This window comes from Robertmurraya mesotrionivorans (assembly GCF_050971805.1).
GTDB lineage: Bacteria > Bacillota > Bacilli > Bacillales > Cytobacillaceae > Robertmurraya_A.
In genome coordinates this window covers 115344-173014 of the sequence record NZ_JBPCCH010000002.1, presented here as the reverse complement: position 1 = coordinate 173014, position 57671 = coordinate 115344, and the positions used below count along the sequence as shown (strand labels likewise).

The window sequence follows — 57671 nt, the reverse complement described above, 5'->3', positions numbered from 1 at the left end:
TCGGGGTCTAGTCACCCCGTACTTGAGAAGAAAAAAGTAGGCAATGTCACCATTTCCGTTGCTCTGATTCACTACTAAAAGAAAGGAGGACATATCATGTCAAAAAGAAGAATGGTCATTGCTGGAACAGGGAGCGGTGTTGGAAAAACGACGTTAACGATCGGCCTTATGTCAGCTTTTAAGAAAAAAGGTCTGGTCGTACAAGGGTTTAAATGCGGGCCTGATTACATCGACCCGACCTATCATACAACTGTTACTGGTAGGCCATCTAGAAATCTTGATAGCTGGATGCTCACTCATGAGCTAGTAAAAGAAATCGCTGTCCGTGGAAGCGAAGGATCTGACATCTCTATTATTGAAGGAGTAATGGGGTTTTACGACGGGAAAAATCCGACTTCAAATGATGGCACGACGGCAGAAATTAGTGTAATCACGAAAAGCCCTGTCGTTCTTGTTGTCAACTGTGCGAGCATGGCTCGTAGTGCTGCAGCAATCGTAAAAGGATTTCAAGCCTTTAGCGACGATGTGAATATTGTGGCGGTTATAGCCAACCGAGTAGGTAGCGAAGGGCATTATCAACTAGTAAAAGCTGCAGTTGAGCAAGAATGCCAGATTCCTGTTGTCGGCTATTTGAAAAGAGATGATGAGTTATCCATTCCTGAAAGACATCTCGGATTGGTTCCGTCGATTGAGCGTGGAGAGCTAGAGCCATTTTTTGAAAAACTAGGTGATCTGGTGCTTGAAACCATTGATGTTGATAAACTCTACGAGTTAGCACACGCTCCTGACCTTGTAGTACAAGAGCAACAGCTTGGCAAAAGCAAAGCGAAAACCGTGCGTATAGCTATTGCAAGAGATGCTGCTTTTAATTTTTATTATCAGGAAAACTTGGAACTGCTCGAGTCTTATGGGGCAGAGCTAGTGGAGTTTTCCCCGATAAAAGGAGAGTCACTCCCACAACATGTGGACGGTCTTTACCTCGGAGGAGGGTTCCCTGAGGAGTTCGCACAAGAGTTAGCTGAATTGGACGTGGTGAAGAAATCTATTAAACAAGCGATTGAAAACGGCTTGCCAACATTGGCCGAATGTGGGGGCTTTATGTATTTAACAGATGCGATTGAAACCACAGAGGGGAACAGCTATCCGATGGTTGGCTTGATTCCTGGAGTCGTTCAAATGCACAATAAGTTAGCTGCACTTGGATATAGGGAAATCAATGGAGAAGAAGGAAATAGGCTGTTTCAAGGCAGTCTAAGCGCCAAGGGTCACGAGTTTCACTACTCTACCTTTCATCCGTCGACTGAGTTACCTCCAGCTTATCAAACCAAAGGCATGCGCGGAACAAAAAAGGAAGGTTTCTTAACAAGAAATCTCGTTGCCGGTTATACACATTTACATTTCGGATCCTGCCCAGAATTAGTGGGTAACTGGATATCGCTTTGTAGAGAGTACAAAGGAAGTAAATCTAGGGTTTAGCAGCATTTGAACCCAGATATTAAGAGAACGCAGAAGCTGAATACTGAATGCCCTTGAAATCCAGATATTAGTAGAATCAGGGAACTATATTCAAACTTATCAAAAAAGGAGGTTACAAAAATTGTCTCAACGTGGATTAACTCTCGTCTATACCGGAAATGGAAAGGGCAAGACCACAGCTGCTCTCGGTCTAGCTATTCGAGCAAAAGGCCGGGGAAAACGTGTCTTAGTTCTTCAATTTATTAAGTCTCCCGCCCGAACCTATGGGGAAAAAATCCTGTTTGACCAAATAGGGATTGAGATGCAGCAACTCGGAATTGGCTTTACATGGACGAAAACGCCGGAAGAGCACAGGGAGGCGTTGAAAAAAGCCTGGGCAATCACAAAGGACAAGGTATACAGCGGGCTATACGATGTTGTGATTCTAGACGAGCTTAATAACGCGCTCGTTATCGATAAGTTTCCGATTGAGGATGTGCTTCCCATTGAGGAAGTAATCGAACTGATCAAACATCGTCCCGAAGCTATGCACCTCGTGATTACAGGACGCTCGGCTCGACAGGAAATTTTAGAGCTAGCCGATCTTGTTACCGAGATGAAAGAGGTCAAACACTATTATAAGGAAGGCATTCCTGCGGTGAAAGGAATCGAATTTTAAAAAGAAAGCTAACTAGTAGGAAGCGAAATTCAGCTTCTATACCAGTTAGCTTTTAATACGTCTATTAAAAGTTTCACTTTTTCTTGCCCCAAAATGTCGGCGATTTCTTTTTCAATTTGTTCTTTAATCCATGTCATCTCTTTGCAGCTTTCTAGCCCTTTACTCGTTAACTGCAATAATTTTTCACGTAAGTTCTCCTCAGATGTTTCTGCTACAATCAATCCTTTTTCAATTAAGCCCTTTGCACATTTATGAGCGGCTTGTCTAGAAATATTCATTTTTCTCGCCGTTTCGGCAATGGTTAGTTCCTGGTGTAGTTCTAGCCTTGTCATTAAGTAGTACTCTTGTGGGGTGACATCTTCATTTCCATTTTGGACCCATCGCTGACGGACCTCACCTCTAAGCTCGGCGTGTTTATCACTGACTAAATCAATTAATCCAAAAAAGTTCGATTCACTCATTTTTTTCTCCTATGTATGTGATTCCTTTCATTGTAACATTTTTTCAAAAATAACGCGCAACCAAAACCGTCAATACGGTTGACAATTATACGAACATCAAGTTAAAATAAACCGTCAACTAAGTTTACGATTTAAAAAGGAGAGGAAAAGAGTGGGAAAAAACAAAAAGGAACAACTGGTGTTCACTACACTTACTTGCGCTTGTATGGTATTAGGGATGAGCATCTACAACGTATTATTATTGAAAGGATTTACATCATCTGTTTGGTTTGATGTGATTATTGGATTTATTCCAGCGTTTATTGTTGGATTATTATTAGATATTTTTGTAGTAGGAAAACTATCAAAATCCGTCGTAATCAAAATCGTGAAACAAGGAGATCCCTTAATTAAAAAGATCCTATTTATGTCATTTTTTATGGTTTCAGGAATGGTTTTACTGATGTCTCTTTATGGTGCAATCATGAATGTTGGGATTAGCCCCGAACTTCCAAGCGCCTATGTTAAAGGGGTTGGCTTCAACTTTATTGCTGCTTTGCCACTACAGCTTTTAATTGTCGGTCCTATTGTTCGTTTGATTTTTACAAAGATATATTCTACAGAACAAATACTTACACCTGCACAGAGGTAAACGAAAAAAGGGCGGAATGCAATCTCCGCCCTTTATCTATTAATATCCAACCTCAACAGCTGCTACAACTATGTACATCAAATCGTTTTTGTCTTCTTTATCAGGAAGAACGATTCCGCTTGTTGTAAGCATTCCGCCGTCCTGAACTTGAACGGTCACCTCTCCGTACGGAAGAACTGCCTTGACCGCTTCAATATCTAGTAACTCTTTATCTCCAGGAACTGCCAATTTCACATTCACCTTCATATTCTCCAGCTTGTTCTCCGGAAGAACTGTGCGTATACCTGGCATTGAGTTAAAATGAATCGCATTTTGCACCGCGCGAATCGCTGCTTTCGTCACGTTTTGCCCGTGAACATCAATCCCCATTCCTGTTTCAATAAACATAATCTGATCCATAAGCTTCCCTGCCTTTATCATTTTTCTCCCTCTAAGGATAACGCAAATCATCCATTTTACCAACTAAAAGGGAGGGTCTATCCATCATAAAATAGAATAATTTGGTTAATTTAATAAAGTAACCCAATTTCTTGCCTTAGCACCACCATCTTCAACCCAAAATAACAAAACGAGTTGATCAAATGAAGAAAAGCGTTCTTTTATTAATCATAGTCGCCATAACGAATTTAGTTACATGCAGCTCTTATGCTGAAAATAACGATGAAATACAAACCATCCACACAAAAAAATCAGCATATAACGGTGTACATCTTCATGCAAATATTGTGTACGCAAAGACTGAGATCAAGCCGTTACATATGCACATCCTGCTACCAAAACAAAAATCAAAACCTCGTCCATTAATTGTGTTTATAAAGGGAGGGGGGTGGGGATTCCATCATCCTCAAAAGACTTTTGAGTTCATCCCACAATTAGTGATATTCGCCCAACACGGCTATGTGGTGGCAAGTATCGAGCATCGTACAAGTCATGAAGGAAAATTCCCGACCCAGCTATATGATGTAAAAAACGCCATCCGGTACTTACGTGCGCACGCAGATCAATACAATATCAACCCAAATCGAATCGGTGTATGGGGAAACTCCTCAGGCGGCCACCTAGCGGCTCTACTAGGAACCACAGGAGAAGTACGTGAACTAGAAGGCAATGGTGAATACTTGAACGAGTCAAGCTCCGTGCAAGCCGTAGTCGATTGGTATGGACCGACAGATATGTTACAGATGAGTAAATATCCCGCTAATGTTGATTTTGACTCACCAAATTCACCAGAATCGGTGCTAATTGGCGGACCTCTTCAAGAAAACAAGGAAAAAGTGAAACGTGCCAACCCCATCACGTACATAACCAAAGATGATCCACCGTTTTTAATTATGCATGGAGACAAAGATCTTAGGGTTCCTTACAATCAAAGTGTCCTATTATTTGAAGCACTAAAAACAGCCAACGTAGAAGCAACCATGATTAAAATCAAAGGAGCAGGTCACGGAGGATTTTCCCAACCTGAAATACTAAAAACCGTACAACAATTTTTTGATAACCATTTAAAAAGGTGAGCCACCAGGTTCACCTTTTTGCATTTTACCTACTTTGTTACATAAATGGTAACAAAATCGTCATATTTATCCTTTTAAATGAGAGAATACAAACTTACTAGAAATGAACAAGCTTAAAACTGTTAAAAAGTACTGTATAAGAAGTTAGTTACTACTCATTTTTAATAACTAAATGAAATGTCAACGAGGCAGTCAAACAGTAAGAATGGAGGGAAAGGGAATGTTCAATGGTATATGGAGGGAAAAGCTGATTCCTTGGATGATTCCTATGATTATCCTTGGGTTATGGCAGATTCTTAGTATGAACGGGATGATTCCGGCTACCATTCTACCGTCACCGATCGCGGTGATCCAATCTGGAGCAGAGCTTACCGCTTCAGGTGAATTAATCAAACACATCTCTATAAGTCTAGGTCGTGCCTTAACCGGTTTTCTGATCGGAGGATTATTAGGATTTCTTTTTGGTTTATTTAATGGATTATTTAAACCTTTGGATTTATTATTGGATACTTCCATTCAAATGCTTAGAAATATTCCGCATTTAGCGTTACTTCCACTCGTTATCCTTTGGTTCGGAATTGATGAAGTGTCTAAGGTGTTTCTCGTTGCATTAGGGGTTTTTCTTCCCATCTATATCAATACGTATCACGGAATCAAAGGGGTTGATAAAGGACTTATTGAAATGGGAAGAGCCTATGGTCTGAAAGGATATTCGCTTTTCTCTCAAATCATTTTACCAGGGGCGTTATCTTCCATTTTGGTAGGAATTCGCTACGCTTTAGGGGTCATGTGGACGACACTTATTGTGGCCGAGACCATCGCCGCCAATTCTGGGATCGGTTATATGGCCATGAACGCGAGAGAATTTATGCAAATGGATGTGATTGTATTAAGCATTCTCATCTACTCCTTACTCGGAAAACTCTCCGATTGGATTGCAAAGCTCTTTGAAAAGAAATGGCTGATGTGGAAGCAGTTATCGTAACAGAAGGAGAGCGGTATAGTATGGACTTTAACCCAGTATTACATGTTGAGCGTGTTCGAAAATCGTATAGCAACACCCCAGTATTAAAAGGAATTGACCTGTCTATTTTTCAAGGAGAGTTTGTTTCGATCGTGGGGAAAAGTGGCTGTGGAAAAAGTACGTTGCTTCGTATTATAGCTGGTCTAGAAAATATTAATGAGGGTGTAGTGAAGGTGAATGGTGAAAGATTAACAACCATTAACGATGAGGCAAGAATGATGTTCCAAGATGGAAGATTGCTGCCGTGGAAAACACTCCTCCAAAATGTCGGTTTAGGTTTAACGGGTGATTGGAAACCGAAAGCTACGTATGTATTGAATAGTGTTGGTTTGAAAGATCGTGCTGAACATTATCCATCTTCGCTATCAGGGGGACAAAAGCAGCGGGTAGCACTAGCTCGGGCCCTTGTCCATGAACCAAAGCTGTTACTGTTAGATGAGCCACTGGGAGCTCTTGACGCATTAGCTCGAATGGAAATGCAGAACCTGATTGAATCCGTATGGAAAGAGAATCGACTCACTGCGGTTTTGGTCACGCATGATGTGGAAGAAGCCGTCCTTCTATCGGACCGAGTAATTGTGATTGGAGAAGGGGAAGTAGTGATGAACAAAAATATTGATTTACCTAGGCCAAGAAGTCGATCCAACCCAACCTTTCATCACTACACCGTGGAAATTCTTGATGTGATAATGGAAGAAAGCTGCGTCAAGAAAAGTGGGTACAAAATTGTTTAATGATTCTTTCATCATTTGTTCATAAATTGGTAATAATTTCTGGACATCCTACCTTCTGTAGGACAAAACATAAGATGAAGGAGGAAAGAAATGGTGAAAAAAATCAGTGGATTATTTGTGGTTGCTCTAGTTTTTGGGGTGCTGAGTTCTGTCCAAGCACTTGCTGCAACGGAGGAAAAGGTGGAAGTGGAATCTAAGGAAGCACATGTTCATAAGGGACATTTCCACCACAGTCAGGAGTTTCTTGAGAAAAAAGCGAAAGAGTTAGGGATATCAACCCAAGGAAAAGATTCCGAGACGATTGCTAAAGAAGTACGGGAAGCCATGATCAAGAAAAAGGCGGAGGAGCTCGGAATTAAAACAGAGGGAAAGGACTTTGACACCCTCGCGAAAGAAGTAAAGGAAACCTTTATTAAAAAACAAGCAGACGAGCTTGGAATTAAAACAGACGGAAAAGATAGTGACACGTTAGCAAAAGAAGTACGAGAAACCATTATTAAAACTGAAGCAAAGGAACTTGGTATTTCTACTGAGGGTAAAGAACTCAAAGAACTAGCCAAAGAAGTTCGTGAAGCCAGCATCAAGAAAGAAGCAAAAGAATTGGGAATATCTATAGAAAATAATGATTTCCGTCATCTAGCACATGAAGTACGAGAAGCAAAAATTCTTCAGGCGGCAAATAAATTAGGGATTTCTACCGAAAATAAATCGACGGAAGAACTTTTTGATGAGATTATGACCAATCATGAAGAGGAAGCAAAAAAGTTAAAGCTGTTTCATTGAAGTCAAATGTGACTATTCTATTTAGAGTAGTCACATTTTTTATGTTCCAAAAAGTGGTACCACCACATACATTTCGTATAAACTAAAAAAAGATGGTGACCCCGTATCTTTTTTTATCCATTCTTCGTTTAAAGGATAGAGAGTGCTGAAGGAGTGATGTTTGTGCAAAGTAAAGTTAGGAAGAATGAGACGGATGTTCAGGAACATCAGAGTCTTAGACGTGAGGAAGAAATCGAGGAACTTTATTCAAAACTTCAACGCTATTGTCAGTTCATTTCCCAAAATAAATGGGATGGAGAGGATTTGGCTCAGGAATCGTTCCTGAAAGCTTGGCTTCATTATAAGTATCAGCCGGAGATTTCTGCCGCGCTTGTTAATAAGATTGCTCATAATGAATGGATCGACACCATTAGAAAGCGAAGCAAAGAGTCTCTTGAAGACATTCCTGAATCTTTCCAAAATGAGACCGATCGAATGGTGAATCGTTTGGAAGCCATTCAACAACTCATTCATCAATTAACCCCGAAACAAGCGATTATGTTTGCCTTAAAAGAAGGTTTTCAGTTCCAACTTTCGGAAATAGCGGAGCTTTTGGATTCATCTGAAGCGGCTGTAAAGGCGGCCATCTTTCGGGCAAAACAGCGGCTAGGTAAAAAGGACTCAGAAGAAACCAATCCTTTAATTGAACAGTATTGGAATGAGGAAGATCGCCAACAAATCGAGATCATTCTTCATGAATCTTTCAAGTCTCAAGATCCGTCGATACTCATTCGTTCCATTCCGAACATTCGCTCGTTACGAAAAGAAGGTAACCCAACTTCCACGATGAAACCATCACCTCTCTTCATTAATCCTTCATGCACTGTCTATATGGCTGCATAATTTTATGCAAGTGAGACGAAGGAGGAAACAAATATGAGTTTAATTCCATATGTAATTGAACAATCAAACCGCGGGGAACGTTCGTACGATATTTACTCCAGACTGTTAAAGGATCGGATTATTATGATCGGTGAGGAGATTAATGATGCCGTAGCTAATAACGTCGTGGCACAGTTATTATTTTTAGCAGCTGATCATCCCGAGAAAGACATTTCTATTTATATAAATAGCCCAGGCGGTTCCACTTCTGCAGGGTTTGCGATATTTGATACGATGCAATACATTAAGCCAGATGTAAGAACGATTTGTACTGGAATGGCTGCTTCCTTTGGGGCCATGCTCTTACTTGCTGGAACAAAAGGGAAGCGGATGGCACTTCCAAATAGCGAGATTATGATTCATCAACCTCTTGGGGGAGCCAGGGGCCAAGCAACAGAAATCGAAATCTCAGCCAAACGGATTATAAAACTTCGTGAACATATCAACCAGATTATTTCCGAACGAACAGGCCAGCCTGTGGAGAAGGTAGCGAGGGATACGGACCGAGATTATTTTATGAGCGCAGAAGAAGCGAAGGAATATGGGATTATTGATGAAATTATTAAATAAATAAAAAGAGGAGTAGCTTCTTTTAAAGGCTACTCCTTTTATGATACTAGCTTTAATCCAATCACTGATCCTAACACCATGGCAATAAAAAGCATACGTTTCCAATCTTTCGATTCACTATAAAACATAATACCGATGATGGCACTACCTGCAGTCCCAATTCCTGTCCAAATCGCATACGCTGTTCCCATCGGTATCGTTTTCATCGCAAATGAAAGAAGAAAGAAACTCGCTCCAAATCCAAGAACAACGAATGCTAGTGAGTACCAATTTCGCTTTAGGTTGAATTGATTAATCAAACTCACACCAACGATTTCAAACATACCTGCAAAAATTAAGGCAAACCATGCCATTATCTTTCCTCTCCTTCCAGGACTTTTTCTCCCGTAACGATCTTAAGCCCAATGATTCCAATTAATAAAATAAGAATTAGTAGCATTTTTTTAATTTTAAAAATATCTCCGAAAAACAAGATATCTGCCAATACCGTGCCGACGGTTCCTAATCCGACAAAGACTGCATACACCGTTCCAACAGGTAGAGCACGGCTCGCGCGAAGCATCACATAGAAACTGATAGCAATCGAAATTCCTGTTCCTAACCACCCCCACACATCATCGGCATGCTTCAATCCAATCACCCAAAACACCTCAAAAAAAGCAGCGATAAATACCATCATCCAGTGCTTATTCATGTGAAATCCCTCCAAAATTTATTATTCCCACAAAACAAAAAAAGCCCGAGAGCTACTGAAAGATCAGTTACCTCCCGGGCTTTTATCCCTCCGTGACACAGAAAAAACTGTGAGTTTCCTCTCGGTCCAGACCAACAAGCTGTTGCGGAACCCTAGAAAACATTTTCCATATATAACAAAATATATTATACACATATATGAAATTAATGCAAATAGATTACATATTTTATAGTTTTATAAATAAGTATGATAGTAAGAACAAATCTTCTACCACTTTTGTCGAAATATGATATAATTCTCGAGGGATAAATAAAAAGAGGTTCTAGCTACCCTCTCTAAAAAACTAAGGAAACAGTACTGCTTTCTTAGTAGTACTGTTTTTTCCGTTAAAAAGGAGCATGCAAATTGAAGAACGATAAAGCCATTGTTGTATTTAGCGGCGGACAGGATAGCACGACTTGTTTATTTTGGGCACTTAAAAACTTTAAAGAAGTCGAAGCGGTCACGTTTGACTATAACCAACGTCATAGCTTAGAAATACAATGTGCAAAAAATATAGCCGATGAATTAGGTGTAAGACACCATATTTTAGATATGTCATTACTCAATCAATTAGCACCAAATGCGTTAACTCGCTCAGATATTGAAGTAAAAGAAGGAGAAGAAGGAGAGCTTCCATCGACATTTGTTCCTGGGAGAAACCTATTATTCCTAACATTTGCTGGTGTTTTAGCACGTCAAGTGGGTGCGAAGCATTTAGTAACGGGCGTTTGCGAAACTGATTTTAGCGGATACCCAGATTGCCGTGACATTTTTATAAAATCATTAAATGTTACCTTAAATCTTTCCATGGATGATCAATTTGTTATCCATACACCGCTTATGTGGTTAAACAAGGCTGAAACATGGGCATTAGCTGATGAGCTAGGCAAACTAGATTACGTACGTGAAAATACTTTAACTTGCTACAATGGCGTCATCTCTGATGGCTGTGGAGAATGCCCGGCTTGTGTGTTACGTAAAAGAGGCCTTGATGATTTTTATAACGGGAGGTTTTAACACATGTACGGATTTCGCATCGTAGAAAATCTTCAGAAAATTGATCAAGACATTAAACGAAACGAACTAAAATATCATACCAAGCGTGTGCTTGTGAGTAAGGAATTTACGTTTGATGCGGCACACCATCTACATTGTTATGAAGGAAAATGTAAAAACCTTCACGGCCATACGTATAAAGTGATCTTTGGAATTAGCGGCTATGTTGATGACAGAGGATTAATGATGGACTTTGGTGACATTAAAGACATTTGGAAAAATGAAATTGAAATTTTTCTTGATCATAGATATTTAAACGAAACCTTGCCACCGATGAACACAACAGCGGAAAACATGGTTGTCTGGATTTATGAAAAAATGCAAGAAGCGGTTTCAACAGAAGAACGTCAAAAGCTGTATCATGGGGCAAGAGTTGAATTTGTTAAACTCTATGAAACTCCTACAAGCTATGCGGAAGCAAGAAGGGAGTGGATGGAGGAATGAGTAAAATTCCTGTGTTAGAAATTTTTGGTCCAACGATTCAAGGGGAAGGCATGGTCATCGGGCAAAAAACAATGTTTGTCCGCACTGCTGGCTGTGATTATTCTTGCAGCTGGTGCGACTCTGCCTTCACATGGGATGGAAGTGCAAAAGACGATATTCGCATGATGGAAGCAGAAGAAATTTGGCACGAGCTTAAGGAAATCGGCGGTGACAATTTTTCATTTGTAACGATCTCTGGTGGAAACCCAGCCCTTTTGAACAATCTAGAGAGATTGATTGGCCTACTAAAAGAAAAGAACATCAAGATCGGGATTGAAACACAAGGGAGCCGTTGGCAAGATTGGTTTTTACAAATTGACGAACTAACCCTTTCTCCGAAGCCGCCAAGCTCTGGTATGGAGACGAACTTTGAGGTGTTGGACAGCATTTTTGCCAACTTGCAGGCCGGTGAGTTTGTGAATCAAGTGAGTGTAAAAGTCGTTATTTTTGATGATTTTGATCTAGAGTACGCGAAAATGGTTCATAAAAGATACGCTACTATACCTTTTTACTTGCAAGTAGGGAATGACGACCTCACGAACACAAACAACGACGAGCTTGTGAAAAAGCTTTTACAAAAATACGAGTGGTTAGTAGATCGTGCTGTTGCTGATCCCGAGCTCAACGATGTAAAAGTTTTGCCACAATTACATGCGTTTTTATGGGGTAATAAGCGCGGCGTATAAGATAAAATTGAAGCATTCACCTTATTGGTGGATGTTTTTTTATTTCAAACGCCGAATATTTCGTAAGTGAAAATAATTCCATTTTATGTTATCATATAAAGATATAAATCTTGCAAAGTATTAGCGAATGATGAAAATTGGAGATGTAAAGGATGGAAACGTGGAAACGAAATTTGTGGGTACTTTGGATTGGCGTCTTTTTTACAGCAGCTAGTTTTTCAATGGTCATTCCGTTCTTACCCATCTTTCTAATCCAAATTGGTGTGCACGACCATACGGAAATGTGGTCAGGATTATTGTTTAGCTCCGCCTTTTTTGCAGGGGCAATTGCATCACCATTTTGGGGAAGAATAGCCGATAAGTATGGTAGGAAACCAATGATTGTAAGGGCAGGAATTGTCCTGTTCTTTATTTACACTCTAATGGCCTTTGTTACGAACCCTTATCAAATTTTGGTACTTCGAATACTGCAAGGCTTACTGAGTGGCTTTATTCCTGGAGCGATCGCACTAATCGGAACGAATACCCCCTCCAAGCACGTAGGATATGCGTTATCGCTCATTTCGACAGCATCAGCCTCCGGTATGATTGCTGGTCCCTTAATTGGTGGTGCCATTGCAGAGTGGGTTGGTAACAGATGGGCATTTGCAACAGGTGGGATGATTGTATTCGTTGCCACCATTCTTATTATCTTATGGGTCACAGAAGAAAACTTTGTTCCAAGTAAAGAAAGAGGATCAGTTACGAACGATATCAAGTTAGCAATGTCCAACCGCCCACTAATGATGGTAATTGTACTGACCATCATAACCAGTTGTTCCATCATGATCCTTGAGCCTGTTCTTCCACTGTATGTGGTAAAAATCGGCGGATCCTATGAAAATACTTCGTTATTAGCGGGAATCATTTTCTCCTTGCCTGGAATTGCTAGTGCCTTATTCGCACCGGTATGGGGGAAATGGGCAGATAAAGTAGGATTTCATAAGGTATTATTCATCGGTCTTCTCGGTGGAGGAATTGGCATGCTCGCACAAATCGCGTTTACTCAAATTTGGGGATTCTCTATCATACGCTTCTTGTTCGGAATCTTCTTCTGTGCGGTATTCCCAGCTTTAAACGGCCTTGTGGTAAAGGCGACAGAAGAGGATTTCCGCGGAAGAGCGTTCGGACTGAACCAAACTGCGAACCAATTAGGCGGTATGATTGGACCGATGATTGGTGGAGCAATTGGTGGTCTGTTTCCTATACAAACAGTTTTCCTAGTTACCGCGATTTTATTATTTGCAGCAACAGCTTTTGTCTACTGGAATGGAAACGGAGTTCAGACATCTACAAAAAGAAGAGTCGCACATAGCAAGTAAAAGGACGCCCCTGATGAGCGTCCTTTTTTGTGTTACCCAATTTTAGCAGCTGGAGCCGATTGCTCTGCTGTATTTTTTTGAATAAGGAAAGAAGTTAGTAAAGCTAAAATACTACCAATAAATCCAAACTGGAATAAATGATGAATACCCTCCATATCGGTTGCACCTGTTGTTAACAGATAACCCATAACCGTTACACCGATAACGGTACCCATGTTTCGGCAGAGCATAAAAAACGCTGTTGATACTCCTTTTTCATGTACTCCCACCAATTGTTGAACTCCAATCACTCCAACTGTGGACAGCATTCCAAACGCGATCCCTTGAATGAGCATGACAAAGAAAACAAACCGAAAGCCATGACTGGGATCTAGAAGAAGCAATAAAAGACCTGATACAAATAAGAATGCATTACCGATAATCAGCAATCTACGGTACCCGTACTTTAAAATCCACTTTCCTGCAGGTACGGCTGCTATCATCCAGCCAATAGCCGAACCGAGCAGTGCGACACCACTGAGGAATAAGGAAAGACCAGCAATATTTTGTAAGAACAATGGGATATAACTAGCTGTTCCAAAGAGAGCGAGGTTCCCGATAAAACCATTAAAATTAATTCTCGAAATCATTTTGTTTTTAAACATAGAGAACGGAACAATCGGTGAAGCTTGTTTTTTCTCAAAGAAATAGAATCCCACAAGCAATAATACTCCTACCACTGCATAGATCCATCTATTTTCCTCAACCACTGTAACAAGAAGCAGACTAGTAATGCTAGCACCAAACAATACCGCGCCAATATAATCGACCTTTGCTTTTTTAGGTTCATATTCCTCTTTATAAGCTAATAAAGTAACAAACGAAATCAGACAGATTGGTAGGTTAATATAAAAAATCCATCTCCATGTCAAAACTTCAACAAAGAAAGATCCTAATAGGGGAGCAAGTACAGCCGATAACCCCCACATTCCTGTGAATAACGCTTGAATTTTCCCGCGTTTTTCTACTGAGAACAGGTCTCCAGCGATAATGGCTGGAAAGGGCATCATAAATCCGGCACCCATCCCTTGTACGGCTCGGAAAATAACCAATTGAATCATATTCGCAGACACGCCACATAGAAGTGACCCAGCTAAGAAAAGTAAAATTCCGAAGCCGAACACTTTCTTTCTTCCAAACAAATCAGATAATCTTCCGGCCACAGGGGATAAAATGGTGCTTGCAATCATATAGGAAGCAAAAGACCATGCATACAAATCAAAACGGCCCAGCTCCTCCGCAATGACGGGCATGGTGGTGTTCATGATGGTTGTGTCAATGGATGCAACTAACATCGCCAGTACAATGCTAATCATGACGGTTATTCGACTATTCATAAAAATTCTCCTTTTTACGGCTTGATATATATATATAATACTTCGAAAACAGAAGTATCTTGAACTTGAAGTATATTAAAGCAATTGGTTGTTTATGTCAAGAGGAGGAGTCTCAACATAGGTTTCATAGTATTTTGCAAACTTGATTGCACATATATTTATTGTTATTGTCACACCACGGTTAACTTGACCGTACAAATATAGTTCTTTAGTCACATTGATAGTTTAGTAGAACTTAGTGTAATCTGTATTTAGGTTAAGTTGAAAGCGCTTAATCTATATGCGGTTGTACGTACATATATAAAATGAATAGGAGGTATTTTGTACATTTATTTTGAAACAGGAATTTAAATCGGAAAGCGAGAGGAAAAGATGAGTAAACGAACTTTGCAAAAATTGTTATTGAGTATCGTCGCTATTTCATTAATTATTCCGATCTCGGCATTTGCAACTAGTAAAAATGCAACAGAAGATCCAATCGAAGCTCCAACCTTTGAAAATGCGTCTGTTCATGATCCATCCGTCATTAAAGTAGACGAAACGTATTATGTGTTCGGCTCGCATTTAGCTGCCGCTAAATCGAATGACCTTATGAAGTGGGAGCAGGTAGCAAATGGAGTTAGCAGCAATAATCCACTTTTTGAAGATGTGGTTAAAGAATTAAAAGAGACGTTTGATTGGGCTCAATCAGATACTTTATGGGCAGCTGATGTGATTCAGCTAGAAGATGGAAAGTTTTATATGTATTACAATGCTTGTAAAGGGGATTCTCCAAGATCAGCACTTGGTCTGGCGGTAGCTGACAGTGTAGAAGGACCTTATAAAGATTTAGGAATCATAATAAAATCCGGTATGTGGAATCAAACGAGTGAGGATGGAACGATTTACGATGCAAGAATTCATCCAAACGCGGTTGATCCTGATGTGTTTTTTGATAAAGACGGAAAGCTTTGGATGATGTATGGTTCGTATTCCGGCGGTATTTTTATTATGGAAATGGATCCTGAAACGGGGAAGCCATTGCCAGACCAAGGCTATGGGAAGAAATTATTAGGTGGAAATCATAGTAGAATTGAAGGCGCTTACGTATTATACAGCCCAGAAACGGACTACTATTATATGTATCTATCATTTGGAGGTCTTGATGCAGTTGGCGGCTATAATATGCGTGTCGTTCGATCCGAGAATCCAGATGGTCCATACTATGATGCACAAGGCAATGACATGATTAACGTTAAGGCAGACCCTAGCCTTCCTATATTCGATGACAAGTCGATTGAGCCATATGGGGTAAAAGTCATGGGGAATCACCTTTTTGATCGAAAGATCGGTGACGAAGGGACAGGAATCGGTACTGGCTATGTATCTCCAGGCCATAACTCAGCCTACTATGATCCTGAAACAGGTGAACACTTCCTAATTTTCCATACTCGTTTCCCGCAAACAGGTGAAATGCATGAAATTCGTGTTCATCAAATGTTTATGAATAAGGATGGCTGGCCAGTGGTCGCACCATATCGCTATGCCGGTGAGGAATTAGAAAAAGTATACCGTGAAGATATCATTGGCGACTACAAAATGATCAATCACGGAAAAGACATCTCGGCAGAAATTAAGAAAACCGTTGATATTACGTTAGCGAAAAACAATAAAATCACCGGTGATGTGACTGGAACGTGGAAAAAGACGGACCATAACTCAGCCGAGTTGACTATTGATGGAAGCACGTATAAAGGGGTATTTTTACGTCAGTGGGACCCAACCTCAGAAACATATGTGATGACCTTTAGTGCTTTATCTCCGGAAGGGATAGCGGTTTGGGGAAGCAAGGTTCCAACTAAAACAGATAAAGAAATCGTCGCAGACGTTGAAGCAGATTTAAATATTGGTGATACGACGGCTGTGATTAATAATCTCGATCTACCAACGGAAGGTACTCGTGATGCAGTAATCAGCTGGTCATCTTCAAATGCAGATGTAATAACAGACACAGGGATCATTACACGTCCTGCAGCTGGCTCTCACCCTGCCGAAGCGACATTAACAGCAACGATTCAAAAAGGAAGCGAAACAGCAACGAGAGCCTTTACCATTACTGTTCTGCCAGCAAAGGCAAGTGGGGAAATTGCACACTATTCCTTTAACGGAGATTTAACAGATTCAATAGGTAAGGTAGCCGCAGGAACGGTTACTGGGAATCGTATTGATAATACGAACGGAAACATCAGCTACGCAGTAGGAAAAAATGGAGAGGCCGCTGTATTTAACGGGGATTCAGGAGTACGTTTACCTAATGGTTTGATTTCAAGCAACTCCTATTCCGTGGCACTATGGTTAAAGCCTGAACAGCTAACACCATTCACTACAACATTCTTTGGGGCAAGAGATGCAAATAACTGGCTGAGTCTTGTTCCAATGGGACCGGTCGGAAACCAAACAATGATTTGGTCAGGCACTTCCTGGTACGATGCCGTTACGGGGATGACAATTCCAGCTGGAGAGTGGACTCATCTCGCATTTACAGTCAACGAAGGACAAATTACGGTGTATGTGAATGGAGAAGAGAAATTTAACAAAGACGGCTTCCCGAATGTATTTACAACAACGAATGGAATCTTTGGACTTGGTGTAAACTGGTGGGATACACCATATAAAGGGCTAATCGATGAATTACATGTATATGAAGGGGCACTATCTGCAGAGCAAGTGGCAGAATTGAGTAAGTAGGTAAGAAATCCAACTCACTGGTGGAATGGTGAGTTGGATTTTTTGGCTTTTGTGTGGACAGATTAATAGGTATCGCAAGTAAATCAGGTGTATTGCAAATATAATCTTCGGAATAGCAAATATAATCTTATGATCGCAAGTAAAATCTGAGAATCGCAAATATATTTTTATAATCACAAAAAAAAATCTAAAAATCGCAAATATATTTTTATAATCGCAAATAAAATCTGGGAATCGCAAAAATACTATTATAATTGCAAATATATTTTCAAGATCTACAAAATAACCTTCTCAATTGCTATGAAAAAACAAGGATTATCGAAAATCCCCGACAAAACACTAACGAAACACTTCATTTTATCACTCTCAAATAAACCAAACTTGATTTAATAATATTTATAGTGCCAATAGGAATTTTGTTCTTAATCACGAATTAATATAAAGAATAAGCAAAAGGGGGAGTAGGGCTTATGAAAATGAAGAGGAAAATTTTACATACCATGTTAATTGGGTCACTGTTAGCATCCTTACCAATAACAGCGCTTTCAAAAGAAATAAACAACTCGACTATGTGGCTCTAGGTGATTCGTTAGCCGCTGGAGCAACACCTTATCGTAAAATCGATAAAGGGTACGCAGATTTTCTAGTTGATCGTTATGAGCAATCACAGTACGAAATCACTTTAAATAACTATGGGGTGCCTGGATACAGGACTACCAATATCGTAAGTGAGCTTCTCAATTCTTCCAATACCAAATACGGTCCACTAAGGGAATCCATTAAAAACGCAGAACTTATTACCATTGATATTGGAGCGAATGATTTGTTAGCAAATTTAAAAACGATACAACAAAACCCGTCCACAGCACCAACTGTCTTAAACACCATCGCTCAAAATTTATACCTTATCTTAAGTGAAATGGATAAAATCAATCCTACAATAAAGGTCTATGTCATGGGCTACTACAATCCATTCCCTCATTTACCAAAGCAAGAGCAGGCTGCCTTACTTCCATTATTAGATGCGCTGAATCAGACCATTGAAAAAGTAGCTTCCGCCAACGGCGATGAGTTTGTCCCTACCGCAAAAGTGATTAAAAAATATGAAACGGTATATGTGCCTAACCCTAACAATATCCACTTAAGTATTGAAGGATATCAGGCCGTGGCAAAAGAATTTTGGAAGGCGATACAAGAAAAGTAAAGTTGCTCACACCTTATCTTCAACACAAATAGGGCGTGCACTTTTAGGAGGAGAAAGAATGAAATCCATTCAAAGTATGTTTGATCATTTGCATTGGGCAAATATACGTATCATCAACACATTACTTTCACTAAGTGAACCTAATAAACAAGCAGAGAAATTTTTCGCTCACACTTTATTAGCTGAAAGAGTGTGGATCACAAGACTGGTGGGGAAGAGCAGTACTCATCTCCCTATATGGTCAGACCTCTCATTGGAAAGTTGTGATGAACTACTTCACAAGAACCATAATGATTATCGTTCTTATATATCGAGAATAACAGAACAAGAGATCGAGCAAACAGTTACATATAAAAATAGCATGGGAGAGGAGTTTCATAACTCGATCAGAGATATCCTTGTCCATGTAGCTCTACACGGACAGTATCATCGAGGACAAATCAATCTCCTTCTTCGACAAAATGACGAAGAACCCATTGGCACGGACTATATCATTTTTAAAAGAGAGAAACAATAAAGTGGGTGCTAGCTAGCATCCACTTTATTGTCTAAATAACCCCTTCAAAATCTCGTCCTCATCGAGCAACTGTTTGGCTTTTTCACGATACTTTTCTTCGTGTAAAAATGTATACCGATTCGGCTTCATGGAAGGTGCCAAATCAATTGCTTGTCGATATTCTTCTTTATGTAATGATAGTGTTTGTACATAATCAAAAAATCCCGTACGTTCGAACACCTTTCTCACACGTTCGTATCTATGATTCTGAACTTTTGCTACGATATACGTTGCTATCCCTACTTGAACACCATGCATTTGCGGAGTAACTGATATTTTATCCAATGCATGTGAGATCAGATGCTCAGAACCACTAATTGGTGCGCTATTTCCACTAATGTCGGTCGAAATTCCACCCATAGTCATCGAACTTACCAATTCTTTTAGAAAAATTGGATTCTTTATATCATTCATAGGTGTTCGGATAAAACTATTCACCGCTTTTTTACTTAGCATCGCCGCAAATGCATTAACATAACCAACCCCTTGTTTCTCTTCAAAATCCCAATCATATAGGGCGGTGATATTTGAGAGTAAATCGCCGATTCCCGCCAGAATCATTTTTGAAGGGGCAGTCTGTATGATATCAAGATCCACTACGATCCCATAAGGAATTTGCGCTGGAACCGTCGTCTTTTTACTATTTACCACAATCGAACAGTTGGAGCTTGCAAATCCATCATTTGACGCAGAAGTAGGGATGCTAATAAACGGAAACTTCCTAACAAACGCAATATATTTTCCATAATCGACTAGAGCACCACCCCCCATAGCAAGGACTACATCATAGTTCTTTAGTGAAAAGGCTACATGAATCAAATCATTGATATCCAACCCAGATTGCAATACCTTTGTATCAAGAGAGATCCTTGAAAAGGACGATTGGATGGTTTCAGCAAAAGCTTCATTCGTAAATTCATCAAAAAAGATCATTACATCACGAAAGCCATGCTTGATTAAATAGGCTTCTAATTGATGAATAACCCCACTGTTAATCTCTAATAATGAAGGAATTGAAATATTTGTACCTTGCCGCATTATCTTGAAATCAGCCCTTTATCAATTAAGTATTCTTCAATTTCTGTGAACTCCTCAACACCGATGTAGGGGACACCCTTTTCCTTAAGCATATCTTGAAGCGCATCCTTGGCAAAGGTGAGGTCAGCAAACACAGCCGGATGCGAATCAGGCTCACTGTCACCAGCAAAATACACCAGCTCGTATTCTTCCTTTAATTTTTGAATCACTTTCGATTTATCAATTCCATATCGCTCAGAGTATTTCCAATCGTTTTGATCAATTTTCATATGAATATTTTTTTCATGAAAAAATCCTTCATTCGAAAACACAGTCACATTCTTTATGTCGTATTTCTTGAGAATATGATGAATGTAATAATCCGTACCTGCGCTTAGTATGTAAAAATCTCCACCATTTTCTTGAACATGCTTGATAAATGCAGGAACATACTCGTCAATTGGGATTGTATGTATATCTTCAATGATATGTGCTTCTTCTTGGTGAATCGCTCGAAAGACGGTAGCAAGGAAATCAATATCTTTGATCTTCCCAGCCTTCCAGTCGTTAAAAAGCTCTTTCCCTTCTGAAAAGTATTTATCAATCACCATCCAGTAAAAGTCTTTTTTCGAAATAGTACCATCAAAATCAGATACAAATGCCCATTTTTTCATCTACAAAATTCCCTTCACAATAATTTAGGTGTTTCCCATATTATAAGCAAAAATTGGTAAGATAACGAAACAAATTTTAAAAGACTCATGGAAAGTTCCATGAGCCTTAATTGGATGGTTTATCCGTCTCTTGTTCCGGTTCAAACAACTTCGTGGATACAGCATTTAGTTTATTTAAAAACCGATTAAAACCAAAACCGACAAAAAAAGCGATGCTGATTTGCGCATATGGTGTATCTTCATACTCAATAAATTGTATTAATAATATCCCACTTTGTATAAGGGTAACCGCCACAACGGCTGTTCCTGTAGCAAATATCGGATAAAATATATACATAATCCACTTCCGATAATCCGTTAATTCACCCTTCATATAATGAGAGCAAAACATATATAGATGACGAAGCGAACCACCAATTGCGCCTGTAAAGAAATAATATAGAAAGATCTCTATTTTAGAAACCTCTGGAATCCACTTTTCAATGCTTCCCGTCCATAGCATACCTACAGCGATAAAACTTCCGAAAAATAAAAGGGATAAATAAACGAGTATCACGATTTTTAGCCATCTCTTCATAGTAATCACCCCGTTTTACACTGTATGAAAGAGAAGAACGGGAAATGCCAAAGAGCTACTGCTATTTATCAAGCTATAGTACAATACAAATAAATAGACCATCGGAGGTTTGAATGAACATACATAATATTCTAATAGCAGGGGAGTATCAGAAGGAATTTGAGACATATTTTCCAAACATGAAACAAAAGAAATTTCGATTTCTACCAGTAGAAGCGATCACCGAGTTTGACTTAGACTGGGCAGATGCCTACGTGGGATTCAAACCGTGCGCAAATTTTCAATTATCGAATGTAAAATGGGTTCATTCCTTTAATGCAGGTGTGAATAATTATTTAGACATAGAGGGCTGGAAAGAGAATCAAGTCCTTCTTACTCGTACCATTTGTTCCTTCGGAGAACGAATAAGTGAGTATTGTTTAAGTTATATATTAACAAACCTGCAATATCACGGACAATTTCAGCAACAACATCAACAAAAAAAGTGGATTCAAAAAACACCGAAGTTGCTGAAGGATGTTACGATCGTTATTTTTGGAACTGGGGCCATTGGTCAAGAAGTTGCCAAGACGTTTACCCATTTTGGTTCCACCGTTATTGGCTTCTCCGAAAGCGGGAAACAAAAGGAATATTTTCATAAAATTTTTCCGATAAACTCCGTTTCTTCTATTATCGGAAAAGCTGACTGGATCATCAACACGCTCCCGCTGACTCAACACACAAAACAGTTATTCAATAAAGAACTATTTTCTCAAATGAAGTCCGTTGGTTTTATCAACGTAGGCAGAGGCGCAACGGTTGATGAAAAAGCGCTTATCACTGCGCTCGATTCAGGGAACATACATACGGCGATCCTAGATGTAGTGGAGATAGAACCACTACCAGAAGATTCGACTCTTTGGGTAAGGAAAGACGTGATCATTACTCCACATATCTCTGCCGTAACTCAGCTGAATGAAGCGATCATGTGTTTTGCTCAAACCTTACAAGCCATAGAATCAAACAAACCCTTATCGAATTCAGTGGATTTTGATAAAGGATATTGAAAAAAATAAGCCTGTTTCTATCAAAAGATGGAAACAGGCTTTTTATCGTTCTATATTTTTATTATTTCGTGAGAAAACTTAACAAACTACACTCCTATGCCGATAAAAATAATGAAGAATTTTGTCGATTGTTAGAAACAATCACCGAGTAGGGGGAGTAGTATGTTAAGCAGGGTAAAATGGTCAAACATAAAAATTGGCGGCAAGTACATGGTGATCTTCTCTTTTATGACCATTGCTTTTTTAATTTCTGTAGTAGTAACAGGAATCTTCATTAAAGATACGAGCGAAAAAATGGAAGATACAGTGACGAGAAATCAAGTAGCTGTAGATGCTGGAAACTTGGTAACCCTTTACCATGAAAAGTACTTACTAGTTCCGGAGTACATTCTTTTGTCTGATGAAACAAAATTAAATGTGTATTTGGATCATAGTCAAGAGTTTGTCAGCATTGCTAAAAAACTAAAACAAAATCTTACTACCAATCAATTGGAAACATTTAATCAGCTTATTGAAAACAATCATAAACTCGACGAGTATTTTTTTAGTACGATCGTTCCAAAAGTACAACAAATTAATACAGAAGAGTTTACAAGTTTAGAAAGCGAAGCAAGAGAATTAAAAAATGAAACCATTAAATTGGGCTATGAGTTAAAAGATACGGCAACAAAAATTAGTGAAGCTGATTTAGCAGCAGCACAAAGTCAATTGGAGAGACTGTATCTGATTCTTATTATTTCATCAGTCGGATCGATCGTTCTTTCTTTTATCATGATTTTTATCCTTAGCCGTAGAATCAAGAGAAATTTGGAAGAAATCGTCGTACAAAGTAACGAGATTGCTAGCGGAATACTCAACAATGAGGAATTAACCTACCGTGGGACTGATGAAATTGGACAGCTCTCTCTTTCTATTAATGAGATGGCAACAAGCTTACGAGGAATGATTTCTGAAATCTCGACCCTTTCAGCTGAAGTGGACAAGCAAAGTGTTACGTTGTTTGAGTCATCAGAGGAAGTAAAAATAGGTAGTGAACAAGTTTCTATCACCATTGAAGAAATGGCTAAGGGAGCAAGCTCACAAGCTGATAATGCAGCCAATATTGCGTCAAAAACGAAGGAATTCAATGAAGAAATCGTTCATTCTAACTCACAAGGTGAAAGATTAGTAGAATTCTCCGGTCAAGTGTTAGATGTTGCCGTTCGTGGGGACAATCAAATGAAAGAATCACTACAACAAATGAAGAAAATTAATCATGTGGTAAGTGAATCTGTTCACCAAGTTAAGAATTTAGAAAGCAAGACACAATCGATTACAGAGATCGTCCATGTGATCAAGTCCATTGCCGATCAAACGAACTTGCTTGCTTTAAATGCATCTATTGAAGCGGCCAGAGCTGGAGAAGCAGGAAAAAGCTTTGCTGTTGTAGCAACGGAAGTAAGAAAATTAGCCGAAGAGGTTTCCCGTTCTGTCGAAGGTATTTCATCCATTGTTTTCAGCATTAAAGAAGAAACATCAAAAATTGCAGATAATTTGAACGAAGGGTACGGTGAGGTGAATAAAGGAACCGTACAAATTGAACTAACTGGCCAACAATTTGCCGACATTAAAGAAAAAGTAGAACATATGTCCATTGGCATAAAAACCATTTCAGAGAGTTTTAATAAAGTTCAACAATCAAGTCAATCGATGAGTGAAAATATCGAGCATATTGCTGCCGTCTCAGAAGAAACCGCAGCTGGTTCGGAAGAGATTTCAGCAGCTGTCCTACAGCAAAACCAATCGCTCGACAATATTTCTGTAAGTGCCAAAATGCTAACAAGCATGGTAGAAAGAATGAACAACTTGATCAAAAAATTTGAACTATAAGGGCTCATTAGGAAGGAGGAAGCATATGAAGTATTTTACAAAGCTGTCACTAACAAGTTTATTTCTAATAATCGTAATGATCGTTACAGCAGGTTGTTCTTCAGCAGAGAAAGCATCCAGCAATAACGACTCAAAATTAATTACCGATGAATCAAAACCGTATGTCGGATTCTTACTAGATACGTTAAAAGACGAAAGATGGTACAAAGATAAAGCACTGTTTGAAGAAGAAATTAAAAAGCTGGGTGGTCAAGTAAAAACACTAGCAGCTAACGGTTTGGATGAAGTTCAAATTAAACAAGCCAAATTATTAATTGAAGAGGGAGTAGACGTATTAGTCGTCGTTCCTCATGATGCAGTGATTTCAGCTGAAATCGTAGAAATCGCTCATGAAGCAGGTGTAAAGGTGGTTTCCTACGACCGTCTGATAAAAAATGCCGATGTTGATTACTATATTTCCTTTGATAATGAAAAAGTAGGGGAGATTCAAGCTACGGAAATTCTAAAGAAAGTACCTAGCGGAAATTTCGCTTATATCGGTGGAGCAGAATCTGACAACAATGCGATTCTTTTCCGTCAAGGGGCTATGAAGGTATTACAGCCTTTGATCGATAACGGAACTGTAAAGCTCGTTCATGATCAGTATACAGATGATTGGAACCCAGACATTGCAAAGGAAAATATGAAAACTGCCCTGAGTAAAAATGGAAATGCCATTAACGCGGTTATTGCCGCCAATGATGGAACGGCTGGTGGAGCAATTGAATCATTAGCAGCCGTTGGTTTAGCTGGCACCGTTCCAGTATCTGGTCAGGACGCCGAGCTTGAAGGAGTTCGCCGTGTCGTTCAAGGCCTACAAACGATGACCGTATATAAACCGATCAACCTATTAGCGATTAAGTCTGCCGAAATGGCGATGATGGTTGCAAAAGGAGAAGAAGTAAAGACTGACAACCAAATTAACAATGGAAAAATTGATGTACCAGCAGTCTTCTTAGATCCAATTGCCATCACAAACGAAAACGTTCGTGATACCGTAATTAAGGATGGATACTTGAACGAGGCAGACGTGTTTAAATAAATCATTAGTACAAGGACCAACTGATTACGGTTGGTCCTATTTTTTGTAAATTCATATTATTTTTGTACATGGAAATGAGTAAATAGTCTGAAGGAAAATGTAAATCTTACACGAATATTTTAGATTGGAAAATAGAATGGTTATTTTTTCTATTTTTACTCTTATCTCGGAGGAATTAAAAATGGGGAAAAAGGCAATGAAGCTAATCTTGCTAGTAATTGTATTTCTAATGAGCAGTACAATGGCTAGCGCAAACCTATCATCTACCCAGGATAAAAACAAGTCACCTAAGGAAGACACAAATCTTGTTACAGGGACGATCATGGACGGGAACATCTTGTTAAAAAACAGTACTGTTCTCATACAAGAGAAAGGGAGCTCAAAACTAATTCAAACTGTTACAGATGCAAGAGGGTCTTTTACAACAAAATTAAAAGATGGTACATACGGGGTAAAAGGTGTTAAGGGTAAAAATAGCTCTTGGTATAGTACAAATCAAAGTTTCGAAGTAAGGAAAGGAAAAGTTAAAGGGATCAACGAAGAAGTAATTTCACTTACGAATAAAAAAGAGCCCAAAAAGCCAACAAGTAAGTCTGCTAATCTATTCGGAACATTATCAGAGGATCATAGCGGATTAAAGGCTGAGCTGTTATTTTTTAACTACAATGAATATGAGGAAGAGATTTACTCTGTTACTTCAAAAAGCAACGGTAGTTTTTCAGCATCTCTCCCTGATGGAACGTATTATTTATATGGAATTGAATTCCCTGATGGCTTTTATAGATATGAACTAGAAGTAGTAATTGCCAATGGGCAAGTGTATGTCGATGGAGTCCAGCAAACGAATGTAACTATCAATATTCCTGCCAATGCTTATCACGGGAAAGTAAGCGATTCCAATGCTGCAATATCCAGTGCGACTGTTATATTAGAAAAGCGTCTTTCTGATGAAGAATATGATACCGATTTCATTCAAGCAACATTTACCAATAAAAAGGGAGAGTATTCCTTACGATCCCTAGTCGATGGAACATATTCGATCAGTGTATATCATGAAACCTATTCTTCATGGAATGAACAAACCTTCAATATTGTGAATGGAGAAGTATATATATCAGGTCAAAAAGTGACAGATATCAATCTATCAATCCCTGAGCTCACTTTAAAAGGAACGCTCCTGGAAGGAAAAACACCAATTAAAAATGCTTATATCGTGATTGAAAAGAAAGATGAAAACGATTATTACTCTTACGGTGTGCAGGTTGATTCAAAAGGGAATTTTCAATACCGACTTCCAGATGGGCAGTATGAAGTTCTATTTATTGAAGAACCTACGAGAAGCTCAACAATTAGTCTACCTTTTGAGATAATAAACGGAAAAATCGTTCAAAACGGGCAAATCACTTCAACTTTAACTATCCAGGTTCCGGCAGTTACTTTTTCAGGAAAACTACTAGATTCCGGAATTGCTCTTCAAGGGTCAGTGAGTGTTGCTAGCTTTTCTGACGATGGATCCGCCTATAATTATTACGCAACAACCAATGAAAATGGAGTCTTCTCGCTTCGATTAACAGATGGAAGCTACCAGTTAACGAGTGCTTACTTATTTGATGAAGGAGAAGAGGTTTCGTTTTTCACATCCTTTGATATTCAGAATGGGAAAGTAATTGTTGACGGCGAAGAGCAAGAATTACTAGAATTGCAAATCCCTCCTGTAAGTTTGCACGGGTCGATTGTTGAAGGTGGACATCCAATTACAGAAGGTTATGTAACCGTTATGTCAAAAGATAATTATTTATACAGCTGGAAACAGGTCAACTCTGATGGAACCTTTACGATGCGTCTTCCTGATGGGAATTACTCTGTTATTGATGTTCAGCTCTACGATGGAACAAGCACTAATTTAAATCAGGATTTTTCTATCATCAACGGACAAACATATGTTGACGATCAACCTCAGGATGTTCTTACCATTTTACTGCCTCCTGTATCAGTAACCGGTACATTATTGGAAGAAGGAAATGCAATACACGGGAGTATTTATATCATGGAAATAAACAATGCAGATAACCCTTTGGAAGCTTGGGGAATGACAAATGAAGAAGGTAAATTCCAACTGCGATTGCCTGATGGCGAGTATAAAGTGTATGATGTGTATCTCCATGACGGAACTTTGTTTAGCCCACAAAGCGAATTTTCTGTTAAGGAAGGTCAACTGTATATAAACGGAGAAATAGCTAGTCAACTTACGATAGAAGTTACCCCAGTTACATTAACAGGGACCGTTTCTAAGGAAGGATACTTCTTAAATGAAGGATATGTGGCAATCACTTCTGTGGATGGAAACTGGACGGCCGGTTACTATACATGGATTCAAGAGGGTATTTTCAAAGCTAGACTTCCAGAAGGAGACTATTTATTAAACTCAGTGTACGATTACCAATCAGACCAATACTATTACTTTGACAAATCGTTTAGTATTAAAGATGGGAAATTGTTTATTAATGGACAAAATGTTGATTCATTAGATCTTCATGTAGAGAACGCTTCTCAATAAGAAATATGTAGATGATAAATATAAAGCTAAGATGATCTCTGTCCAAGAGATCATCTTTTTTTGTGAAACTGTCTATTAAATCGTAAAAATTACGATTTATTATTGACACTTTGAATTCAACACATTATAGTTTAGTAATGTAAACTGAAATCATTTCGATTTGCCAATATTTATGGTATTTAAATCGTAATGATTTCTGTTTGTAAATAATGTACAAAGGATGGGTCTTTTTGAAAAAGTCATATATTTCCTACATACTCCTTATTTTCGTGATTGTTTTTACATCTGCTTGTAGCAGCAGTTCGACTTCTTCTCAAGAAAGCGAAAACAAGAAATCTGTCAAACTGTTATTTAGCTTTGCATCAAAAACCTTGGATCCGCATCAGGATTGGATGGGAGTTCGGGCAGGAATCGCAGAGACGTTAGTGAAGATTGATGAAAACCTGGAAATTCAGCCCTGGTTAGCCGACTCTTGGGAACAAGTGGATTCAACTACATGGAAGTTTCATATTCGAGAAGATGTTACTTTCCATGATGGAACTACACTTGATGCTGAAGCAGTAAAGCGATCATTTAAAAGATTACTAGAAGTGAATGAAGCAATGAACTCTAACTTAAAAATCGCGTCCATCACCGCTAATGGCCAAGATATTACGTTTCAAACCACTGAAGAATATCCAGCTTTTCTATCGGAATTAATTCATACAAACGCTTCGGTAATTAAAGTGGATTCTGAACATATTAGTGAGCAACCGATTGGAACTGGTCCATTTCAAGTACATAGTTTTACACCAGAATCAGAAATTAAACTAGTAAGTTATGAGGAGTATTGGGAGGGAAAAGCAAAAGTCGATGAAGCAACGGTCACATTTAATTCGGACGGAAATGTTCGTGCGTTAGCCCTTCAATCGGGAGAGGCAGATATCGTCTATCATTTGCCTCCCGAAACACTAAAACCGATAGAAGACAACAAGGAGCTTCATATTGAATCGATCATGAGCTTGCGTGCCCATTTCCTTGTATACAATTCGACCAATCCTCAATTACAGGATAAAAAGGTCAGAAAAGCGTTAGATTTACTGTTAGACCGAACGACCGTTGTAAATGAAATCATGAATGGCCATGCGACAGAAGCTACTGGTCCCTTTAACCCCATGTTTGCTTTTTCGTCTGATACAGAAGTGGTAAAGTCTAACCCCGTGAAAGCAGAGGAACTGTTAAAGGAAGCAGGCTATGTAAAAAATGCAAGTGGAACACTCGAAAAGAACGGAAAGTCACTTGAGTTAACCGTTGCTACGTATCAAGGAAGACCTGAGCTACCGCTAATTGCACAATATTTACAAGCAGAAGCAGCTAATGTCGGTATAAAAATCAATATTGTCACAGTTGAAAATATCGATACATTTTTATGGGAGAAGCAAGAAGACTGGGATATTGCGACGTATTCCAATTTAACCGCTCCTCGTGGTGATGGTGGATTTTTCTTGAACTCCGCGTATGTTCCAGATGGATCATTAAACCCTGGACAGATCAACGTACCCGAACTAACGGACACTATTTTACAACTAAATACTACGAGTAACTTAGAGCAACGCGTGGATTTAGAAAAAGAAGCCGTTCAGCTAATCCAAGAACATGTTCTTCATTCGTTTGTTGTACATCCTCATATTATTGTAGGTGTGAGCAATCATGTAAAAAACTGGGCTCCCGGTTCAGAAGAATACTATATTTTAACGAACAAATTAGAGGTTAAATAAAAAAGGGTGAAAGTGTCCTTTGGCACTTTCACTTTTCTTGTGAGGAAGGTGATTATTTTTGAAAAGAGTAGGTAAGATGATTGGATCAAGGGTGTCACAGCTGGTTATTATGATATTTGTTTTATCTTTTTTAACCTTCTTGTTAATGAAAATCACTCCCGGTGACCCGATACGGTCCATCCTGAAGGTAGATGATGTTTCTGTAACCACAGAGAAAGAGGAGCAGCTAAAAAAGGAATATGGATTTGATGAACCAATTCTTAAGCAATACGGAGAATGGATCATCAATGTAGCCCAATTCGACTTAGGTGAATCCTTAATCTCAAAGAAACCAGTCTCTGAGCTAATACTAGAGCGATTACCAGCTACTCTTGCTTTAGCAATGGGAGGATTAACGGTACTTTTCCTCATTTCCATTCCATTAGGAGTGGTCAGTGCTTTACATGAAAACCGATGGCCCGATTACATAAGTCGCTGGTTAGCGCTTATAGGTGCTTCCATCCCAAGTTTTTGGTTAGGTTTATTGCTTATGTATTTCTTTTCATTAAAACTGCAATGGTTACCGATGATGGGGAGAGGGACAATTGCCCATTTTGTTTTGCCTTCATTCACTCTCGGAATTGCCATGGCACCAATGTACATTACCTTGTTAAGAGAACGTCTTATCACGATTTTGCAAAGTCCTTATATTGAAAGTGCGAAAGCAAGAGGGATTAGTAGAAGAAGAATCCTTTTCTTTCATGCTTTACGAGGAAGTCTCATTCCTCTCGTAACGATGTTCGGTCTTAGTCTAGGAAGTCTACTAGGTGGTTTATCAGTCATTGAAATTCTATTCTCTTGGCCAGGGATGGGGGAATTAATTGTTCAAGCGGTTACCCAACGTGATTATCCACTAATTCAAGGCTTTATTATTGTGATTGGCTTTTTAATTGTACTAACCAATTTGCTCGTTGACTTACTTTATATGGTGATTAACCCACAAGTCCAGCAAGGAAAGGAGGCAGGATAATGAAAAACAAGCGAAACCTGAGTATGGTGCTAGGAATCCTTCTTACCTCTATTTTAGCCATATTCTTTCTGTTGGGCAGTTTCTTTGGAACACAGGATCCGTTTTATATTAATATGGCCAACCGGCTTAGTACCTCATCAACCGATCATTGGCTCGGTACGGATCATATGGGAAGAGATATTTTCGCACGAATTGTATATGGAGCCAAATTAACGATTGGACTAGGACTCCTTATCATTTTGCTAGCAATGTGTATAGGTATTCCTATCGGTTTGCTATCAGGCTATATCGGCGGGAAGATGGACGCTTTTTTCATGAGAGTCATAGATGGAATACTCGCTTTTCCTGATTTAATCTTAGCGATCGCGATAGCAGGAATCCTAGGACCCAGCTTAACCAATATTGTAATTGCGATTGTCCTCGTAAAATGGATTGTCTATGCTCGTGTTGTTCGAGGTTTGGTGTTAGAAGAGAAACAGAAGGAGTTTGTCCTTGCCTCAAGGCTCTCTTATTCTAGTACCTTTAATACCATACGGTTGCATATCATTCCACAAATTTTTTCTGAGATTGTCGTTATGGCTGCCATTGATGTTGGTAAAATCATTTTGCTGATTTCTTCTTTTTCATATATTGGAATAGGTGCTCAAGCACCATTACCCGAATGGGGAGCCATGTTGAATGAAGGAAGAACCTTCTTTCAAGTGCATCCATCTCTTATGGTCTATCCAGGAATAGCTATTTTACTAACCGTTCTATGTTGTAATCTTCTTGGAGATGGGTTAAAAGGTTATTTTAAGGCGGGAAAAAGGAGGAATCTTCTGTGAAGGAAAGTCTTTTATCTATACAAAACCTATCAATAAAAACGAAAGATGATCATCAGATACTTCTACAAGCTATCAACTTAGAAGTGAATAAAGGGGAAATGGTCGCACTGATCGGAGAGAGCGGCAGTGGAAAAAGTCTAACCGCAAGGACGGTCCAAGGCTTATTAGCTCCCAATATGATGGTTACTGGTCACGTATTCTACCAAAATAGGAACCTTCTTTCTTTGGATAAAAGTAGCCACCATCAACTGCTAGGTAGCGAGATAGGAAGTGTTTTCCAAGATTATCGTGGTAGCTTTACCCCTTTTATAAAAGTAGGAAAGCAAATGGTAGAAGCGATTCGGGCACACTATTCCATAAGTAAAAAAGAGGCGAGGGAGTTATCTCTTCATGTTCTCGAGGAAATACATTTGAATAGCAAACAAATCTTCCATAGCTATCCCTTTCAATTAAGTGGAGGGCAAGTCCAGCGAGTTGCTATTGGATTAGCATTAGCCCTTAAACCAAAATTGCTGATTTGTGACGAAATAACAACCGCTTTAGACGTTATAACAGGGGAAGCGGTGCTAGATGCGATTGAGAAAGTCAGAAAAAAAACAGGCTGTGCGGTTTTATTTATCACACATGACCTCGTCCAAGCCTACAAACGAACCGACCGGATCTATGTGATGCAAAACGGCAGAATCGTCGAGGAAGGGTCACCGGAACAAATCCGTTGTGAACACCAGCATCCATATACGAAAAAATTATGCTCGTGTTTGTTGTCACTTCCAGGAGAAAATCATCTTCATACTTATCAAGGAGCTCAATCAGTATGAGTCTACTAAAAGTGGAACATGTTTCAAAAGTATATACAAACAATATTGCGGCATTACAGAGCGTATCCTTCCAAATAGGGAAGGGAGAAGTTGTTGGAATTGTAGGGGAAAGCGGCAGTGGAAAAAGTACACTCACGAAACTTATTCTTGGTCTCGAAACCTATAAACAAGGACGTATCACATTTAATGAACAACAGATCCCTCCTAAAAAACGATCGGATGTTCGCACCTACCGAAAGAATATCCAAATGGTATTTCAAGACTCAAGTAGTGCCTTGAATCCTAAACTACCAATTGGGAAAAGTTTACTTGAACCACTCAACAACTTTAAAAATTTTACGCCTTCCTTTTTCCCGCCAGGAAAGTATACCAATCGTGAAAAGGCAGAGAGATTGCTTGAAATGGTTGGACTAGATAAGGATATGGTTGATCGCTATCCCGGTGAGTTGAGTGGCGGGCAAAAACAAAGAGTGTGTATTGCACGTGCCATAAGTATTGAACCTGCTTTACTAGTTTGTGATGAAGCAACTGCCAGCTTAGATGTGTCCGTGCAAGTGCATATCATTGAACTATTAAAAACATTGCAGCGAACCTTACGAATGTCGATTTTGTTTATTTCTCACGATATACGAGCAGTCACCAATTTATGTGATACAATCCTTGTAATGAAAAAAGGGTGCTTGGTCGATAATTTCCAACTATCCGACCTGTTTGCTCCTGAACGACATTCCTATACAAAAACATTGTTACAAGCTGCTATGCTGTAAGAAAGGGGAGTAGTATGAACTTAGCTTCCGTTAGACAAATGGTTCACCGTTATTCACATACATGTACTCATCGCGAATACTTTATACTAGCTTTTCCTTTAATTATATCTGGGGTCTCTACACCATTACTTGGGGTGGTAGATACGGCCGTCGTTGGAAGAATACAAGACCCTACGGCGTTAGGCGGCGTCGCAATTGCTGCCGTTATTTTTAATACGATGTACTGGCTGCTCGGCTTTTTACGAGTGACGACAAGTGGCTTCACCTCACAAGCCGATGGAGCAAAAAATGAAGAAGGTATTATGCTTGCTCTTTACCGCCCGATAATTATTGCTATTCTAATGGGTTTGATTTTCATCCTTTTTCAAAAGCCAATCATCCATTTTTCCCTTCTCCTGATGGGAGGAAATGCATCAACAAATGTCTTGGCTGAAACTTACTTTCACATTCGTATCTGGGGAGCACCGTTTATTCTATTGAGCTATGTAACCATCGGTTGGCTAGTCGGCTTAGGAAAAGTAAAAATGTCCTTGTTCCTGCAAATTGGTATGAACCTATTAAACATCGTGCTTGATATTGTCTTTGTACTGGGCTTACATATGGGGGTTGCAGGCGTCGCCTATGCTACATTAATCGCTGAAGTGTCCTCCGTTTTAGTTGGAATGTTCATTATTTATCATACAAATAAAAGTCGTTTCTTTATTCCTTCGTATGCTGCGTTAATCAAGAAGGACACCCTAGTTCAAATGTTTCTTGTGAATCGTGACCATTTTCTCCGAACATTATGTTTAGTCACGATGACTGGAATTTTCACCTCAAAAGGAGCAAGCATGGGTGAGCTCACATTAGCAGCAAATGCGATCCTTTTACAAGTTCACTATGTGATGGCCTATTTTTTCGGTGGATTTGCTAATGCTACAAGCATCTTAGTGGGAAGAGCGTTTGGAGGAAAGAACAGCTCTCTATTTTTTCGAGCCTTATCCCTTTCTGCAACCTGGGGATTTGCGACAGCTATTTGTTTATCCCTTTTGACCTTCCTGTTTGGAGACTTTATCGTTTCATTATTCACGACGATTCACGAGGTTAGAGAAACCACTCATGTATTCTTATTTTGGATGTTAATATTTCCACTTGTCGGATTTTGGGGATTACAACTAGAAGGCATTTTTTCTGGTGCAACGGACGCGAAATCGGTGAGAAATTCTATTTTCATCGCTTTACTTGTGTTTTTAGCAGCGATTGTATTACTTGTACCTGTCTTTGGAAACCACGGAGTATGGATGGCGTTTATCTTATTTAGTCTATCTCGAAGCGTCTTTTTATCTCTATACGTCAAAAAACTTACTAATCGATTAGTCGGATAAGGAATTTTGCAGAGAAATGTCATAACCTGCGCTTGCCTAGGAAATACCACCATTTCCTAGGTTTTTTCATTCTCAAATAGTTCTTAAGAATCAGGTATATAGTTGTATTTTTTATACAATACTTACAGTTCCTTTACAATTGCTTAATATTCCTTTGCCATAATGAATGGGACAACGGGTGAAGGAAGTGTAGGGATTGAGGTCTTTAGGAATATGGTTAAAACAACGTATTGGCAGTATGAAGAATTTTCCGATATTAAAAATTCGAATTCAACCACAAAGTATTCGAAAAAAAATCATGCTTAGCTTCGGGCTAGTGTTACTAGTTTCTAGTGGACTAGCTATATACTCCATGATCAATACCCAAAAGGCAAATGAATTAGCAAAATCACTTATTCTAGAAGAATCACAGCAATTAAATCATTTACAAGATTTACGATTTTTCATGGCTGAGCGATTAAGGCTCGTAAATGAGTACATGCTTGAAGGTTCTCCCCAGGCAAAGGAAAGCTTTGAAAGCAATGTACAGCTTAGTAAACAGTTAGAAGAAAAGTTATTGACTTACGTTGCGGGGAACAAAGATGAAAACACAGTAAAAAAGGTCATTTCCGATAGTGCCAAATGGAATGAGATTATGATGAAGGATGCTTTTGACGTGTTTGATAGCGGAGAAAAGCGTCAAGCATTACTTAATGTTGGTTCTGAAAAGTTTAAAGCAGAACAAACGATGGCAAAATTAAAAGCTTTAGCTGACGAAAAAAATAATAGCGTAGAACAGCTGGGAGAAGAAATCATGTCTAACGGAAATCAAGTCCAACTTTGGACAATGATCCTTACAATAATAGTTATTGGTATTTCCGTATTAGTTGCCATTGTATTAATGAATTCTATTCACGGTCCGATCCGTCGTTTATCAGAGAGAATTCAAGTGGTTGCAGAAGGGGATTTTAGTCAAGCAGATATGAAGATCACATCAAATGATGAAATTGGTGAGTTAACCATTACTTTCAACCGGATGGTAAAAGACCTTCGAGCATTGATTTCCCAAGCATATGAAACAACCACACAGGTTTCTGCGTCTGCGGAGGATTTAACAGCAAGCTCAGAGGAAACAGCGAAAGGGGCAGAAAGTATTACTTATTCCATTCAAGAGGTGGCCACCGCCTCTCATAAACAATTAGAAAGTGTAAATGAAACCATACATACAATGAACACATTGGCTACGATTCAAGAAACACTAACCCTTTCATCAGAAGAACTGGAAGCTTCAGCCACTATGGTCGACGGAGTCTCTAAAAACGGAAACAAGGTCGTACAGCATGCGATTAAGCAAATGACGCAAATACATGACTCAGTTTTAGAAGTGTCAGAAGTGATTGATAACCTTGGTAGTCAATCAAAGGAAATTAGTCAAATAACGAAAGTGATCACAAGTATTGCTGATCAAACCAATTTACTCGCTTTAAATGCTGCAATTGAAGCAGCACGGGCTGGTGAGCATGGGAAAGGCTTTGCTGTTGTTGCTGATGAGGTGCGTAAACTTGCCGTACAGTCTAAGAGCTCTTCTAACGAAATTATTGATCTTATTTTAAAAATACAAACCGGTACAAATCAAGCTGTAAAGGCGATGGAAAAGAGCACACTTGAGGTAGAAAATGGGTCAATTGCTGTAAACGAGGCGGGAAGATCTTTTACACAAATTACTGACTCTATCACAGACATACGTAAGACGATTCAGTCTATTCATCAATATGTGCAAAAAATGACGGAAAGCTCCAACTATGTAACTGCCAATATTGAAGTTCTAATAGAAATTGCAAAGGTTAATTCCATTTCCTCACGTGCAGTTGCTGCATCAGCTGAAGAGCAATTGGCAACGATGGAGGAAATCGCTTCATCTGTTCAGACAGTTAATGAAATGGCGATTAGCTTAAAAGAAGTTTTAAGGAAATTTACGATTTAATAGGATTCCTCCTGTTGGTACAGGGGGAACTTTTTTACTTTTTAAATAATTTATAGTTGCGTTATGAAAAACCTTCCACTATGATGGAATTATAGTTTTATATGATATCTACTAGGGGGGCCCGTACGTTCGGGCTGAGAGAAAACAATATTCAGTTTTCGACTCTTGGAACCTGATCTGGCTCATACCAGCGGAGGGAAGTAGTTACTGCGAAGATGAATGTTTATTGTTTCGTAACTATGCCAGGTTCTATAAGAATCTGGCTTTTTTTGTCTTGTGATAGTTTTTTATACGAAAGGAGTAGGGAAAAATGAGTCAGGAATTTTTAACATTAATTGATAGAGTAAGAGAGCAATCACCGTTAGTTCATAATATGACGAATGTGGTAGTCACTAATTTTGTTGCAAATGGGTTGTTAGCTCTTGGTGCTTCACCAGTTATGGCCTATGCCAAAGAAGAAGTAGCTGACATGGTAAGCATCGCGAACTCCCTTGTGCTCAATATCGGCACATTAAGGGAACCTGAAGTAGAAGCGATGATCATCGCTGGTAAAGCTGCGAATGAAAAAGGAGTTCCAGTCGTGCTTGATCCTGTTGGAGCTGGTGCAACACCATACCGCACAAATACCGTTAAACGACTTCTATCTGAAGTGAACGTTAGCATATTACGTGGAAATGCTGCCGAGGTGGCCAACGTGATTGGAGAAGAATGGCAGACACGCGGAGTTGACGTAGGAACAGGTGAAGGCAATATCGCAGATCTCGCTCGTATTGCAGCACAAAAATTACATATGACCGTTGTGGTTACCGGAAAAGACGATGTTGTTTCTGATGGTGAAGAATCGATTATTATTTCAAACGGGCATCCCCTTCTAACAAAAGTAACTGGGACTGGTTGCTTATTTTCATCAGTCGTAGGAGCGTTTGTAAGTGTTGAAACTAATCATTTACTAGCGGCTGCAGGAGCCTCAGCCTTTTATGGAGCAGTTGCTGAGCGTGCAGTTTTAGCGACAGGAGACCATCATGTAGGCACTTTCCAGATGGAATTTCTTAACCAACTTATGCTCACTTCATCCTCTGATGTGGTAGACCTTGCCAAAGTGTATTCAAAAGTCACAACCATATAAGGAGCATAGGGAAAATGGAATTTCTAAAACTGTATTTTATTATGGGCAGTCAAGATTGCATGGATCGAACACCTGAAGAAACGTTAGCTTTAGCGATTGAAGGTGGAATAACGTGCTTTCAATACCGAGAAAAAGGGAGCAATTCTCTTGGAGAGATAGAGAAGTACGAGCTTGGAAAAAAACTACGAGAACTCTGCGCGAAACATAGGATACCATTTATCGTCAATGATGATTTACCACTCGCTATTGCTCTTGATGCTGATGGAGTTCATGTTGGCCAGGACGATGAAAATGCAAAATATGTGAGAGAGACAATCGGTCCTAACAAAATTCTTGGTGTATCAACTCATACGGTTGAAGAGGGACTTCAAGCTGTTCGAGACGGAGCTGATTACTTAGGAATTGGACCGATGTATCCTACGATTTCAAAAGAGGATACCGAAAAACAACAAAACTTGGATATCTTTTCTGAATTTCGTAACGCAGGAATCTCTCTGCCTCTTGTTGCGATTGGTGGAATTAATTCTGTCAACGGAGAAACCGTTATGAAAGCAGGAGCAAATGGCCTAGCGATCATTTCCGATATTTGTCGAACCAGTCATATCCAACAGCATACCAAGCTTTTACGTAGATTAGTTGATGAATTTTAGTCAAAGAGAGGTCATTCACTATGGTAAATAAGGCATTAACCATTGCAGGTTCAGATAGTGGTGGAGGGGCTGGCATACAGGCCGATCTGAAGACATTTCAAGAACTAGATGTGTACGGAATGTCAGTGATAACAGCTGTAACCGCACAAAACACAACAGGGGTACAAGGTGTCTATAGTGTTCTTTTGGAAGGAATTAAAGAACAACTCCAATCGATTGCTGAAGATTTGCGTCCAGATGCGATCAAAACCGGGATGTTATTTAACAGTGACACCATTGAGGCGGTTGCGAGATTTATAGAATTTTATGAGATGAAACACATCGTCGTAGATCCGGTGATGATTGCAAAAGGTGGAGCTTCACTTTTACAAAACGAAGCAGTAAAAGCATTAAAAGAAAAATTACTGCCACTCGCGACTATCGTTACTCCAAATATTCCCGAAGCAGAGGTGCTTACAGGAATAAAAATTGAGACGATGGATGACCGAAAGCAAGCAGCAAAATTGCTTCATGTCATGGGTGCTGAATCTGTCATGATTAAGGGCGGCCATGATCAAGGAAGTGAAGAAATGATTGATCTTTTATATGATGGACAGCAATTTCACACCTTTACTTCGAGTCGTATTTCCACAAAAAATACTCATGGCACAGGCTGTACCTTTTCCGCTGCGATAACCGCACAACTCGCAAAAGGAAGCCCGGTTGTTCAAGCGGTGCAAGTGGCAAAAGACTTTATACAGGCAGCCATTGAGGATGATCTAAACATTGGATCCGGTCACGGTCCAACCAATCATTGGGCTTACAAACGAAATAAAGCAAAAATCGGAATCAAATAAAATACAAAATTAGCTAGGGGTGCCTTAAGGCTGAGAGGAAACTTTCCAACCCTTGAACCTGATTTGGTTAGAACCAACGTAGGGAAGCAATCATTTTGCGTGAGCTCTATTATGAGGAAGAGCTCCATGTAAGAATGTGAAGACTTGCCAAGATTGGTAAGTCTTTTTTGTTATCCAAAACAAACCTATAGGAGGAACCACAATGACCGACTTATTAACGATTGGAAACACACAGCTACATAACCGTCTACTAACAGGAACAGGCAAATTTTATAATCACAAGCTAATGAAAGAAGCACTAACTCAATCCGGTTCACAGGTTGTTACTGTCGCTTTAAGACGAGTCGACTTGAATGCTACTGGAGAAGAGAACATTCTAGAAGACATTCCTAAAGACATGATTTTACTTCCGAACACATCGGGAGCAAGAACCGCAGACGAAGCGGTTCGAATTGCACGACTTGCAAGAGCAGCCGGTATGGGTAATTGGATTAAAATCGAAGTCATTTCCGACCAAAAGTACTTGCTTCCCGACAATTACGAAACGGCTAAGGCAACTGACATCCTAGCGAATGAAGGGTTTGTCGTTCTACCTTATATGAGCCCTGACTTAATGGCAGCAAAAGCGATGCAAAATGCTGGAGCAGCAGCCATCATGCCACTTGGATCTCCGATCGGTTCAAATCGAGGAATTCGGACGAAGGAACTGATCCAAATTTTAATAGAAGAAATAGAGCTTCCAATCATTGTTGATGCAGGAATCGGAAAGCCATCTGAAGCAGCCGAAGCGATGGAAATGGGGGCAGCCGCTGTACTGGTAAATACAGCCATTTCTACAGCAAAGGATCCCGTTGAAATGGCCATCGCCTTTGATCTAGCAGTCAAGGCTGGAAGGAAAGCCTACCTAAGTGGAGTAGGACCGACGACAACGACAGCACAAGCGTCATCTCCATTAACAGGATTTTTAGGGTAGGTGAGTGAAATGTCATTTTATGATGAATATGTAAAAATAAAAAATTACCCATTTGACGACTTTTTTTCCTCCATCACCACTCAAGACGTAAAAAAGGTTTTGCAAAAAGAGAGACTTCATACAGAAGACTTTTTAATTCTTTTATCTCCAGCAGCTGAAAATTGTTTAGAAGAAATGGCACAAATCGCTCATAACCGTACCGTACAGCATTTTGGACGTACGATTCAATTATACGCACCACTATATTTAACCGATTATTGTGTGAACAAATGTACGTACTGCAGCTTTAGTATCGATAACGACTTTCCACGTAGAAAACTGACATTGTCTGAAATTGAAGAAGAATCGAAGGCGCTTGTCAAAATGGGTTTACGCCATATTATCCTGCTAACGGGAGAATCTCGCCTACATTCCTCAGTCGATTATTTGTGTGAAACGATTGATGTGATGAAAAAGTATTTTTCTTCTTTATCCATTGAGATACAGCCATTAGACACTGAAGAGTACCGAACACTTGTTGCTCGTGGTATTGATGGATTAACCGTATATCAAGAGGTGTACAACGAAGAAATCTATAAAGAGCATCACTTAAAGGGACCGAAACGGAATTATCGCTATCGACTAGATGCACCAGAAAGAGGTGCTCAAGCTGGCATGAGATCCGTCAATATCGGAGCACTACTAGGAATGGATGAGTGGAGAAAGGAAGTCTTTTTCACTGGACTTCATGGTCATTATTTACAAAGAAATTATCTTGAAACGGATATTGCTCTATCATTTCCTCGAATTCGGCCAAACCTTGGTGGCTTTCAACCAAAGGTTGATGTAACAGATAAAAATTTGGTTCAAGCAATGCTAGCATCCCGTTTATTTTTACCACGTGCAGGTATGACTCTATCAACGAGAGAAAGCGCGGATCTAAGACGTCACTTACTTCCATTGGGAGTGACCAAAATGTCTGCCGCCTCATCAACCGTTGTTGGGGGCTATGCCAATAAAGAACACACACATAGCCAATTTGAAATATCGGACAAAAGAAGTGTGGCTGAGGTAAAGGAATCATTAAGAGAACTTGGCTACCAACCTGTCGTAAAAGATTGGGAGATACTGACACATTCATCATAAGGAGAGCCACATCATGCACTATGAAGATATCAAGCAAAGAATTCTCACTTTTATTGAAGATGAAGAAAGAGATTCATTTGATTCATTAGCTTTACAGGTTTTCGCCTATCAGTACGAAAATAATCGTATTTACAGGAAGTTTTGTCGATCAAGAAAGATTAACCCATCGATGGTTGAATCGTATCAGCAAATTCCTCCTGTACCAGTAAGTGCTTTTAAGGAGGCCGACATTGCTTGTACACCGATTGAAGAGGCGGAGACGTATTTTCAAACAAGCGGAACGACAAGTGGAAATCAAGGGAGAAATTTTCACCGTGACTTAGAGGTGTGGACTTCTTCAATGAAAACTCATTTTGAAGAAAATATCATGAAAGACAAGAACCTAGTGAAAATGGCTATACTATTTCCGAATCCAACGGAAATGCCAAATTCCTCTCTGTCACAGTATTTGTATACAGCCATTCGCAACTACGGAACAGAGGAGAGTGTTTATATCGCTAGCAATGGAGCTTATGATTTCGAAAAGCTTGTCTCGTTCATTGAAGAATCTGAACGTACAAACACCCCTGTATATTTGTTAGGGGCTACGTTTTCCTTTATCCATTTTGTTGAGTACACGAAAGACAAAAACCTCCGATTTCAATTACCAAAAGGAAGCCGTTTAATGGATACAGGTGGTTCTAAGGGTCGAGCCATCGAAATGAGTTCAGATCAATTTAAACAAATGGTGGCAGAAGCGTTTAACTTACCCGTTGAGGATTGTGTGAACATGTATGGAATGACTGAACTAAGCTCCCAGTTCTACGATCAAAACGGATCTGGTCGACAAAAAGCCCCTCATTGGGTAAGAACAGTTGTCATCAATCCGGAAAATGGTTTGTGTGTACAAGATGGAGAGCGAGGAATTCTCGTTCATTATGATTTAGCCAACTTCCATTCGGTCCTTGGGGTTATGGCGGAGGACTTGGGGATTGCAGAAAAAGATGGATTTTACTTGTTAGGAAGAAGCGAAGGGGCAGAAGCAAAGGGCTGTTCCCTCGCCGTAGAGCAGTTTCGTAACGGAGTAAGTAAATGGAACTAAAAATTGGTTGTGTCCCAAGCATGATCTCACCATCTTATGAAGAACGTACGTTTGATTCTCTAACACTTCTTGTACCAAAACTTACGTGTGAGGAACTGAAACAAGTCGTTTTACATCTAAGACAGCAGCAACTAAAGCTACAAGCACGGAAAACGAATGACATTATTGACATCCTTGACCAAGCCATTCAACTCTGGCTTGACCCGAACTATCACTATAGAAAACTAGCGGAAGAGCTTCTTCCAATTGTAACGGGATATGACTCGGAAATGATACGTGTGTTTTTAGATTCGTATTTACGTTCCTTTCGTAAAGAAAAGCTGCAAAGAATGGTAGAGGTGGATTTCCCCAATCCTCTCGTCCTTGACGGCTTTCGTCCACGTTCATCAGGAGGCTTAACAAGAGCATATGGACCAGAGCTCATTACGCATGTATTTTCCGGAAATGTTCCTGCCTTGCCGCTATGGAGTTTAGTGAGTAGTCTTTTAGTTAAGTCTAGTACACTTGGGAAGCTCTCCTCCTCCGAGCCTTTGTTTCCTTCTCTGTTTGTTGAAACATTGAGAGAGATTGACAGAGACTTAGCGGAATCAATCGCCATCATTTGGTGGAAAGGTGGAGAAGAAGAATTAGAGAGTATAGCATTCTCTTCGTCAGAAGCAGTGATCGCATATGGAAGCGAGAAGTCCATTGATTCTATTAGAAAAAAAGTTCCACCTCACGTCAATCTACATGCACATGGACATAAACTAAGTGCTGGCTTTATAGCAAAAGGCTGCTTACAGCGTGTTCTCGTAACCGAAACTGCCAGGAGGGCTGCGAAGGATGCTTCTCAATTTGATCAACAAGCCTGTCTTTCTCCTCATGTCTTTTTTGTCGAGGAAAAGGGGAATGTCTCGGTACGTGAATTTGCTAGTTTGCTAGCGCAAGAAATGAATAATTATGAGGTGAAAATGCCAAGAGCTAGATTAAGCGAACAGGAAAATCAAGCGATCATTCAGACTCGCTCAACCTTTCAATTTCAAGCCTTTCAAACGAAAGATATAGCACTTTTCGAAAGCGAGAAAAGTACTTCTTGGACGGTTGTTTACGATAAGAAAGCTACTTCGTTTCCGATATCGCCATTAAACCGCTTTGTGTATGTGATTCCCGTTCAGTCCATTGTCGATGTACCTTCCTATCTTAATGAAATACGAGGATTATTACAAACCGTTGGGGTCGCCTGCACTCCAAACAACTTTCGTTCCATCATAGAAGTGCTCGGTCAATGTGGAGTCAATCGACTTACCTTTCTAGGCAGAATGGGAGAACCAGAACCTGGTTGGCATCATGATGGCAGACCTCATTTAGCCGATTTGGTTCGTTGGGTCGACGTGGAGGCTAGCATAGAAATCGAAATGGATGCGTATGATCCGAACCGAATATAAGGGGAGAATGGAAATGCAGCCACCATATATACAATTAAAAGAGATTGGTCTTACCTATGACAAAGATCAAAAGGATACAATCCGTCAATTTTCCCTTGATATGAAGGAAGGGGAATTCATCAGCATCGTTGGAAAAAGTGGCTGCGGAAAAACGAGTCTGCTCCAAATGATTGCAGGAATGCAAAAGCCTACCACTGGAATGATTACAATAGGCGGACATGAGGTGAAAGAACCGGTCGAAGAGCTTTCATACGTTTTTCAAAAACCTATTTTGCTAGAATGGAAGACGATCTTGGAAAATGTCGTACTTCCACTCCAGTTAAAGAGAAAATTGACAGAAAAAGATATGCATAAGGCAAAGGAAATGCTAGATCGTGTCGGACTTACGGATGCGATTCATAAATTTCCATATGAGTGTTCGGGAGGAATGCAGTCAAGAGTGGCAATCGTACGAGCTTTACTTGATAAGCCACGAATCCTTTTGATGGACGAACCATTTTCTGCACTAGATTCTTTTACCAAGGATCAGTTACATGTTCAACTTAATGAATTAATCAATACGTACAAACCAACCGTATTATTTGTCACTCATGATCTGCAGGAAGCATTTTTCCTGTCTGACCGGATTATTCTTCTAGGTGGGGAACCTGGAAGAATTCTTCAAGAGTACCAAGTACCGTTTACTCGACCACGACAGAAGTCTATTTTATTTGATCAGTCTTTTTTCAACTTTCAGCAAGATATGAATGAGAGGCTTCAACTATGAAGAAAATCTATCTATATTCGACTCTACTATTTATTTCCTTGCTTATTTTGTGGGAGATGATTGTAAAGGTGAAGAAAATATCACCGTTAATTTTACCCACACCAACAACGATTGCAGAAAATCTTTTCACCCTGTTACTTAGTGGGTATTTTCTGCCACATATTTTCACAACCCTAGTTGAAATTATTAGCGGATTTTTTGTAGGTGCTCTCATCGGAATCGGGCTAGGCCTATTGGTTTCACAGTCGAACACCCTTCGACTTGTTCTGAAGCCTTATATTATCGCAACACAAGCGATGCCAAAAGTCGCTTTAGCTCCGCTTCTCATTCTATGGTTTGGGTACGGATATACGCCAAAGATTTTGATTGTCGCATTAATCAGCTTCTTTCCTTTATTTGAAAGTACCATAACGGGCTTATTAGTAGTCGACAAGGACCGGTTAGCCCTTTTTCAGCTATTAAAAGCAAGCAAATGGCAAACCTTGTGGAGACTGCAGCTACCGACTGCCATCCCTTACTTGCTTTCGGGTATGAGGGTGGCGCTTGTCCTTAGTGTGGTTGGAGCGGTTGTTAGTGAGTTTATCGGTGCGAATAAGGGATTGGGTGCGTTAATTATCGTGGCACAAGGAATGATGGATACGCCATTATTATTTTCTGCCTTTATCCTTTTAACAACTATTGGCATTCTTTTGTACGCTTCGATATATGCCGTCGAACATCTTTTTTTAAGAAAATATACAACTTATCGGAGGAAAAACTCGTGAAATTCACTAAATTATTACTACCTATTTTACTAGTTTTAACAGTCATAGTAGCAGGTTGTTCAAAGGAAAGTAGTCAACCAATGGAAACGGAAAAACAAATGGAAACGATTCGAATGGCCTCATGGAGCAAACCAATTGTCGAACAGAGCAACTTATATGTGGCTGAGGAAAAAGGTTTTTTTGAAAAAGAAAATCTAACATTTGAATACATACCTGGTGCTGGTGGAGGAGATGCGGTTAAGAACATCCTGGCTGGAAATGCTGATATTGCTTTCGCAAACCTAGAAGCCGTCCTGTTAGCAGCCGAAAAAGGCGAAAAATTGAAGATCATTTATAATATTTATCCTGAAAACGTATTTAACTTGGTTTCCTTAAAGGAAAGCAATATCCAATCGATAGAGGATTTAAAAGGAAAAAACGTCGGTGTTTATAGCCTAGCAAGTGGGACATATCAAAATTTACAAGTGCTTTTGCATGACGCAGGGGTGAAGGAAGAGGAAATAACCGTAACGGCAACAGGTGTTCTTAATTTTGCTCCCTTAATGGAAGGACAAGTGGCTGCAACTGCTGCTACAGATACCGGTTTATATGACGCCAAGCAAAAGGGCTTAGGCGAAGTAAATATCGTTGAAGTGAAAGATGTACTAAATACTCCATCTGATGTGTTTGTTGTTACTGAAAAGGTGTTTAACGAAAAGAAAGAGCTGCTTATCCGTTTTCTCCAGGCCTATAAAGATAGCATAGAGTATACGATGGAAAATCCAGATGAGGCGGCTGATATTGCAACGAAGCATGCAGTGGACGGTACCGATGTCACACGAAACAAAGAGATTATTGCTATTAGAAACCAAACAAGTAAGAACAACAAAGGACTCGGTATGTTCGACTTTACTGTATTAAAAGAGGTTGAAGCGTCTTACGTAGAAATGGGTTTATTACAAAAAACGGTCAATATTGAAGACCTTACAACGAACGAACTTGTTGAGCAGCTGAAGTAAGGGGTGTTGATGTGAATCTCTCATTAGCAGGAAGGGTATGTGTTATCACGGGCTCAAGCCGAGGCATTGGAGCTGCATTTGCTGAAAGCTTCGCCTCCGAAGGGTGTCATGTAGTTATCAATTATTTAAAAAATGCAGAAAAGGCAGAAATACTTGCGGAAAAATTACAAAAAGAATATGGAGTGGACTGTCTAGCGATTCAAGCGGATGTTACGAATGAAAACGATGTAAAAAGATTAATTAGCATGGTAATGGATGAGTTTGATCGGATCGACATCGTAGTTAATAATGCCCTCTATGGATACCTGTTTGATCCTACAGAAAGAAAATGGGCATGGGAAGTAGAGTGGGATGATTATCAAAGGCAAATCGATGGTTCGTTAAAGGGGACCTATCTTATGTGTAAATACTCGATACCGCATATGAAAGACATCAACTTCGGTCGAATCATTAATATGACAACCAATTTATTGTATCGCCCGATTGTACCTTACCATGACTATAACACAGCCAAGGGAGCAGTCATGACCTATTCACAAAACTTAGCCGCTGATATAGGAAGGTTTGGTATTACCGTTAATTGTATTGCTCCAGGACTAGTGTACCCGACAGAAGCAAGTAAACGAACAAAGGAGGAAGTGAAATCAGTCATTGTTGCTGAGACACCACTAGGGAGAATTGCCCGACCTGAAGATATTACAGGAACGGCACTTTACTTAGCTAGCAATTGGGCACGATTTGTTACAGGTCAAACCATCATCGTTGACGGTGGATATACGATGAAATAAGGAGCGTATGATGAAAAAAGAATTGCATGTCATTTCAACAGGACAGCAAGAAAAAGCAGAAATGATCAAAATTGCCCGAAAAATTCACTCGTATGTGGATTGGATTCATTTACGAGAGAATCATCGGTCACCAGAAGAAATTCTTCACTTCATTCAAGGCATGAAAGAAGCTGATATCCCTCTTTCAAAGGTGATACTAAATGGATCGTCAAGTGTGGCGTTAGCTGGAGGAGTTGGTGGGGTGCAGCTTTCCCATAGAGGCGAAGATGTACTAATGGTAAAAAAGCATTATCCGATGTTACGAGTTGGATGCTCCGTACATTCGCTCAGTGAAGCTTTGGAAAAAGAAAAAAGGGGTGCCGATTTCTTACTATTTGGCCATGTTTACGAAAGTACTTCTAAGCCTGGACTGCGTCCTCGTGGTCTGTATGCTTTACAAGAAATCACTGCCTACGTAGCTATTCCTGTCATTGCAATCGGGGGAATGGTCCCTTCAAATGTAAAGGACGTACTTACGGCAGGTGCTAGTGGAGTGGCTGTCTTATCGGGTATTTTTGGAGCGGATGATCCAGTAAGAGCTGCTGTCAGTTATCATAAAGAACTTGAGGTGATTGCTAGATGATTATTTACGTTAATGGAAAAGAAACATTATTAGGAACAGGAACAAATACAATCATGACACTAATTGAATCTTACGAGCTGAATCCAAAGGTTGTCATTGTAGAACGGAACAAAGACATCGTTGCAAAAGATAGCTATGACTCAATGATACTTGAACATGGGGATCACATTGAACTCGTACATTTTGTTGGGGGAGGTTGATATTTTGAACGACCGTTACTCGAGACAGGAGCTTTTTTCACCAATAGGGAAAGAAGGTCAAAAACAAATACAGCAATCACACGCATTAATTATTGGTGCAGGTGCATTAGGAACAGCACTTGCTGAATCTCTCACACGAGCAGGGATAGGAAAACTGACCATTGTCGACCGCGATTACGTCGAATGGAGTAATCTTCAACGCCAACAGCTATATAGTGAATCAGACGCTCGTGATCGGATCCCGAAGGCTGTGGCAGCAAAAAAACGGCTGCAAGATATTAACTCTGATGTTGAAGTGGTTTCACATGTTATGGATGTAAGCATCGAAGAGATGGAACAGTTAATCGTTGGAGTGGATCTTATTTTAGATGCAACCGATAATTTTGACACAAGACTGCTCATCAATGATATGTCACAAAAAGCGAACCTTCCGTGGATTTATGGAGCATGTGTGGGGAGCTATGGGTTGTCTCTTACCATTATTCCTGGAAAAACACCGTGCTTGCAATGTTTGTTAGATAGTATTCCTCTAGGTGGAATGACCTGTGACACAGCAGGCATCATTTCACCCGCAGTTCAAATCGTCGTTGCACACCAAGTAACAGAAGCACTCAAGCTTCTTACTGGAAATCTAGCAGCACTTAGAGGCTCTCTTTATTCGTTTGATCTATGGCTGAATTCATCGTCATCGATTTCTGTAGAAAAAATGAAAAAAGATGATTGTCCGTCTTGCGGAAAGACTCCAATCTATCCGTATTTAGATAAAACCAATTCAACAAAAACAGCCGTGTTATGCGGAAGAAATACCGTACAAATTCGACCGGCGGCGAACACAAGTTTAAATCTTGAAACACTTGCTAATCGATTAAAACCCTACGGCCAAGTGAGTAAAAATCATTATTTACTGTCCCTAACTAAGGGAGAACACCGACTTGTTTTCTTTACAGATGGACGTGTGCTTATTCATGGAACAAAGGATATTGCAGAAGCAAAAAAGCTGTATTATCAGTTTGTAGGATAAAAGAGGAAGGAGGGGTCCCAGTTTTTTGAACAGGACCCCTATAAAAGAATTAGATTCCATCACTGTTCGGTCACATTCACATTTCTTACCGAAAATTCGGTTTTCTTTTTCTCTTTTGTTAAAACAAATACATCTATTTGTGATGTTTCACTCTCAAGCACAAAGTCTAGTTCCTTCACGCTCCAATTGCTCGTTAATGGGACCTCCAGTTCCTTTTCTTTTAAAAATTTGCCTCTAGCATCTGTTTCTTCGATCTTTAAAATGACCGGGTCTGTTCCTTTGACTTCCACTTGAAATAAGATGTTTTTGGTTTCAAAATCTTTAGAAGTGGCAACAATTCCTTCTCCGGCCTTGAATCCTTCTGTTTTAATGAGAAATTCTTTGTTTTGACCCTCTTGAACCGCAGCCCCTACACCAAGTAACGGCATGCTCTTCATTTCCTTCGCAGTAATACTTGGGCTATTTACCACAAAAGCGAGCAAGATTACCAGAAACACATGCATCGTTTTTTTCATAGCTTCATCCTCCTATTTGGTTACCGCATCTAATTTACTGAGAGTTACTGGCCCTGCAATCCCATCAGCTTTTAATTTATATTTCTTTTGAAACGCAATGACGGCATTTCTTGTTGCTGCATCGTACGTGCCATGTGAATTCCCTCTGTACACACCATTTTTCTTTAACTTGTTTTGCATATCCGTTACAGCCGAACCTTTTGAACCAGAACGTAAGGTTGGGTACTTTTTAACAGGCGCAGCAGCAGGTTTTGGTACGGTAGCAAATTGGGTTGGGGCAATTACGGCATCAAGCTTTGACAAAGTAGCAGGTCCTGCGATACCGTCCGCTTTTAGCTTGTATTTTTTCTGAAAGGCAATAACAGCATTACGCGTACTTGTATCGTACTTACCATGCACACTTCCTTTATAAATGCCAGCTTTCTTAAGTTTATTTTGCATATCTGTAACGGCTGAGCCACTTGATCCTACACGAAGGGTTGGATATTTTTTTGCTGGTGCTGCTACGACAGGTGCCGGTGCTCTTGGGGGCGTTACGGCTGGTTTTGGTGCTGGAGCAGGTGCGGGTGCCGGTGTTGTTGGCACTGGAGCAGAGACTGCTCTGGGTGTATTTGCAGCTGGTTCACTAGTTACTGGTTGTTGAGTGGTAGGCTCGGATTGCAAGCTTTTTACTTTCAATGCTTGTCCTATAAAAATGGCATCTGCTGTTAATTGATTCCATGCTTTCAGCTCGTCAACGGTCATTTTGTAAGTAGTTGCAATTTTCCATAGCGTGTCCCCAGATTGAACGATATGTGTAACGGCAGAAGAAGGAGCCGTACTTCCTGTTTGCTCTTTTGGCTGAGTTTCACTAACTGGAGAAACTTCCAGCTGTCCATCATGCGCTAACCATGTGCGATACGATTGCCAAATGGATGAGCTTTCTTGTCCTAGGCTCCAGCTTCCCGAACCCTTAATATTATATTTATGGATTAACTGTAATTTTGCTTTAATCGACTCATGATTTTCATACCAAATATGATACGTACCAGCAGTAAGAGTATTGCCAGCAATGGTCATGGTTGGGTCTCCTGGTTTAATCGTAATCGTTGCTTTAGGGGATTGTGATGCTTCATCATAGGTTACCGTACCGCCATATTTGGCGAGCATTTCGTCAACCCGGTGATTTGAAATACCCGCTCCACCTGTCGCTTCACCTTCTTTCCAGTATCGGCCATAGAACGGAATACCTAGAACGATTTTATCGGCAGCAACTCCTTGATTCAAAGAATATTGGATAGAACGTTCCACCCAGCCGTAACTTGCGACAGGTCCTTGAGGGCCACCGGCATAGCTTTCATCATAAGCCATAATCATTAAATAACTGGAATATTTTGCAAGCTCTTTGTAGTCATAGGACCCATGCCAACCTTTTGTCCATCCGTTCGGGTTAGCAGCAACAGCTACCGAAACCTCCTTGTTTGCAGGAAGTTTTTCCCGTAACAAGCGGACCAAGTCTGTGTAGGCTTCACGATCGATATCTGTCACATTTTCAATATCCACCTGTACTCCATCAAGATTATTTTTCACAATAAACTCGGCAATTTGAGAAGATAATTTTTCACGGTTGCTAAGCGCCTGCCGTCCTAGGGTTCGATCCCAATGATTACTTAAAAAGGGGACGACTTTTATGCCACGAGCGTGCATTTGAGTAACAAAAGCCGCATCAAATTGAGAAGTAATTTTGAGCGATCCGTCCGCATTCAAATCAAAATAGCTCGGGGACACCTGACTTAAGTTTCCTTGTGTTTTATCAACTTGCGAAATATAAGAGCTCGTATTTCCAAAATACAAATAACTCATGTTAAAAGTGACTTCATGTGCGGAAGTTTTTAATGAAGGGAAGTTAGCAAGAATCATAGCACCCGAAACAACGAGAACCCTCGCAATCTTTAAACCAGGGAATTGCTTTTTAACAAAACCTTTCGCTGAGTGCTGGAGATTATCGTTTTCCTCACCAATTTCCGAACTAAACTCAGATAGTAAATTTTGTTTATCTAAATGCATATGTACAATAGCTATAATCTGACCGTCGTGTTCTTTTAGTTCAATCTGAGAAAATTCATACATCGTCTTGATCACCACCTGGTGTTAGTATGTTCCATCTGCTATTTAATCATCAAAAATACATAACCGAGAACGAAAGGTTTCTTGATATAATGAAGCTATAAAGAAGTTCAAGAGGGGAGAGGACCGAATGATGATTCGTAAAGCCTTACCAGCGGATGCAAAGGGCATCGCCAAAGTTCATGTTGATAGCTGGCGAACCACTTATAAGCATATTTTCCCTGAAGATTACCTACAATCACTAACGTATGAAAGTCACGAAGAATTATGGAATGGTGTCATCCCTAACGGATATGTATATGTCGCTGAAAATCATCAAGGGGAGATCATTGGCTTTTCATCAGGTGGTAAAGAAAGAACAGGAGACTACCCAGGGTATGAGGGAGAATTATATGCGATTTACCTTCTGCAGGAGTACCAAGGGAAAGGGATTGGACGCCAACTAGTGAAGCCGTTAATTGAACAGTTCACTAATGATGGAATTGGTTCAATGACGGTGTTGGTATTGGAGGAGAATCCTTCAAAGCATTTTTATCAATCACTCGGAGCGATAGAAATTGACCGACTACAAGATACATTGGTTGGGAAAGAAGTAATTGAGCTTGTATATGGTTGGAAAGACTTATCAATAATCTTATAAAGGATGTGTGTGGCTACTAGCCATACACGTCCTTTTTTTGAGGTTGCATATTTAAAATTGTAATCTAAACCCTTTCCGTTGAAAATAAATACAACAATATCCCATAGAGGAGAATAATTATATGAAACCATCAGTTTGTATTATTGGTGCAGGAATGGGTGGGTTAACCGCCGGTGCCTTTCTAGCCAAAAATGGATTTGACGTTACCATACTTGAAAAAGCGACAAGCGTAGGAGGTTCTGCGGGATTTTATACGAGAAAAGAAAGACGATTTCCAACTGGAGCTACCGTTGCATTTGGACTGGAGGAAGATGGTGTACTTAACAAATTACTGAATGAGCTCAATATTCATCCACCGACAATGGAGCTTCTTCACCCGATGGATGTGATTTTACCAGATCGAAAGGTTTCGATTTACAAAGACAAAATGCGATGGGAAAGAGAATTACAAATGAGGTTCTCAGAAAGGGAAAGGGACGTTCTATTATTTTGGAAAAAACTTGAACAGATCGGGGAAGACGTTCTATCAGTCACAAAAAGTGAAGTTTCTTTGCCTATACAACGAATGTATGATCTAGGAAGTTTTCCCTCATTTGCCTTAAAAAACCCTTTATCAGTAACAAGGCTTGCTAAGTATGCGTCATGGACCGTTGAGAAGCTATTAAAAACATATAATCTGCATACCTATCTCCCGTTAAGACAGTTTCTTGATGCGCAGTTGATTGATGCCGTTCAAACTGATGTATCAGAAGCCGCACTGTTGCCTTCCAGTGTAGCATTAACCATCTATAGGAAAGGAAGTTTCACCATTGAAAATGGAATTGGACAACTTTGCGAACTACTGAAGGACTATATTATCCAATTAGATGGTCATGTGTATCTTTCTTCTCCCTTGACAAAAGTACAATTTAATCAAACTAATAAGTTATGGCAAGTGGAAAGTAGAAAATGCAACGAATCATTCTCCACCATCATCAATAACTCCGGAATCTCTTTTGGTAATAGCACATCCTATGAAGATAGTGATTTCTCATGGGGTGCTTTTCGAATTGATGCCACTTTGAGGAAAGAGGTGGCTAATCAATTACAGGGAAACGCACTTCCGTGTGCATTCCAAATTGTTTCCGACAATCCTCAGTTGGCAAAATATTGTCACAATCCTATTTATGCTACGATTCATGAATCCCAAAGTGGAGGGAAGGATCACTTGGGTGAAGTGTTGATGAGCATTTCTGTTCACACAGAAGATAAAAGGTGGATTCAGTTTTCAAAGGAGTCTTATAAGAAAGAAAAGGACTTTCTGATGGACCTATTAATGCAAGAAGTAGAAAAGGTTTTCCCATTCAAAAATCATCTATTATTTGCTGAAGCTGGAACACCTGTTACGTACAAAAGATTTGTCGGAAAAACAAAAGTTGGAGGTTTTCCTTTAACCGTAAAGAATGCTGTATGGAAACCAAGAAGCTTCCGTACAAAACTTCCCAATTGGTATATCGTCGGAGAACAAGCCTTTCCAGGACCAGGAACGTTATCTGCTGCAATAAGCGGATATTATGCGTCTAGAGCCATCATAAAAGAATATTCATAAAAAGGATATAAAACTCATTAAAATATTTAGTTTCGCCAACAATAAGAAATAAAGTTTTTAATGAGAGGGCGATCATAGTTGAAAATGCAAATGGATTTGACCGCAAGTGAACTAGGCTATCTTTGGTCGATGTACCAGTCCTTATCCATGAATATATGCATTCTAAAGTATTTTGACCAAATTGCAGAAGATCAAGAGATTAAGGGGTTAAATAAAGAAATTTTAGCATGTTGTCTTACCACACAAGGTGAAATAACCACGATTATGAATAATGAAGAAATTCCCATTCCTGTTGCCTTTACGGATCAAGATGTAAACTTACAAGCAGGGAAACTGTTTACAGAACCACTCATCCTTTATTATCATTGGTTTGTTTCAAAAGGGAACTTAAATTATTCATCCATTGCCTTGAATACCATTGCTCGGGAAGATATATTTGCTTTATTTAAGCGATTTAATACCGAATCTTTAGAAATATTGGATAAGGCAAGAAGTCTTCTACTCGAAAAAGGATTATGGATTCGATCACCATATATCCCGATACCAAGTGAGGTTCAATTCGTTCAAAAACAAAGCTACTTAACGAAATGGCTTGGGGAGCATCGTCCGTTGACCGGACTAGAAATTTCAATGATATTTTATAATATCTTAACAAATGAAGTAGGACTCACGGTAATGAAGGGTTTTATTTCAGTCACAGATGACGAGCCTTTTAAATCCTATATGATAAAAGGCAAAGAAATAGCTACAAAGCATAAGAACGCGTTAAGTGAGATATTTCAGAAGGAGGAAATTTCCACTCCAGGTGCGTGGAGCGTGAGTACTACTTCTTCCAATACGGCTCCTTTTTCAACAAAGCTAATGATTTCTCTTATCAATTTCTTAAACTCTCAAGGAATCGCCAACTATGGTGTGGCTTTAACAAGTTCAATGAGAAGCGATATTTTCAGAACCTTTACTAGCCTAATGGCAGATGTTGCTCGGTATACAGAAGATGGAGCGAACATTTTGATTGAACATGGATGGTTTGAATCTCCACCACAAGCCCCAAAATTAACGTAAATAAGAAACGACCACCTATATCAGGATGGTCGTTTCATGAATTTAAGAGATAAAATGCGTTAGATTTTTCGCTTCGAAAAATTGTTTCTCTACCCAATTTCGTAATAGCTTCTCTAATTCTGGATGGAGGGGAAGGGTAGACTCAGTGATTAAATCTTTCTTAACCGTTAGCATATGAGACGTCTGAGCTTGAAATTTCAGTGAATGACCCATGTTCTCCACGATATGATATTCAGAATCACCTTTAACAAAGCTAGCTAAATCCTCTAAAACCGCAGGGTTTGCTTGAATATCTCTAGCACCAGTAATCGCTAGAACGGGACAAGTAACCTTGGATAAATCCTCTCTAACGTTATAGGCAAAATGTTCACGCATCCATTTTGCATTAATGGTCTGAAATTGAACCTTCATAGTGTCCTCTTTTGATGTCATCACTTTTTGGATAAAGGCTTGAGCCTGAGGTTCAATTTTTTTATCTGTCCTAAATAAGCGCAAAAGGAAGCCAATAAACCCTTTGGCACTCCTCATATCAACTGCCGCAATCTCTCTTTGTCTTTTCATTGCTTCATCTAAACGTTCAACCGCACCAGCAAGTAATACTAAACCTGCCATTGATTCTCTGGCTGCAAGAGCTGTACCAATCATAGAACCCTCACTATGACCAAGAACGATAACATGGTCTGCATCAACAGCATCATGCATCTTTAAAAACTGGACGGCTGCTTGCGAATCGTCCACGAGATCCCAAAGACCTGTTCGGTAATAATCACCTTCGCTTTTTCCAACTCCGCGTTTATCATAACGTAAAGTAATAAATCCAAGCTCTGTAAAAAACTGTGCTAGCTGTTTGTATAAATTAAGATCTAACTTTTTATTTACTTTCCCATCACGATTCAGCTTTCCAGTTCCAGGAATAATCAATATGGCTGGAGACTTTACTTGATCACGATCAGGTAGGGTAAGGCTACCACTTAAGTTCACTTTGCTTTGAATAACAACCTCTGTTTCTCTCATGAACATCTCTCCCTATTTATTTGGTTCTGGTATGATGATATTGGCAAATGTTCGTTTCTTTCTATTTGGTGCTTGCTTATTCGTTAGAACTTTAGAATACACTTGCCCGAGTTCTTGTAGGAGGGAAGTGAACTCTTCGTCAGATAAATATAGGGAAGCCTGGCGTAATGAAACTCCATCCTTTACAAAGTCTACCTTTTCCTGTGATACGTACCGTTCATATTCGGCCATAATATTAGCGATATACTTCATAAAAAGGGCCATATACTGCTCTTTATTATAGTTGGCAAGTTCATCAGTCCCTAAGTTAACTTCCTTTGGTTGAAGCGCATACCATTTTTCTACCGTGCCCCGAATTTGTTGCTCATCTACTACAAACACCACTTTTGATTCAAATAGTTTTTTTAAATGACGATAAAGGGTCGCTTGAGGAATGTCTGGCATACGTTCCTTCATTTGTTGAACAGTTAAGGGCTCGCTAACAAGCGACTGGATAATTCTCATGCGAACAGGGTGTAGGATCACATCTGCTTTTGATTCACTCATAAAAGCTACTCCTTACTAAAATATATTATCAATATCGATAATGATAATATAAACGTTTTAATAATAAAAGTAAAGAACAATTCAAGATTAGAAGTGTGCTACATTATGCTAACAGAGTGATAGCAAATCTCTATTCTTGTGCTTCCTAAGGCGAAACCTGTATAAGCAGTCGAGGGATGTCCATACTAATATCAGTTTAAAATGAGGAGGAATGTTGTGTGAAGCACGACCATGACCATGGAGAAGATACCATGAATCGAAAAACACTAAGACAAACTTTAGAAGAAACACTTGAACTTGAAAATCAGCTTTTACGCACATACGCCATTACCGCAGAAGCGATCCATGTAGACCATGAGCTTAAAACACGACTACATAATATGGCAGAAGGAAACGCAAAAAGAGTTAATCAAATTGAGTATGAGCTTGAAAAGTTATAAAATGGTAAAGGGTGCACGAGTTCATTGCACCCTTTTATTTCGACATAGAGGAGAGATGAGGATGAGTGCTTCTTGGTTATTTGTTCTTGCATCCACAATAGCCGTAGTGGGTATTTCTTTTGCCTTTAACAAAATGATGCAACAGGTCCAAGAAAAAGTAGAAAATGGAAAACAGCTAGACCTGAATACGATGCAATCAGCTCAAACGAAGTTTTTTATTCAAGTGGCAATGGCTGAAGCGATCCCTATTTTAATCATTGTTTATGCATTTACATTAATTGGTCAGGTAGTTGAGACAAATGTTGTTGTTCCACTCGTAGTCATTATTGGAATCCTGGTTGTTGCATTTGTTTCTCTTCTTCGTATCAGAAGGGATATTATGGGAGATCCAAAGATGAGTCAAGAATCAGTAGGAATGGTAAATACTTTATTCTTTATCGGAGCAGCATTGCTTTCTGCCATCCCAATCATTTCAATTGTAGGGATCATGACTGCAAGCTCGTAAAAAAGGACGGAATCATTTTATGCGTAAAACAAATATCGTACCATGGTCGGAAGAATGGGCTAGCGTTTTTGAAAAAGAAGCTATGCTTCTCAATAACATCCTCCAAGATAACGTGATCGACATTCATCACATAGGAAGTACCTCCATTAAAACAATTGGTTACGCCAAACCTATTATCGACATATTGATGGTCGTTCATGACATATCAAGTGTTGACCATTTAAACCCTTCCATGCTCGAACTTGGCTATGAAGCAAAAGGAGAAAACGGGATACCTGGAAGACGATTCTTTCAAAAAGGGGGGGACCATCGTACCCATCATGTCCATGTTTTTCAAGAAGGAGATAAACAGATTAATTTCCACCTAGACTTTAAGAAGTATTTACTACAACACCCGGAACAAGCTGCCAGATACAAACAAAAAAAGCTATACCTAGCCACCAAATACCCCAATGAACATCATCGATATCAAGAAGGAAAACAAGAGCTTGTTTCAGAGCTGGCACAGCTCGCCAAACAATGGGGAGAAGAAATTCGAACATTGAGAGATTAATAGCTTCCCAATGAATTTCCAGACGGCTTAGCCCTCCATTTGATTTTG

General features: G+C 39.6%; 59 protein-coding genes, 1 pseudogene and 4 riboswitches (1 of these 64 only partly in view). Of the genes and pseudogenes, 48 read left to right on the top strand and 12 right to left on the bottom strand.

Annotation, left to right across the window (positions count from 1 at the left end; genetic code table 11):
- The 3 genes in view from ACRX5O_RS04945 to cobO are tightly spaced (at most 40 nt apart) and all read left to right on the top strand, a layout consistent with a single transcriptional unit that may run on beyond the window.
- A protein-coding gene (locus ACRX5O_RS04945; RefSeq protein WP_433904908.1) for a cobalt-precorrin 5A hydrolase crosses the window boundary here: on the top strand, positions 1-78 show its 3' end. It extends 1044 nt beyond the left edge of the window; the window shows 78 of its 1122 coding nt (coding positions 1045-1122); its start codon lies off the left edge, out of view; its stop codon occupies positions 76-78.
- 18 nt (positions 79-96) lie between these two features.
- Positions 97-1476, top strand: coding sequence for a cobyrinic acid a,c-diamide synthase CobB (locus tag ACRX5O_RS04940; RefSeq protein WP_433904907.1), 1380 nt, complete (start codon positions 97-99; stop codon positions 1474-1476).
- A gap of 40 nt (positions 1477-1516) precedes the next feature.
- Entirely contained in the window at positions 1517-2134 is a 618-nt protein-coding gene (cobO, locus tag ACRX5O_RS04935; protein WP_433905198.1) for a cob(I)yrinic acid a,c-diamide adenosyltransferase, read from the top strand.
- A 29-nt stretch (positions 2135-2163) separates the two neighbouring features.
- Here the strand turns inward: cobO and ACRX5O_RS04930 are convergent, their stop codons facing one another.
- Entirely contained in the window at positions 2164-2595 is a 432-nt protein-coding gene (locus ACRX5O_RS04930) for a MarR family winged helix-turn-helix transcriptional regulator (protein WP_433904906.1), read from the bottom strand.
- A gap of 151 nt (positions 2596-2746) precedes the next feature.
- On the opposite strand from ACRX5O_RS04930, the gene ACRX5O_RS04925 reads away from it, so the two are divergent.
- Positions 2747-3226 carry a DUF2798 domain-containing protein gene (locus ACRX5O_RS04925; RefSeq protein ID WP_433904905.1) on the top strand — a complete coding sequence of 160 codons (480 nt, stop codon included), beginning with the start codon at positions 2747-2749 and terminating at the stop codon, positions 3224-3226.
- A gap of 39 nt (positions 3227-3265) precedes the next feature.
- Here ACRX5O_RS04925 and ACRX5O_RS04920 read toward each other — a convergent pair whose 3' ends face one another.
- Positions 3266-3625: a Lin0512 family protein gene (locus tag ACRX5O_RS04920; RefSeq protein WP_066049581.1), complete on the bottom strand. Its 360-nt coding sequence runs from the start codon at positions 3623-3625 to the stop codon at positions 3266-3268.
- Positions 3626-3807: 182 nt separating this feature from the next.
- On the opposite strand from ACRX5O_RS04920, the gene ACRX5O_RS04915 reads away from it, so the two are divergent.
- The 6 genes and pseudogenes from ACRX5O_RS04915 to clpP all read left to right on the top strand — a co-directional run.
- Positions 3808-4740, top strand: a complete 933-nt coding sequence (locus ACRX5O_RS04915; RefSeq protein WP_433904904.1) for a prolyl oligopeptidase family serine peptidase — start codon at positions 3808-3810, stop codon at positions 4738-4740.
- Between the two features lie 220 nt (positions 4741-4960).
- On the top strand, positions 4961-5725 hold the full coding sequence (locus tag ACRX5O_RS04910; protein ID WP_433904903.1) for an ABC transporter permease subunit: 765 nt from the start codon (positions 4961-4963) through the stop codon (positions 5723-5725).
- 20 nt (positions 5726-5745) lie between these two features.
- A complete protein-coding gene (locus ACRX5O_RS04905; protein WP_433904902.1) occupies positions 5746-6498 on the top strand; it encodes an ABC transporter ATP-binding protein in 753 nt (250 codons plus the stop codon).
- Between the two features lie 90 nt (positions 6499-6588).
- On the top strand, positions 6589-7281 hold the full coding sequence (locus ACRX5O_RS04900) for a hypothetical protein (protein ID WP_433904901.1): 693 nt from the start codon (positions 6589-6591) through the stop codon (positions 7279-7281).
- A 162-nt stretch (positions 7282-7443) separates the two neighbouring features.
- Positions 7444-8163 (top strand): sigma-70 family RNA polymerase sigma factor, encoded by a 720-nt coding sequence (locus tag ACRX5O_RS04895; protein WP_433904900.1) that lies wholly within the window; start codon positions 7444-7446, stop codon positions 8161-8163.
- A 24-nt stretch (positions 8164-8187) separates the two neighbouring features.
- Positions 8188-8772: pseudogene (gene clpP, locus ACRX5O_RS04890) on the top strand (ATP-dependent Clp endopeptidase proteolytic subunit ClpP); the annotation flags it as partial.
- 38 nt (positions 8773-8810) lie between these two features.
- Here clpP and ACRX5O_RS04885 read toward each other — a convergent pair.
- Both ACRX5O_RS04885 and ACRX5O_RS04880 read right to left on the bottom strand, forming a co-directional pair.
- Positions 8811-9125, bottom strand: coding sequence for a DMT family transporter (locus ACRX5O_RS04885; RefSeq protein ID WP_433904899.1), 315 nt, complete (start codon positions 9123-9125; stop codon positions 8811-8813).
- Positions 9125-9466 (bottom strand): DMT family transporter, encoded by a 342-nt coding sequence (locus ACRX5O_RS04880; protein ID WP_433904898.1) that lies wholly within the window; start codon positions 9464-9466, stop codon positions 9125-9127. The genes ACRX5O_RS04885 and ACRX5O_RS04880 overlap by 1 nt, the downstream gene beginning before the upstream one ends.
- Before the next feature lie 69 nt (positions 9467-9535).
- Positions 9536-9633, bottom strand: a riboswitch (guanidine-I (ykkC/yxkD leader).
- 143 nt (positions 9634-9776) lie between these two features.
- A riboswitch (PreQ1 riboswitch) is annotated at positions 9777-9819 on the top strand.
- Between the two features lie 52 nt (positions 9820-9871).
- Between ACRX5O_RS04880 and queC the strand changes: the two genes are divergently transcribed.
- The 4 genes from queC (at position 9872) to ACRX5O_RS04860 (ending at position 13094) form a co-directional block, all read left to right on the top strand.
- The gene (gene queC, locus ACRX5O_RS04875) at positions 9872-10525 is read left to right on the top strand and encodes a 7-cyano-7-deazaguanine synthase QueC (protein WP_251518984.1); all 654 of its coding nucleotides are present in this window, start codon (positions 9872-9874) and stop codon (positions 10523-10525) included.
- Positions 10526-10528: 3 nt separating this feature from the next.
- On the top strand, positions 10529-11008 hold the full coding sequence (gene queD / locus ACRX5O_RS04870) for a 6-carboxytetrahydropterin synthase QueD (RefSeq protein WP_433904897.1): 480 nt from the start codon (positions 10529-10531) through the stop codon (positions 11006-11008).
- Positions 11005-11733 (top strand): 7-carboxy-7-deazaguanine synthase QueE, encoded by a 729-nt coding sequence (gene queE / locus ACRX5O_RS04865; RefSeq protein WP_433904896.1) that lies wholly within the window; start codon positions 11005-11007, stop codon positions 11731-11733. The genes queD and queE overlap by 4 nt, the downstream gene beginning before the upstream one ends.
- Positions 11734-11885: 152 nt before the next feature.
- On the top strand, positions 11886-13094 hold the full coding sequence (locus ACRX5O_RS04860; protein WP_433904895.1) for an MFS transporter: 1209 nt from the start codon (positions 11886-11888) through the stop codon (positions 13092-13094).
- Positions 13095-13126: 32 nt separating this feature from the next.
- Here the strand turns inward: ACRX5O_RS04860 and ACRX5O_RS04855 are convergent, their stop codons facing one another.
- A complete protein-coding gene (locus ACRX5O_RS04855) occupies positions 13127-14470 on the bottom strand; it encodes an MFS transporter (protein WP_433904894.1) in 1344 nt (447 codons plus the stop codon).
- 372 nt (positions 14471-14842) lie between these two features.
- Here ACRX5O_RS04855 and abnB point away from each other — a divergent pair, with 372 nt between their 5' ends.
- From abnB to ACRX5O_RS04840, 3 genes are all read left to right on the top strand, one after another.
- Entirely contained in the window at positions 14843-17197 is a 2355-nt protein-coding gene (gene abnB, locus ACRX5O_RS04850; RefSeq protein WP_433904893.1) for an arabinan endo-1,5-alpha-L-arabinosidase AbnB, read from the top strand.
- Positions 17198-17768: 571 nt separating this feature from the next.
- On the top strand, positions 17769-18401 hold the full coding sequence (locus ACRX5O_RS04845) for an SGNH/GDSL hydrolase family protein (protein ID WP_433904892.1): 633 nt from the start codon (positions 17769-17771) through the stop codon (positions 18399-18401).
- A gap of 58 nt (positions 18402-18459) precedes the next feature.
- A complete protein-coding gene (locus tag ACRX5O_RS04840) occupies positions 18460-18918 on the top strand; it encodes a DinB family protein (protein ID WP_433904891.1) in 459 nt (152 codons plus the stop codon).
- Between the two features lie 24 nt (positions 18919-18942).
- Here the strand turns inward: ACRX5O_RS04840 and ACRX5O_RS04835 are convergent, their stop codons facing one another.
- The 3 genes from ACRX5O_RS04835 to ACRX5O_RS04825 form a co-directional block, all read right to left on the bottom strand.
- Positions 18943-19998 carry an iron-containing alcohol dehydrogenase family protein gene (locus tag ACRX5O_RS04835; RefSeq protein ID WP_433905197.1) on the bottom strand — a complete coding sequence of 352 codons (1056 nt, stop codon included), beginning with the start codon at positions 19996-19998 and terminating at the stop codon, positions 18943-18945.
- Positions 19995-20648: an MtnX-like HAD-IB family phosphatase gene (locus ACRX5O_RS04830; protein WP_433904890.1), complete on the bottom strand. Its 654-nt coding sequence runs from the start codon at positions 20646-20648 to the stop codon at positions 19995-19997. The genes ACRX5O_RS04835 and ACRX5O_RS04830 overlap by 4 nt, the downstream gene beginning before the upstream one ends.
- Positions 20649-20754: 106 nt before the next feature.
- Entirely contained in the window at positions 20755-21225 is a 471-nt protein-coding gene (locus tag ACRX5O_RS04825) for a hypothetical protein (RefSeq protein ID WP_433904889.1), read from the bottom strand.
- A gap of 113 nt (positions 21226-21338) precedes the next feature.
- Here ACRX5O_RS04825 and ACRX5O_RS04820 point away from each other — a divergent pair, with 113 nt between their 5' ends.
- The 25 genes from ACRX5O_RS04820 (at position 21339) to ACRX5O_RS04700 (ending at position 48654) form a co-directional block, all read left to right on the top strand.
- Entirely contained in the window at positions 21339-22271 is a 933-nt protein-coding gene (locus tag ACRX5O_RS04820; RefSeq protein ID WP_433904888.1) for a D-2-hydroxyacid dehydrogenase, read from the top strand.
- Positions 22272-22433: 162 nt separating this feature from the next.
- Positions 22434-24140 carry a methyl-accepting chemotaxis protein gene (locus ACRX5O_RS04815; protein ID WP_433904887.1) on the top strand — a complete coding sequence of 569 codons (1707 nt, stop codon included), beginning with the start codon at positions 22434-22436 and terminating at the stop codon, positions 24138-24140.
- 25 nt (positions 24141-24165) lie between these two features.
- The gene (locus ACRX5O_RS04810) at positions 24166-25221 is read left to right on the top strand and encodes a sugar ABC transporter substrate-binding protein (protein WP_433904886.1); all 1056 of its coding nucleotides are present in this window, start codon (positions 24166-24168) and stop codon (positions 25219-25221) included.
- A gap of 181 nt (positions 25222-25402) precedes the next feature.
- On the top strand, positions 25403-27778 hold the full coding sequence (locus ACRX5O_RS04805) for a carboxypeptidase regulatory-like domain-containing protein (protein WP_433904885.1): 2376 nt from the start codon (positions 25403-25405) through the stop codon (positions 27776-27778).
- 230 nt (positions 27779-28008) lie between these two features.
- The gene (gene nikA, locus ACRX5O_RS04800) at positions 28009-29535 is read left to right on the top strand and encodes a nickel ABC transporter substrate-binding protein (protein ID WP_433904884.1); all 1527 of its coding nucleotides are present in this window, start codon (positions 28009-28011) and stop codon (positions 29533-29535) included.
- Between the two features lie 76 nt (positions 29536-29611).
- The gene (gene nikB, locus ACRX5O_RS04795; RefSeq protein WP_433905196.1) at positions 29612-30544 is read left to right on the top strand and encodes a nickel ABC transporter permease; all 933 of its coding nucleotides are present in this window, start codon (positions 29612-29614) and stop codon (positions 30542-30544) included.
- Positions 30544-31368: a nickel transporter permease gene (gene nikC, locus ACRX5O_RS04790; RefSeq protein WP_433904883.1), complete on the top strand. Its 825-nt coding sequence runs from the start codon at positions 30544-30546 to the stop codon at positions 31366-31368. Before nikB ends, nikC begins: the two co-directional genes overlap by 1 nt.
- Entirely contained in the window at positions 31365-32186 is an 822-nt protein-coding gene (locus ACRX5O_RS04785) for an ATP-binding cassette domain-containing protein (protein WP_433904882.1), read from the top strand. Before nikC ends, ACRX5O_RS04785 begins: the two co-directional genes overlap by 4 nt.
- The gene (locus tag ACRX5O_RS04780; RefSeq protein ID WP_433904881.1) at positions 32183-32953 is read left to right on the top strand and encodes an ABC transporter ATP-binding protein; all 771 of its coding nucleotides are present in this window, start codon (positions 32183-32185) and stop codon (positions 32951-32953) included. The genes ACRX5O_RS04785 and ACRX5O_RS04780 overlap by 4 nt, the downstream gene beginning before the upstream one ends.
- A gap of 14 nt (positions 32954-32967) precedes the next feature.
- Positions 32968-34317, top strand: coding sequence for an MATE family efflux transporter (locus ACRX5O_RS04775; protein ID WP_433904880.1), 1350 nt, complete (start codon positions 32968-32970; stop codon positions 34315-34317).
- A gap of 196 nt (positions 34318-34513) precedes the next feature.
- Complete coding sequence (locus tag ACRX5O_RS04770) at positions 34514-36280, top strand: methyl-accepting chemotaxis protein (protein WP_433904879.1); 1767 nt, start codon at positions 34514-34516, stop codon at positions 36278-36280.
- A 103-nt stretch (positions 36281-36383) separates the two neighbouring features.
- Positions 36384-36496, top strand: a riboswitch (TPP riboswitch).
- A 94-nt stretch (positions 36497-36590) separates the two neighbouring features.
- Positions 36591-37406, top strand: coding sequence for a hydroxyethylthiazole kinase (thiM, locus tag ACRX5O_RS04765; protein ID WP_433904878.1), 816 nt, complete (start codon positions 36591-36593; stop codon positions 37404-37406).
- Between the two features lie 14 nt (positions 37407-37420).
- Positions 37421-38056 carry a thiamine phosphate synthase gene (gene thiE, locus ACRX5O_RS04760; RefSeq protein WP_433904877.1) on the top strand — a complete coding sequence of 212 codons (636 nt, stop codon included), beginning with the start codon at positions 37421-37423 and terminating at the stop codon, positions 38054-38056.
- Between the two features lie 20 nt (positions 38057-38076).
- Complete coding sequence (gene thiD / locus ACRX5O_RS04755) at positions 38077-38892, top strand: bifunctional hydroxymethylpyrimidine kinase/phosphomethylpyrimidine kinase (protein WP_433904876.1); 816 nt, start codon at positions 38077-38079, stop codon at positions 38890-38892.
- A 5-nt stretch (positions 38893-38897) separates the two neighbouring features.
- A riboswitch (TPP riboswitch) is annotated at positions 38898-38994 on the top strand.
- Between the two features lie 100 nt (positions 38995-39094).
- A complete protein-coding gene (locus ACRX5O_RS04750; RefSeq protein ID WP_433904875.1) occupies positions 39095-39865 on the top strand; it encodes a thiazole synthase in 771 nt (256 codons plus the stop codon).
- A 9-nt stretch (positions 39866-39874) separates the two neighbouring features.
- On the top strand, positions 39875-40990 hold the full coding sequence (gene thiH / locus ACRX5O_RS04745; protein WP_433904874.1) for a 2-iminoacetate synthase ThiH: 1116 nt from the start codon (positions 39875-39877) through the stop codon (positions 40988-40990).
- A 13-nt stretch (positions 40991-41003) separates the two neighbouring features.
- Positions 41004-42071 (top strand): LuxE/PaaK family acyltransferase, encoded by a 1068-nt coding sequence (locus ACRX5O_RS04740; RefSeq protein WP_433904873.1) that lies wholly within the window; start codon positions 41004-41006, stop codon positions 42069-42071.
- Positions 42062-43495 carry an acyl-CoA reductase gene (locus ACRX5O_RS04735; protein ID WP_433904872.1) on the top strand — a complete coding sequence of 478 codons (1434 nt, stop codon included), beginning with the start codon at positions 42062-42064 and terminating at the stop codon, positions 43493-43495. Before ACRX5O_RS04740 ends, ACRX5O_RS04735 begins: the two co-directional genes overlap by 10 nt.
- Positions 43496-43508: 13 nt before the next feature.
- Positions 43509-44261: an ABC transporter ATP-binding protein gene (locus ACRX5O_RS04730; protein WP_433904871.1), complete on the top strand. Its 753-nt coding sequence runs from the start codon at positions 43509-43511 to the stop codon at positions 44259-44261.
- A complete protein-coding gene (locus ACRX5O_RS04725; RefSeq protein ID WP_433904870.1) occupies positions 44258-45025 on the top strand; it encodes an ABC transporter permease in 768 nt (255 codons plus the stop codon). The genes ACRX5O_RS04730 and ACRX5O_RS04725 overlap by 4 nt, the downstream gene beginning before the upstream one ends.
- Positions 45022-46023: an ABC transporter substrate-binding protein gene (locus ACRX5O_RS04720; RefSeq protein WP_433904869.1), complete on the top strand. Its 1002-nt coding sequence runs from the start codon at positions 45022-45024 to the stop codon at positions 46021-46023. The genes ACRX5O_RS04725 and ACRX5O_RS04720 overlap by 4 nt, the downstream gene beginning before the upstream one ends.
- An 11-nt stretch (positions 46024-46034) precedes the next feature.
- Positions 46035-46811: an SDR family oxidoreductase gene (locus tag ACRX5O_RS04715; RefSeq protein WP_433904868.1), complete on the top strand. Its 777-nt coding sequence runs from the start codon at positions 46035-46037 to the stop codon at positions 46809-46811.
- A gap of 10 nt (positions 46812-46821) precedes the next feature.
- On the top strand, positions 46822-47433 hold the full coding sequence (locus tag ACRX5O_RS04710) for a thiamine phosphate synthase (protein WP_433904867.1): 612 nt from the start codon (positions 46822-46824) through the stop codon (positions 47431-47433).
- On the top strand, positions 47430-47633 hold the full coding sequence (thiS, locus tag ACRX5O_RS04705; protein WP_433904866.1) for a sulfur carrier protein ThiS: 204 nt from the start codon (positions 47430-47432) through the stop codon (positions 47631-47633). The genes ACRX5O_RS04710 and thiS overlap by 4 nt, the downstream gene beginning before the upstream one ends.
- Before the next feature lie 4 nt (positions 47634-47637).
- Entirely contained in the window at positions 47638-48654 is a 1017-nt protein-coding gene (locus ACRX5O_RS04700; protein WP_433904865.1) for a thiazole biosynthesis adenylyltransferase ThiF, read from the top strand.
- Positions 48655-48713: 59 nt separating this feature from the next.
- Here ACRX5O_RS04700 and ACRX5O_RS04695 read toward each other — a convergent pair whose 3' ends face one another.
- Positions 48714-49169, bottom strand: coding sequence for a hypothetical protein (locus tag ACRX5O_RS04695; protein WP_433904864.1), 456 nt, complete (start codon positions 49167-49169; stop codon positions 48714-48716).
- A gap of 12 nt (positions 49170-49181) precedes the next feature.
- Positions 49182-51278 (bottom strand): peptidoglycan-binding protein, encoded by a 2097-nt coding sequence (locus tag ACRX5O_RS04690; protein WP_433904863.1) that lies wholly within the window; start codon positions 51276-51278, stop codon positions 49182-49184.
- A 127-nt stretch (positions 51279-51405) separates the two neighbouring features.
- On the opposite strand from ACRX5O_RS04690, the gene ACRX5O_RS04685 reads away from it, so the two are divergent.
- From ACRX5O_RS04685 to ACRX5O_RS04675, 3 genes are all read left to right on the top strand, one after another.
- Positions 51406-51915, top strand: coding sequence for a GNAT family N-acetyltransferase (locus tag ACRX5O_RS04685; protein ID WP_433904862.1), 510 nt, complete (start codon positions 51406-51408; stop codon positions 51913-51915).
- A gap of 121 nt (positions 51916-52036) precedes the next feature.
- Positions 52037-53503, top strand: a complete 1467-nt coding sequence (locus ACRX5O_RS04680) for a phytoene desaturase family protein (protein ID WP_433904861.1) — start codon at positions 52037-52039, stop codon at positions 53501-53503.
- A gap of 84 nt (positions 53504-53587) precedes the next feature.
- Positions 53588-54565, top strand: coding sequence for a DUF3231 family protein (locus ACRX5O_RS04675; RefSeq protein WP_433905195.1), 978 nt, complete (start codon positions 53588-53590; stop codon positions 54563-54565).
- Between the two features lie 42 nt (positions 54566-54607).
- On the opposite strand, the gene ACRX5O_RS04670 is transcribed toward ACRX5O_RS04675, so the two are convergent.
- Complete coding sequence (locus ACRX5O_RS04670) at positions 54608-55579, bottom strand: alpha/beta hydrolase (protein WP_433904860.1); 972 nt, start codon at positions 55577-55579, stop codon at positions 54608-54610.
- A gap of 12 nt (positions 55580-55591) precedes the next feature.
- Positions 55592-56125 carry a helix-turn-helix domain-containing protein gene (locus tag ACRX5O_RS04665; protein WP_433904859.1) on the bottom strand — a complete coding sequence of 178 codons (534 nt, stop codon included), beginning with the start codon at positions 56123-56125 and terminating at the stop codon, positions 55592-55594.
- A gap of 218 nt (positions 56126-56343) precedes the next feature.
- Between ACRX5O_RS04665 and ACRX5O_RS04660 the strand changes: the two genes are divergently transcribed.
- The 3 genes from ACRX5O_RS04660 to ACRX5O_RS04650 all read left to right on the top strand — a co-directional run bounded on the left by ACRX5O_RS04660 (position 56344) and on the right by ACRX5O_RS04650 (position 57623).
- Positions 56344-56565 (top strand): hypothetical protein, encoded by a 222-nt coding sequence (locus ACRX5O_RS04660; RefSeq protein ID WP_433904858.1) that lies wholly within the window; start codon positions 56344-56346, stop codon positions 56563-56565.
- Between the two features lie 61 nt (positions 56566-56626).
- The gene (locus tag ACRX5O_RS04655) at positions 56627-57070 is read left to right on the top strand and encodes a hypothetical protein (protein WP_433904857.1); all 444 of its coding nucleotides are present in this window, start codon (positions 56627-56629) and stop codon (positions 57068-57070) included.
- A gap of 19 nt (positions 57071-57089) precedes the next feature.
- Positions 57090-57623, top strand: a complete 534-nt coding sequence (locus ACRX5O_RS04650; RefSeq protein ID WP_433904856.1) for a GrpB family protein — start codon at positions 57090-57092, stop codon at positions 57621-57623.
- The last annotated feature ends 48 nt before the right edge of the window (positions 57624-57671 follow it).

What these genes read in the sequence shown, in the direction of transcription:
- ACRX5O_RS04940 (WP_433904907.1), top strand. Translation starts at nt 97, where the DNA reads ATGTCAAAAAGAAGAATGGTCATTGCTGGAACAGGGAGCGGTGTTGGA.
- ACRX5O_RS04930 (WP_433904906.1), bottom strand. Translation starts at nt 2,595, where the DNA reads ATGAGTGAATCGAACTTTTTTGGATTAATTGATTTAGTCAGTGATAAA.
- ACRX5O_RS04920 (WP_066049581.1), bottom strand. Translation starts at nt 3,625, where the DNA reads ATGGATCAGATTATGTTTATTGAAACAGGAATGGGGATTGATGTTCAC.
- ACRX5O_RS04915 (WP_433904904.1), top strand. Translation starts at nt 3,808, where the DNA reads ATGAAGAAAAGCGTTCTTTTATTAATCATAGTCGCCATAACGAATTTA.
- ACRX5O_RS04910 (WP_433904903.1), top strand. Translation starts at nt 4,961, where the DNA reads ATGTTCAATGGTATATGGAGGGAAAAGCTGATTCCTTGGATGATTCCT.
- ACRX5O_RS04905 (WP_433904902.1), top strand. Translation starts at nt 5,746, where the DNA reads ATGGACTTTAACCCAGTATTACATGTTGAGCGTGTTCGAAAATCGTAT.
- ACRX5O_RS04900 (WP_433904901.1), top strand. Translation starts at nt 6,589, where the DNA reads ATGGTGAAAAAAATCAGTGGATTATTTGTGGTTGCTCTAGTTTTTGGG.
- ACRX5O_RS04885 (WP_433904899.1), bottom strand. Translation starts at nt 9,125, where the DNA reads ATGGCATGGTTTGCCTTAATTTTTGCAGGTATGTTTGAAATCGTTGGT.
- ACRX5O_RS04880 (WP_433904898.1), bottom strand. Translation starts at nt 9,466, where the DNA reads ATGAATAAGCACTGGATGATGGTATTTATCGCTGCTTTTTTTGAGGTG.
- queD (WP_433904897.1), top strand. Translation starts at nt 10,529, where the DNA reads ATGTACGGATTTCGCATCGTAGAAAATCTTCAGAAAATTGATCAAGAC.
- queE (WP_433904896.1), top strand. Translation starts at nt 11,005, where the DNA reads ATGAGTAAAATTCCTGTGTTAGAAATTTTTGGTCCAACGATTCAAGGG.
- ACRX5O_RS04860 (WP_433904895.1), top strand. Translation starts at nt 11,886, where the DNA reads ATGGAAACGTGGAAACGAAATTTGTGGGTACTTTGGATTGGCGTCTTT.
- ACRX5O_RS04855 (WP_433904894.1), bottom strand. Translation starts at nt 14,470, where the DNA reads ATGAATAGTCGAATAACCGTCATGATTAGCATTGTACTGGCGATGTTA.
- abnB (WP_433904893.1), top strand. Translation starts at nt 14,843, where the DNA reads ATGAGTAAACGAACTTTGCAAAAATTGTTATTGAGTATCGTCGCTATT.
- ACRX5O_RS04840 (WP_433904891.1), top strand. Translation starts at nt 18,460, where the DNA reads ATGAAATCCATTCAAAGTATGTTTGATCATTTGCATTGGGCAAATATA.
- ACRX5O_RS04830 (WP_433904890.1), bottom strand. Translation starts at nt 20,648, where the DNA reads ATGAAAAAATGGGCATTTGTATCTGATTTTGATGGTACTATTTCGAAA.
- ACRX5O_RS04825 (WP_433904889.1), bottom strand. Translation starts at nt 21,225, where the DNA reads ATGAAGAGATGGCTAAAAATCGTGATACTCGTTTATTTATCCCTTTTA.
- ACRX5O_RS04820 (WP_433904888.1), top strand. Translation starts at nt 21,339, where the DNA reads ATGAACATACATAATATTCTAATAGCAGGGGAGTATCAGAAGGAATTT.
- ACRX5O_RS04815 (WP_433904887.1), top strand. Translation starts at nt 22,434, where the DNA reads ATGTTAAGCAGGGTAAAATGGTCAAACATAAAAATTGGCGGCAAGTAC.
- ACRX5O_RS04810 (WP_433904886.1), top strand. Translation starts at nt 24,166, where the DNA reads ATGAAGTATTTTACAAAGCTGTCACTAACAAGTTTATTTCTAATAATC.
- ACRX5O_RS04805 (WP_433904885.1), top strand. Translation starts at nt 25,403, where the DNA reads ATGGGGAAAAAGGCAATGAAGCTAATCTTGCTAGTAATTGTATTTCTA.
- nikB (WP_433905196.1), top strand. Translation starts at nt 29,612, where the DNA reads ATGATTGGATCAAGGGTGTCACAGCTGGTTATTATGATATTTGTTTTA.
- nikC (WP_433904883.1), top strand. Translation starts at nt 30,544, where the DNA reads ATGAAAAACAAGCGAAACCTGAGTATGGTGCTAGGAATCCTTCTTACC.
- ACRX5O_RS04780 (WP_433904881.1), top strand. Translation starts at nt 32,183, where the DNA reads ATGAGTCTACTAAAAGTGGAACATGTTTCAAAAGTATATACAAACAAT.
- ACRX5O_RS04775 (WP_433904880.1), top strand. Translation starts at nt 32,968, where the DNA reads ATGAACTTAGCTTCCGTTAGACAAATGGTTCACCGTTATTCACATACA.
- thiM (WP_433904878.1), top strand. Translation starts at nt 36,591, where the DNA reads ATGAGTCAGGAATTTTTAACATTAATTGATAGAGTAAGAGAGCAATCA.
- thiE (WP_433904877.1), top strand. Translation starts at nt 37,421, where the DNA reads ATGGAATTTCTAAAACTGTATTTTATTATGGGCAGTCAAGATTGCATG.
- thiD (WP_433904876.1), top strand. Translation starts at nt 38,077, where the DNA reads ATGGTAAATAAGGCATTAACCATTGCAGGTTCAGATAGTGGTGGAGGG.
- ACRX5O_RS04750 (WP_433904875.1), top strand. Translation starts at nt 39,095, where the DNA reads ATGACCGACTTATTAACGATTGGAAACACACAGCTACATAACCGTCTA.
- thiH (WP_433904874.1), top strand. Translation starts at nt 39,875, where the DNA reads ATGTCATTTTATGATGAATATGTAAAAATAAAAAATTACCCATTTGAC.
- ACRX5O_RS04740 (WP_433904873.1), top strand. Translation starts at nt 41,004, where the DNA reads ATGCACTATGAAGATATCAAGCAAAGAATTCTCACTTTTATTGAAGAT.
- ACRX5O_RS04735 (WP_433904872.1), top strand. Translation starts at nt 42,062, where the DNA reads ATGGAACTAAAAATTGGTTGTGTCCCAAGCATGATCTCACCATCTTAT.
- ACRX5O_RS04730 (WP_433904871.1), top strand. Translation starts at nt 43,509, where the DNA reads ATGCAGCCACCATATATACAATTAAAAGAGATTGGTCTTACCTATGAC.
- ACRX5O_RS04725 (WP_433904870.1), top strand. Translation starts at nt 44,258, where the DNA reads ATGAAGAAAATCTATCTATATTCGACTCTACTATTTATTTCCTTGCTT.
- ACRX5O_RS04710 (WP_433904867.1), top strand. Translation starts at nt 46,822, where the DNA reads ATGAAAAAAGAATTGCATGTCATTTCAACAGGACAGCAAGAAAAAGCA.
- thiS (WP_433904866.1), top strand. Translation starts at nt 47,430, where the DNA reads ATGATTATTTACGTTAATGGAAAAGAAACATTATTAGGAACAGGAACA.
- ACRX5O_RS04695 (WP_433904864.1), bottom strand. Translation starts at nt 49,169, where the DNA reads ATGAAAAAAACGATGCATGTGTTTCTGGTAATCTTGCTCGCTTTTGTG.
- ACRX5O_RS04690 (WP_433904863.1), bottom strand. Translation starts at nt 51,278, where the DNA reads ATGTATGAATTTTCTCAGATTGAACTAAAAGAACACGACGGTCAGATT.
- ACRX5O_RS04685 (WP_433904862.1), top strand. Translation starts at nt 51,406, where the DNA reads ATGATGATTCGTAAAGCCTTACCAGCGGATGCAAAGGGCATCGCCAAA.
- ACRX5O_RS04680 (WP_433904861.1), top strand. Translation starts at nt 52,037, where the DNA reads ATGAAACCATCAGTTTGTATTATTGGTGCAGGAATGGGTGGGTTAACC.
- ACRX5O_RS04675 (WP_433905195.1), top strand. Translation starts at nt 53,588, where the DNA reads ATGCAAATGGATTTGACCGCAAGTGAACTAGGCTATCTTTGGTCGATG.
- ACRX5O_RS04670 (WP_433904860.1), bottom strand. Translation starts at nt 55,579, where the DNA reads ATGAGAGAAACAGAGGTTGTTATTCAAAGCAAAGTGAACTTAAGTGGT.
- ACRX5O_RS04665 (WP_433904859.1), bottom strand. Translation starts at nt 56,125, where the DNA reads ATGAGTGAATCAAAAGCAGATGTGATCCTACACCCTGTTCGCATGAGA.
- ACRX5O_RS04655 (WP_433904857.1), top strand. Translation starts at nt 56,627, where the DNA reads ATGAGTGCTTCTTGGTTATTTGTTCTTGCATCCACAATAGCCGTAGTG.
- ACRX5O_RS04650 (WP_433904856.1), top strand. Translation starts at nt 57,090, where the DNA reads ATGCGTAAAACAAATATCGTACCATGGTCGGAAGAATGGGCTAGCGTT.